The sequence below is a fragment of the Mesorhizobium sp. M7A.F.Ca.US.007.01.2.1 genome (assembly GCF_003998165.1).
In the GTDB taxonomy this organism is placed as follows: Bacteria; Pseudomonadota; Alphaproteobacteria; order Rhizobiales; family Rhizobiaceae; genus Mesorhizobium; species Mesorhizobium ciceri.
The window spans coordinates 1-52,795 of record NZ_RZQP01000018.1; the positions used below are offsets into that span (position 1 = coordinate 1).

A 52,795-nucleotide genomic window follows, 5' to 3' on the forward strand; every position below is an offset into this window, starting at 1 on the left:
TGAGGGACGTTGCCAAGTCAGCCACCGCGAGCTTTTCGCAGGCTGACATCGATTTTCCGCCGCCGATCGGCGGCCTGCTCAAACGCAGCTTCGATATCACCGGTTCACTGATTGGCTTGATCGCCCTCAGCCCGCTATTTGTCATGATAGCGCTGCTCGTCAAGTTTTCCGACGGTGGCTCGATTTTCTACGGCCACAGGCGAATCGGGCGGGGCGGACGGATTTTTCCGTGCCTGAAGTTCCGCACCATGGTTCCGGACGGCGACAAGGTGCTGGCAGCCTATCTCGCCACCAACCCGGACGCCAACGCGGAATGGATCGCGACCCGCAAGCTGAAGAACGACCCGCGCGTCACCCGCGTTGGAGCAGTGCTGAGGAAACTCAGCCTCGATGAGTTGCCGCAGATCATCAACATCCTGCAGGGCGATATGAGCCTTGTCGGTCCGCGTCCGGTTGTGCGCGACGAACTAGAGATCTATGGCACATCCGCCGTCTACTATCTGAAATCGCGTCCGGGCCTGACCGGCCTGTGGCAGGTCAGCGGCCGCAACGATGTGTCCTATGACAGCCGCGTCGCCTTCGACCGTCACTATGTTGAGAACTGGTCGCTGTTCGAGGACGTTCGCATCATCATCAAGACCGTCCCGGCCGTCTGGATGTCGCGCGGTTCTTACTGACCGGCCGGTGGCAATGCCAGACATTGGCGTCGGCCATTCGACGCAAGCTCATCGGGCGATGGGGCTATAGCGGATCGGAACGTTGAGTTGAAAACAGATTTGTTCGAAGCCTTTCGCGGCGGCCCGGTTTCCGGCCGCCTGCGGCGGGCGCGTTTGCTGGCCACATGCCTTGCCATGGCCCTCGTCGTCCCGCACATGGCCGCCGCCGGCGACTATCGCCTCGGCTCGCAGGACAAGCTCACCATCCGCGTCGCCGAATGGCAGACCGTGGAAGGCACATTCCGTGACTGGTCGGCGGTGAATGGCGAGTACACGGTCGGTCCATCCGGCACGCTGTCGGTGCCGTTCGCCGGCGAACTGCCGGCCTCCGGCAAGACCACGTCCGAAATCGCAACGGCGATCGGCGAGGCTTTGCAGAAAAAACTCGCTTTGTCAGACAGACCGGAAGCCTCGGTCGAGATGGCGCAGTTCCGGCCATTCTACATTTCGGGCGAAGTCCAGAACCCCGGCCAGTTTCCATATGTGCCTGACCTGACAGTGTTGAAGGCCATCAGCGTCGCCGGAGGCATCCGGCGAAACGCCGACTACGGACCTCAACTCGGCAAGGACCTGGTCACTGCCAAGGGCATGTTCGACATCTCCGACGACCAGCGCATCCGACTGATCGTAAGGCGCGCCCGCATCGATGCGGATATGGCCGGAAAGGCGAGTTTCGACGTGCCGAAGGAGGTCGAGGGCGATCCGAGACTGCCAGCCATCGTCGCGGACGAAATGACTATCCTGACAGCGGACCAAAAGGCGCTGAAGCTGAAGCTTGAAGCGCTCGACGATCTCAAAGGGGTTTTGGAATCCGAGATCGAATCGCTGCAGAAGAAGATCGTCAACCAGCAGCAGCAGGTCGACTTGGCGCAGCAGCAGCTCGCCAGCATCGGCCCGCTAGCGCAGAAAGGCCTGATCGCCAACGCCCGACTGCTGGATTCGCGCCAGTCGGTTGCCGACCTGCAGGGCAAGATCCTGGACTACGAAACCGCCATCCTCACCGCCAAGCAGTCGATCAGCAAGGCGAAGCAGGACGCCATCGATGCCCAGAACACCTTGAGTTCAAACCTCGCTACCGCCCGGCAGCAGACCGAAGCCGACCTGAACGAAGCCGCGCTGAAGGCGAATATGCAGAAAGGCCTGATAGCCCAGGCTACCGATCCCGCGACTGTGGCCGCCATGACAAATGATCAGCAGCCCGCCCTGCTTTATTCACTGGTGCGCAATGTCGACGGCAAGACCAGCGAAATCGCCGCCAAGGAAGACACACTCGTGCTGCCTGGCGATGTGATCAAGGTCAAGCTGGCGCCGCTGGCCAGCCAGTAGCCCACAGCCCGATACCATCCAGCATCTCAATCCGTCCCGTGAGGGGCGGATTTTTGCTGAGCACCATGCTTGCCAGGCGAAGGCTTCCCGCTGCCCTGACTTCAACCCGCGAGTTGATTGCTTATGACGACCCAGCGGCCGCCGGACGGCCGGCATGCCGGGGCCAATCAGCTTCACCCGTGGCCGCATCCGCCGGCGCCTGCGACCGCCGCGTGCGGGTAGTAACGGGCAGCCGCGCCAGCTTGAAGAAACTGTAGTACATCAAGAAGGAACCCGTAAAATAGGGGTTGAGTATCTCGACCTCGACGAAGGAACGAATCAGCAGCAGCACCATCACGCCGGCGAGGATCACCGGCTCGGCCCGCCATGTCTTGAAGACCACCGCCGACACGTGGCCGTAGAGCGTGCGCAGCACGATCAGCGATACCAGCGTCGCTCCGACGAAGCCGAGTTCGACAAGAGCCTCGATATAGGTGTTGTGGAAGTGGAAGCCGGTGCGGGTGGTGATGTAGAACTCGTTCCACAGCCGCTCGGCTTCGGCGAAGCCCTGCACCCAATAGGCGGCATAGCCGACGCCGAGAATCGGCGATTTCTGCACGGCATTCCAGCCCTGCTCCCACAGATAGGTCCGTCCGGTGAGCGTCGAATCCTTGCCGAAGAGGCCGAGGACGAAGTCCATCAGCCCGAGATTCAAGGCGACAAAGGCAGTCACGACCAGCAGACCGGCGCCGATCAGGAAAATCACCCGGCGGTAGCGCCGTGACAAAATTTTGCTCATCGCAAGAAGCGTCACCAGCGCCAGAACCGCCGGTATAGAGGCCATCGAGGTGGCGGAATGCGAGACGAACAGCAGATAGGCCGACAGCAGAATGAGAGGCGCTGTAAGCATGAGGCTCAGCCGGCCGCGCCTGTAAAAGGCAAGGAACACCACGCTGAAATATATGCCGAGCGAGGCGACAAAACCGAGCTGGTTCTTGGAGGCAAACGCGCCGACGAAATTGTAGGTGCCGTCGAGAACATCGTCGGAATAATTGCCGACCCGCAACGAATACAGCAGGATGAAGAAAATCCCGACCAGGGCGCCTATCGTCAATGCGCGCACGCTGACGGTGCGCGCCGCGATATAGGCACAAGCGATATGAGAGAGATATTGGAACGCCGTCCTTGCCGTGATGCCCGGCGCAACCGACCAGAAAATCGAGAAGCAGACATAGGCGGCAAACAGCAGCGGCAGCCAGGCGCTGGACAGATGCCGCAGAAACCGCCGGTAGTCGACCATGACGAGTGGAAGCCAGACCGCGTAGTAGGCCAGGATCAGCACCTGGCCGAAAATGAACGAATAGGAAAACGCCCAGATCGAGACGGCTACGGCAAAGGCGCCATAGACCGAGTTCTTCTCGGGATCGACCAGCAGGGACTTTGGAATCTTCATCTCAGAGTCCCGCCGACACGACCCAGTGCCGGCAAGCCATGAGCCGGCCGGATTTTTCGCAGACATGGGCGTGCAATAAACGGCTTCTCCATTGTGCAGTGCAATATAACCTATCGCGCCCGGCGCTCAATGGCAAATCCGGTCAACTTATCTTACGCGAATTGGCCAAGCGGCGGATACCGAGTCGTCGCACCTTGGAACAGGGCGATCCGTCACAAATCCAGAGGCAGTGGGCGGCCTGTTCCCATCGCGAGTCAGATATGATTTTCGGTTTTCCTGAGCGTCGAGGAGGCTTGCCTACGGGCTGCCAAGCCATTGAAGAGAGCCTGCGCGGGTCGCTCGATCATTGTATAAAGGACAATGGATACCGCTATGGACAGCGCGCATGCCACGATGCCGGCCAGCCCCTGCGCCATCAGCCCTGACTGATGCGGTAGCAGTTTGCTCGCCAGCTGGATCACATAGGGGTGCGAGAGGTAGAGCGAGTATGATGCATCTCCGAGCAAAACCAGAAATGTTATCGCGCGCGTCCGGGGGGGCGACCAAGACAAAGCGGCGGCGGTTAAAACCACGGCAGGGACGCCGTTCGCCAGAAGCCAGGGCAAATCAGGTATCATTTGCCGAATGGCTATTGTCGCCACGAAAATCGCAAGCATAAGCCACGTACGTCCCACGAAAAGCTTCGCACTATGCACATATGCCAGGTAAAGTAAGATGCCAAAAACAAATTCCAGCATCAGCGGATTTGTATAAAAGCGCCAAGCGACGTTTTCACTCTGGATGAATTGACCCATCGCCACGAGAACTACTATGAACATGGATGGCGACAGTGGGCCGCGCAGGCCGCAAGCTATGCACGCAGCATATATTGCATAGAAGAACATCTCATAATTGAGGCTCCAGCCGAGAAAGAGCAGCGGCTGAATCGAACCGTCGACCTTTTCGAACGGGATGAAGAACAGTGATTTCAGGATCGTTTCGCCGCTCACGACGGTCGAATTCAGCAGACCGGGTTTCATCAGCGCAATCAACACGATACCTGCCGTCAGCGTCCAATAGAGCGGAACGATACGAACTATGCGGCGGCGACAGAATTGCCAGGCGCCTTTGGCCTCATCGGTGGTGTAAGCGATTATAAATCCACTGATTACGAAGAATATATCAACGCCTGACGCTCCGAATCCAAAGATATTTTCCTTAAGACCAAACTCTATTTGAAAACCGCTTCCAATATGGAACAATACCACCGCAAAAGCGGCGACGAACCTTAGAACTTGGAGCCCGAGCAGCTTGCGACGAACATTGGTGCTGTCCGGCAGCACCGTTGGTGATTCTACGCCAACCGTCGAAGCTACAGTCATTTTGTCTCTTCCCAGCCAAGGTCCGCTTTCACACGGGCCTCAAGTTCATCGGCCATATGACCCTGGCCGATTTCATTTGGATGCGAGTCGCAGCCGCGTGAAGCAACTCCTCCCGGACTGTCGAATCGTATCAGAGCAATTTTTCTTTCACCCGCGGCACGACGGACCGCCACGGCCTTGTTCACGGCCGACACCGCGGCATCGAGGTCGGCGCCCCAAAGCATCGGGCCGATACCGGCATAGATCATTGCGCCAGGCGCGTTGGCGCGCAATTGGGCAAGCAAGTCCGCGTAGCGTGCGACAAAATCCGGCGGCCGCGCGCCACCACTGAAATCGTTGCTGCCGAGATGCACGACAATGACATTGGTATCAGGCAGTTGCTCCCGGTCAGGACGTGACGGCATCAGTCGCGTGTAGAGGTCGCGCATCGTTGCGTTGGTGCTGCCATCATAATTGCGGACAAGGCCCTTCCCGGATGCTGCAAGCGTCGTAACGTCTGCTCCAAAGCGGCGCGCCACGACTGCGGCAAAGGTCAAGTACTGGTTCTCGGTATCGGCGCTAAACCGGCATTTGGCGTCCTTGCCCTCGACGCCGTAACCCGCCGAGATGGAGTCGCCGATGACTAAAAAGCTGCGGGTTTTCGGCTGCGGCGGCAGAAAAGATCCGTCGGTCCGGATATCCTTGAGAACAGTCGCGCCGAATGACGCTTCGGTTCGGCGGACAAGACGCACGGCGTGCCGGGCGGCCACCGTATCCAATACGACTCTGTAGGTGTGTTCGCCCTTCTTCAAGTCAAGGCGGGATACAGCACCGTCAACATCAACGACCATGCTGTTGCGGCCTGTGTCGTCAAGCACTACGTCGAGCCATGCCCCTTGGAATTCAACCTCGATGGCAGTTCCCGGCCATTCAAATGTGGCTTGGGTTCCGGTCGCCAAAAAGCGACCAACCAGCCGCGCGCTGTGCAACTCCGATTCCCCGGCAAGCGCACAGCGATCAGTGAGCCCATTTAACCCAGCTGCCGCCAACACTGCTATCAGGAATGGCCGAAGACCGGCTACTTTCATCTAGAGTCAGCCTGTGAGAATGGCGAGTGCTACAAGAGCAGTAAACACCTTTTCTCGCAGATGCGAAAGAACTTTTCGCACATGCGAGATGCAGGGCGCGTGCGAAAAATCCGTCCTAAGGCGGTCGTCGCAAGCGGAAGCGCCCCGCCTGATGCCGGCGCCTTTTTAGACACTGGTCCTTTTCAGTCCCCGTCAGTTGGACTTTCGCAAGCACCCCGCTGGAGCGCTACCAAAGCGCTCCGCCGGTGATCTGGATGTTCTCCATGGTGATGCCCTTGGCGAGATCGGAGCACAGGAAGACCGCCAGTGCGGCGATCTCCCGCGGCTGCAGCAGGCGCTGCTGCGGGTTGCCCCTGGCGATCTCGGCCATCGCTTCCTCTGGCGTGCGCCCCTTGCCTTCGCGCTCCACGACCTGCGCCACATTGCGGCGCATCAGTTCGGTCTCGACCCAGGTCGGGCTGATCATAACGCAGGTGACGCCATGCGCCGCCCCTTCCAGCGCCACGCAGCGGGTGAGACCCAGCAGGCCGGCCTTGGACGCGCAGTAGGCCGGGTTGTCCTTCCACCCGACCAAGGCGGCCGTCGAGCCAATGTTGACGATGCGGCCCCAGCCGCGCTCGATCATACCCGGCAGCACGGCACGCGTGACGCGGAAGGCGCCGGTCAGGTTGGTGTCGACGATCTTGTCCCAAAGCGCGTCGGAATGGCCGCAGACCGGCTGCTCGGCGGTGGTGCCGGCGGCGTTGACCAGAATGTCGGCGGGGCCGATGGCCGTCTCGGCGTCAGCCGCGAAACGGTTGGTGACGTCGCTGTCGCGAACGTCAAGGTGTGCGGCGTGAACTTTCGTTCCATGAGCGGCAAGGGCCGAGCGCACGCGCTCGATCTCGTCGGCGGCCGGATAGTAGGCGGCATCGGATCTGTCGGCGCCGGCAGGCGCGATGTAGGAGCCGACGGCGACATTGGCCCCAGCCTCGGCCAAAGCCGTGGCAATGGCGAAGCCCATGCCCGAGAAACCGCCGGTCACGATGGCGCTACGGCCGGAAAGGTTGTTCATGGCGCACGGTCTCCGCTTCGTTTGGGCAGGCAATCAGTCCTGACCGGATTTGGCAATCACAGCGGCGCAGCCTCCATCGACGAGCGTTCAGGACCCCTGAAGCGGTCTGCCCAGCCATTCGCGATAAAAGCCTTCGAGGTCGGGTTCGAAATCATACACGATGGGATAACCGGGTGCCGCCGCCTCGACCTCATGCAGCGTCCCGCACTCCGGGCAGATGAACTCCCGGATTTCCATCCATTCGGGATCAGGGAGATCGCTGTTGGGATAGATCTCGCGCAAAGCCTCCTCGGTGTTGCGCACGTTAATCACGGCGTTGAGCTTCCAGTTCTTCCGATAGTCGCCGAAGGAGTGGCCGCATTCGCAGCGGGTAATGCGCTCATCGCCACTCTGGCAGATGAACAGATGGTCCGAGACCGGCAGCAGGATCGGGTCCTTCCAGGCGACACGATCCTGATAGACGGCAACCATCTTGAAGAAACGGTCGTCATCCTTGTAGGCACTCATGATGCGCCTTGTCTGCGGCCAGGGCAGCTTGCCGGCGGCCAGATCGCCCAGAACTTCCTTGCTGTATGAGGTCATGGCTTGGCTCCCGGCGTGAAGATCGATTTGGCGTCGACGTTCCAGAAATCGCTGAATTCCTTGGTGAAGCGCGACGACAGCTTGATCGCGCTGGCGTACATTTTCTTCACTTCGGGCGCGAAGTCGGCCTTTCCGACGCGGCCACGCTCCTTGGCGATCCAATCCGCCACCGGAATCGCCTTAGCCAGGCGCTCTTTGCGCATGGCGGCGCGGCGTTCGACCGTGGCGTCGATATCGGCGACGGGATAACCGTCTTCATCGTCCTTCAGCACAATGCCGAAAACCTGGTCCGCCGCTTCACGGGTGAGAAAGCCGTTCTCGACATCCCATGCCGTCTTGATCGGATCGCGCTCCAGCACGTCGCCATAGCCACCGCCGCCATTGTAGGAATGGCTGAAGATGTCGCCGGATTTGTGCGGCGAGGTGATGTAGGGGCCTTCGACCACGACATGGTCGCCGCCGATGTTCTTCTCGTAGTCGGAGACGTCAGGGTCGATGCCGGGCGAATGCGCCAGCGGTTCGCCTTTTGCCGCCAGTTCGTGAATGTCTGAGTTGCGCACCGCGCGATGCTTCTGGCAGGTCGGCGCCGGATAACCACCGCACATGCCGCCATTGTCGAACACGCGCGAGGAGTGCTCGGAGGTGTGGAGCCGCAGATGTGAGGTCTTGTTGATCAGCCAGGTCGAGACGAAGGAACAGCCACCGCGATATTTACCGGCGCCGCCGGAATTCGGCACGATCGAACGGCCGATATAGACCATCGGCATCGACTGTTCCCAGACCTCGATGTTGCCCATGTCGGATTCCGGGTTCCAGCCGACATAGGCGGTGTCGAGACCGTCCTTGATGGCGAGCGCCCCGGACCCGGCGGCAGCGCACTCGAAATGCGCCATGCCGAACGGCGTGCCGTATTGGCTTTCGCCGCCCATCTCGATCATCGGGCTGTTGACCTGGCCGACAAAGGCCTCCTCGACGAAGCCGCGCGCGACAAAACTGCGCGACAAAAGCCGTTGGAAAACACCGTAGGCCGGCAGCAGCAGCGCCCATGAGGTGGCGGTGGCCACCATCTCGTTGTCGGGGTTGGTCCAGGTGCCGTGCGGCAGTTTCAGTTCGGTCGCCATCCAGGCACCGTCATTGACCAGGCCTTCGAAATTCATGTGCTGGGTCAGCGTCACGAACATGCCGCCATCCATGCCGGCCGGCGTGCAGTTCATCGAATGGTAGCCCCAGGGCTGCGTGCCCTCGAAGTCCATGGTGATCTTGCCGTCTGACGTGATCTCCATCTCGATCGGGATGTTGTAGAGCCAGTCGGGATCGCCGAGCAGCTGGAAGCCGGGCTTTCCCGCCGTGACATGGCCGTAGAACGTGTGGCCGCGGTAGATGCCGGGCACGGTGAGCTGGCGGGTGCGGGCGAGCTGGGCGCGGCGACCTTCCTCGATGAACTCCTTCGACACCTTCATCCAGTAGTCGAGGCCGATCTCGGAGATCAGCTGCTTGACGCTTTCGCGCATGTCGATGCAGGAGGCGACCTTGGCCTTCTCGTCGAGCACCCAGTAGATCGGCATGCGCAGATTGCGCTCGCAGCGGATGACGTAGTCGCGCCGGATCTCGTCATTCTCGCCGATCTTCTCGGCGCAGACGAACAGGCCTTCGGTGAAGCGCTCCTGCGCCAGGCAGACATCGCCGCCCGGCGTGATGCCGCCGGCTTCCAGTTCGTGGCAGACGGCACCGGCCCAGCCGACCAGCGTGTCTTCATGGAAGATCGGCACCACATCCATGACATCAGGCACCTGCACGGTGCCGATGAAGGCGTCGTTGTTGGCGAAGATATCGCCTTCACGGATTTTCGGGTTTTCCTCGTAATTGTTCTTGATCATCCATTTGATGAAGCGGCTCATCGTATGGACATGCACCATGATGCCGTTGGAGAGCGCGATGGCGTCGCCTTCGGGCGTATAGATGGCGACCACCATCTCGCCGACTTCGCGCACGCCGGGCGAGGCCGAGATGCGGCGGGCCATTTCGCGAGCCGAGACGCAATAGGCGCGCAGCTTGGTGTGCAGCGTCTCGAACTTCAGCGGATCCTGGTTGCGCAGCGTGAGTTCCGTGATGCCGTCATAGCAGCCGGTCTCTTCCATCAGCCGCTCGGAATCGAGCAGTCTTTCGCGAAGGCGCAGGGCCGAAGCAGGTTTGTCCAACATGGCGGTGCCCTCTCAAGCGTGGGTGTAGTGCAGCAGCGTCCATTCATCGACATGGACGCGGTCCTGCGGATGAACGACGAGCGTGGTGGCGGGGTGTTCGATGATGGCCGGACCGATGACTTCGTGACCGGGCTGCAGCAGGTCCATCTCGTAGAGATTGGCCTTGTGCCAGCGTCCGCCGATATAGGCCTCGCGCACGCCCTTGTGCGCGGAAGCCGGATCCGACTTGCCGAGCGGACGCTTGAGCAGCACCGGTTTGACCTTGTCGGCGGTGGCGATCAGCCCGAGTTCGGTGATGGTGAAGCCGGCCTCGCCATAGCGCGACACGCGATGATTGACCTTGGCGTAGACCGCCTCGAACTCGTCGATAACCCTGCGCATGTCGTCGGCCGAGTTGACCTCAGCCAGCGGCGCCATCACTTCGACATCCTCGAGCTGGCCGGTGTAGCGCATCATCAGGAACGGCACGGTCCTGATCTTCTCGCGCGCATGGCCGTCGGCGATCATCTCGTCGACCGCGGCCTTGGTCAGATCGTTCCAGACCGTGGTGACCTTGACGCCGAAGGCGGCCAGCGTCGCCTCATCGGCGCGTGACGGGATGTCGTGCTGCGTCGACACCGAATGCCGGCGCATGAAATCAGCCGTGGTGCAGCCGAAGGCGGAGAAGGCGGCCGCAAACTGGAAGGTGATAATGTCCTTGAAGCCGATGCCCCTGGAACAGCCGGCCAGGTGCAGCGGGCCAGAGCCGCCATAGGACAGCAGCGTGAACTCGGAGGGATGGATGCCCTGGCCCGAAATGACGCGGCGCAGCGCGTTGTTGGCGTCGGCCTCCAGCATGTCGATCATGCCTTCGGCGGCTTCCTCCAGCCCGACGCCCAGGATGTCGGAGCATTTCTCCTGGAAGGCGCGGCGGGCCTTTTCGACCTGCAGCACGACCTTGCCGCCGAGGAAATAGTGCGGGTTGAGCCGGCCGAGAATCGCATCGCAATCGGCAATGGTCGGTTCGGTGCCGCCCCTGGCGAAGCAAATCGGACCTGGATCGGAGCCGGCGCTTTCCGGTCCAAGCGAGACTTTCTTGGTCAGCGGATCGACCTTGAGGATCATGCCGGCGCCGGCACCGATCGTATCGAGGTGCAGCGTCGGCACGTTGAGCTTGAAACGATCCATCAGCGGCTCGTTCTCGATCCGCGTCTGGCCGCGCGTGATGACGCCCATGTCGAAGGAGGTGCCGCCCATGTCCGAGCAGATCAGCGAATCATTGCCGATCAGCTTGCCGACATAGGCAGCACCGAGGATGCCGCCGATCGGGCCGGAGATCATGGTTTCATGCAGGCGCGGATGGTTGATCGAGGTCAGGCCGCCGAAGGAGAGCAGCGTCTGCACGCCATATTTGAAGCCGTATTTCTTCGAGACGTCCTCGATACCCCTAAGCTGCTTGCGGCCGCGCGAAGTCGCGTAGGCCTCGATCAGCACCGAGTTCAGCCGCGACTGCTCGCGGATGACCGGGCGGACCTCATGGCTGGTGTAGACGATGATGTCGGCGCCGGCCTTGTCGACCTCCTCACGGCAGATCTCGGCGATGCGCTTCTCGTGCACCGGATTGACATGCGAGAAGATGGTCATGATGCAGATCGCTTCGACCTTGTCGGCGATCAGTTTTTTTGCGGCTGCAGAAACCTCGTGCTCATAGAGCGGCAGCACGACGTCGCCGAACTGGTCGATGCGCTCGGTGACCCCATGGGTGCGGCGGCGCGGCACCAGCGGATCGGGATGATGGTGGGTGACCGCATGCAGCCGGTCGGCATAGGAATAGTCGGCCCAGGCCTGCAGACCGCGGCCCATCAGGATCATGTCCTCGAGGCCCTTGGTGGTAATCAGGCCGAGCCGGCGGCCGGTGCGCGACAACAGCGTGTTCAGCATGCCGGTGCCGGAATAGAGCACGACGTTGACGCCTGAAAACAATGATTCCAGCGAGATGCCCCAGGCATCCGCCGCGTCCTCGGCCGAGGCCAGAAAACCCTCGGCTTCGTTCTTCGGCGTGGTCGCCGACTTGCCGATCTTGAAGTGGCCGTCCTGATCGACAAGGATCGTGTCGGTCATGGTGCCGCCGGCGTCGATGCCAATCACGATTGGGTTGCCGACAATGGGGGCGGTGAGATTGGGTTGGGTCACGGTCGCCTCGGGATCTGGTCTAGGTTGACGCTAGGCTAGATTCGATGGGCGGCTTCGCGCCATATGCCTAAAGACACAATGACGGTTGGGCTGACATCGCCGAGAAAAGGGCATGCGCATGGGCAATATCTGGGCGCCGCTCGCCAAAGCGATCGCCGCCATCGGCACGGACAGGCATGTCGACTGCCTGATCGACCTGATCGGCGCCGACATCGACCACGACCTCGTCACGGTGACGCGCTATTCGGCGACGCAGACACCCGAATTCATCAAGCACCGGCGCTTCTCGGATGAGATGGTCCGGCGCTATCTCCACAATTATTACGTGTTCGACCCGTTCTATGCCTCGTGGCGGCGCGAGCGCAGGTTGGGCATCATGCCGCTGAAACGGCTCGCCGACGACGAGGCCAAGCGCGGCCAGTACATTGCCGGCTTCCTGGCGCAGTCGGAGATCTGCGACGAGGTCGGCATCATGCTTGCCGATGGCGGCGACTGGTGCCTCGGCATCTTCCTCGACCGTTCGACCACCTCATTCAAGGACAGCGAGATCGCTTTGCTGGACGAGCGGTTGCCTGTATTCGAGGCGCTGCATGCGCTCGACATCAAGGCGCGCGGAACCAAATTCTCCCGCACGTCGGCGCCGACAGGCCCCGGCGCCTCGCCCCGGCAGGAGCCGACGATCCCGGCCAGTCTGTGGCCGGAGCTGTCGCTGCGCGAGCGGGAATTGGTTCAGCTAATCCTCGCAGGCCACCCGACAGCCAACATCGCCGAGCGCCTCGGCATCACCGTCGGCACGGTCAAGAACCATCGCCGGCGCATCTACGAGAAGCTCGACATCACCACGGAGCGGGAATTGTTTTTGCAGTTTTTTCAGCATCAGGCTGATCGCTAGCCGCTCGCTTACCCAGCCGATCCGCCAGCCGAATGCCTGATTTGCAGAGCCGCTCCCTCCGTGAATTGGTGCAGGGGCTTGTCGCCGGAATGGCTCGAAACCTGGCTTCAAAATTCCTCTTGCGGAACGCCGCCGTCCCGGCTTAGTCTCGGCTTCGCAAAGAAAATGAAATTTAATTCCATTTGTGCAATGCCCGCAAGCCAGTGCAGTGCCCAGGAAAAATGCCCACTGCAATCGACTGAGAGAATATTTGATATATCATCTACCAGAACGGAAATAGCTGACATGGTCCAGCAGACATCGATCCAGCCATCGGCGCCCTGGTTGCGGCTCGACGTCGACAATTCGGACTGGAACGACGCCGAGGTTTCGAGCCTGGTGCGCTGGTATCAGCAGATGCTGCTCATCCGCCGTTTCGAGGAAAAAGTGCTCGATCTCGCCAATGCCGGGCTGGTGCATGGTCCGGCGCATGCCAGCATCGGACAAGAGGCGACGGCGGTCGGCGCCATGTCCGTGCTCGGCACCGGCGACCGCATCAACGGCACCCACCGCGCCCATCACCAGGTCTTGGCCAAGCTTGTCAACGCGCAGACGCCCGGCGGATTCGACCCGTTGCATGACGCTTTCAACCCGGACATGCAGGGCTCGGTGCGCGGCCTGATGGCCGAGATCATGGGCCTCAAGTCAGGCTATTGCGGCGGCCGTGGCGGCTCGATGCATATGCGCGACGATGCCTCCGGCATCCCTGGCACCAGCGCGATCATTGGCGGCAACCTGCCGCATGCGGCCGGCTATGCGCTGGCCGACAAGCTGCTCGACACCGGCAACATCTCGGTCGCTTTCTTCGGCGACGGCACGATGATGGCGGGGCCGGCCTATGAGGCGATGAACATCGCCGCGCTCTACCGGCTGCCGGTGATCTTTTTCGCCGAAAACAATCTCTATGCCGTCTCGACGCACATCAACGAGCAGACGCGCGAGACGCGGCTGGCCTCGCGCGGACCTATGCTCGGCTTTCGCGGCATCGAATGCGACGGCATGGATGTGGTGGCGGTCCACCATGCCATGCGCGAGGCGCGCCGGGCGATCGAGGAAGACGGTGGCCCGGTGCTGGTCGAGGCGCTTTGCTACCGCTTCCTGCATCAGAGCGGCGCGCGCCCGGGTAGCGAATTCGGCTACCGCACGCGGGCCGAGGAAGACGCCTGGAAAGCGCGCGATCCGCTGGTCACGATGGCGACTCGCCTGAAGACGATGGGCATTTTGAACGCTTCCGACCTCGGCACACTCGACCAGCGCGTCATGGAGGTGGTCAACACCGCTGCCGATTCGCTCACCGAAATGAGTGGCAACGCGCTGGGCATTCCCGACCATCTGTGGCCAGACCCAGGCGGCGTCGACAACCAGATACGCGGTGATCTTTCCGAACTGAAGGGCGAGCGTTTCCTCGAGATCGAGGATATGCCGCCAGCCGACACCAGGCCGGTCAAGTTCATGGTTGCCGCGTCCGAGGTGATTGCGCGCGCCATGGAAAAGGATTCGCGCATCATTATCATGGGCGAGGATGTGCACCGGCTGCGCGGCGGCGTTTCGGGCGCCACAAAGGGTGCGCTGGAACGCTGGCCGGAGCGTGTACTGGCAATGCCCATCGCCGAGAACGGTTTTGTCGGCGTGGCGCTGGGTGCAGCGCTTTGCGGCCTGCGGCCGATCGTCGAGATCATGTTCGGCGATTTCTGCCTGGTTGCCGCCGACCAGCTGTTCAACGCGGTCAGCAAGGTGCGCCACATGTTCGGCGGCGGCTTCGCGGTGCCGATCGTGGTCCGGGTCCGCGTCTCGCCGCACACCGGCTACGGCTCGCAGCATTCGGGCGATCCGTCCGGCCTGTTCGCGCTGTTTCCCGGCTGGCGCATCGTCGCCCCGACGACGCCCTTCGACTATATCGGCCTGATGAATTCGGCGCTGAAATGCGACGATCCGGTCGTCGTCATCGAGCATGTCGAACTGTTCCCGAGCGAAGGGCCTGTGCCTGCGGATGACCGCGATTATTGCGTGCGACTCGGCAAGGCGAAAACCGTCAGGCCGGGCAGTGCCTGCACCTTGCTCACCAGTGCCAGCATGGTCGCCGTCGCCAAGCAGGTGGTCGAGGAGACCGGCGTCGATGCCGAGATCATCGACCTGCGCAGCCTCGACCCGACCGGGCTCGACTGGCCGATGGTGGAGGCCTCGATCCGCAAGACCAACCGGGTGGCCGTCGTCGAGCAGGTGCAGCGTGGACTGTCGCTTGGCGGACGGCTGACACAAGAGATTCAGGATCGCGTGTTCGACTATCTCGATCACGAGATCCTGCATGTGACGGGAAGCCTCTCGGCTCCCGTCGTATCGGCCCCGCTCAACCGCGCCGCACTGGGCGGCGCTGATAAGCTCAAGGCCGCGCTTCAATCCCTCATTGCCGTGGGTGGATAGAGCAACGCATTGCCACAAAGATCTGACAAGAAAATGGGAGAATGAAATGGACATGACGATCCTACCAAGAGCCAAGACCAGGGCGACGATGCTGGCGGCCGTGCTGCTGGCCACCAGCGCCTTCTGGGCGCCTGCCACCTTCGCGCAGGACAGCAAGCCGCTGGTCATTGCGCGCAACATCGACCTCAATTCGCTCGATCCGCACCGCGCCTTCTGCGACACCTGCCAGATCTACAATTCCAGCGTCTACGAATCGCTGCTGACGCTGGACAAGGACAACAAGCTGATCCCGCTGCTCGCCTCGAAGTGGGAAGGCAATGCCGACCAGAGCAGCTTCACCTTCACGCTCGACCCGGCCGCCAAATTCTCGGACGGTTCGCCTGTCGAAGCCAAGGACGTCAAATGGTCCTGGGAGCGGCTGAAGAACCTCAAGGGCAGCGCCTCGTTCCTGATGGACAATGTCGCCTCGATCGAGACTCCGGACGCGCATACGGTCGTCGTCAAGATGGTCGCGCCGAGCTCCGAATTCCTCAACATCGCGGCGGCGCCCTACGCAGCGGTCGTCAACAGCAAGGTTGCTTCCGAAGCCGGCGCCAAGGCCGATGCGGACGCCTCGACGACAGACAATGCCGAGGCCTGGTTCCTGGCCCATTCGGCCGGCAGCGCGCCGTTCGTGCTGAAATCCTATGAGCCCAATTCGGAACTGCGGCTGGCGCGCAACGACAAGTACTGGCGCACGGCGCCGGCGCTGAGCGAAGTCGTCATACGCCAGACCAAGGATGCGGTGGCGCAGGCGCAGATGCTGCAGAGCGGCACCGCCGATATCGCCATGCAGATCGACCCGGACACGGCCAAGACGATGACCGGCAGCGACGTCAAGATCGAGACCGTGCCGTCCTACAACTTCATCTATGTGGCGCTGTCGCCCGGCGCCAAGGCCAACAAGGTGCCGCTGACGCCCGAAGTGCGCGAGGCCATTTCGCTCGGTCTCGACCGTCCTGCTATCCTCGATTTCACCATCGGCTCCGAGGGTCAGCTGATCAGCGCGCCGATCCCGCTCGGCTTCCCCGGCGGTTCGGGCTTCGAGGCGCAGCCCTATGACGTTGCCAAGGCAAAGGAACTTCTGGCCAAGGCCGGACACGCCGACGGCTTCGAGATGGAGGCAGCGTTCCCCGGCATGAACGTCTACGGCGTCGATCTCTCGCTCTTGATGCAGAAGGTCCAGCAGGATCTGGCCAAGATCAACATCAAGCTCGACCTGCAGCCGATCCCCTTCGCCAATTGGCGCGAGCGCGTCAATGGCGACGGCATCCCGATGACGGCGGTGTTCTACGCGCCGGACTATTACGGCACCTCGCAATACATCGACTATTTCGCAATGACGAAGGGCAGCCCTTGGTCGCGCCGTGCCGGCGCGGAGCGCGACCCGTCGGTGCTCAACCCGAAGGAAGCGGATATCTACAAGGCAGCCCTTGCGGCAAGCGGCGACGAGGCCGCCAAGCTGTGGCACCAGGCCGGCGAGGAGATGATCAAGGACAGGATCATCCTGCCGCTGATCAGCCCGAACCTGATCCTGGCCTACAAGTCGGACGTCAAGGGCGTGCGCTACAGCGCCTGCTGCAACCTGCCGCTGGCAGAACTCAGCCACTGAGCAAAACAATACGGGGAGGCGACAGTCGCCTCCCTGTTCTCCATCCCGGAAGGCCAGCAAATCCTGTTCTTCCAACATCAAATTCAATATATGATATATCAATGAGCGGAGACCTCGTCATGCCTTCCCTGATCAACTCCAAGGACCAGTTGCTGCGCGAGCGTGCGGCCTCGGTCATTCCGGGCGGCATGTGGGGACACATGGCGACGCGCTATCTCGGCTCCGCCTATCCACAATTCTTCGAACGCGCCGACGGCTGCCGGGTCTGGGACGTCGACGGGCACGAATACATCGACCTGATGTGCAGTTGGGGGCCCAACATTCTCGGCCACCATCATCAAGCAGTCGAAGAGGCTGCCGCCCGGCAGCGTCGCCTCGGCGATGCGATGAACGGCCCCGGCGAGGTATTGGTCGAACTGGCGGAGCTGCTGGTCAAGACGGTCGCGCATGCCGACTGGGCAATGCTGCAGAAGAACGGCACCGACGCCACCACGGCCTGCGTGACGATCGCGCGCGCCGGCACCGGCCGACGCAAGGTGCTGGTCGCGCGCGGCTCCTACCACGGTGCCGTGCCGTGGTGCACGCCATCGCTGGCCGGCGTCACCGCCGAGGACCGCGCCCATCTGATCCATTTCGACTACAATGACGTCGCCAGCCTCGAAGTGGCCGTCGAGCAGGCCGGCAACGATCTCGCTGCTGTCGTCGTCACTGCCTTCCGGCACGACATCGCCCGCGACCAGGAACTGCCGACCGCCGCCTTCGCCAAACGGGCGCGCGAACTCACCACCGCTGCCGATGCGGCATTGATCGTCGACGATGTGCGCGCCGGCTTCCGCATCGACCTCGCCGGCAGCTGGGAGCCGCTCGGCGTACGGCCGGACCTGTCCGCCTTCTCGAAGGCGATCGCCAATGGCTATCCGCTGGCCGCCATCGCAGGCACCGACCGGTTTCGCGAAGCCGCGACCAAGGTCTATGTGACGGGTTCTTTCTGGTACGGCGCCGTCGCAATGGCCGCGGCGATCGCTACCATCAGCACGCTGCGCGATACCGACGCCGTCACCCACATGACACAGGCCGGCGACAGGCTGCGCTCAGGCCTCGATGCTGCAGCGAAGAAGCATGGTCTTTCGCTGCGACAGACAGGTCCGGTGTCGATGCCGATGGTGCTGTTCGACGGCGATGCCGAATTCAAGCTAGCCAACGCATTCTGCTCGGCCGCCTTGCGCGAAGGCGCTTATTTCCATCCCCGGCACAACATGTTCCTGAGTGCTGCGCACACCGCAAAAGATATAGATCTCGCCCTGCAGGCTGCCGATGCGGGCATGGCCGCCGCGGCGCAGGTGGCGTGACCGGCGCCAATGCGGTGGAAAGGAACAAACTGTTCAGCCGGTGGCCGACACCAGTCGGCCGTTCTGCGCAGCGCGGCGCAGTTCCTCCGGCGTGACCGCGCCGTCGTTCAGCCGTTCGAGAACCTTGACCAGCAGGCGGCCGCCTTCGATCATGTCCTGCTGAATGCCCTTGCGCACACCGTTCTCGTCGCGCGCCCGCAGCGCTTCAAGAATGTCGAGATGCCGGTGGCGGCCGTCATAGGTCGGCCGGGCGTGAGGGTACTGGTAGTTCACCAGCGGTCCGTTGCGCAGCCAGATTCCCTCAATGATGGCCAGCAGCTCCGGCATTTGCGCCGCCTGGTAGATGGAGTGATGGAATTCCCAATTGTCGCGGACGGCTTCGAACCAGCGGCCATTGTCCTCGTTCGCAATGAGTTTCTCATGCACCGCCGCCAGACGGTCGATCTCGCGCGGCTCGATGCGCGTCGTTGCCGCGGCACCCGCCATGCCTTCGAGATGCAGCCTGATGCTGCGCAGTTCCAGATACTGAGCCAGCGACAGCTGGGCGACGGTGATCGAACGGCCGGCCTCCATCTCCAGGCCTTTTTCGCGCACCAACTGCATCAGCGCCTCGCGCACCGGCGTCTCAGACACCTGAAGGCTGGCGGCAAGGTCGCGGATCTTGAAGCGATGGCCCGGCCAGAAACGGCCTTCCATCATGGCACGGCGAAGCTCCTCATAGACACGCGTCGTCAGATTGTCGCGCGCGATCGGCGCGATAGAAGCAGTCACATCCGCTCTCCGTTCTTGCAACAGCGCAGGCGTCGCCTGCGTCGCGTGGCTTGTGTATATGATACCACGAATGGCCTGACCACCGACATGAGACAAGCCGCCCCGAAACCGGCAGACATGAGACGGGCCGCATGACCGCGTCGATGCCTTCCTTGCTGTTCGGCGCCATTGCCGACGATCTGACCGGCGGCACCGAGCTGGCGTCGATGCTGGTCGCGCGCGGCATTCCGACGGGATGCACGGTCGGGCTGGACGCGCCGATCCCATCAGGCAATCTTGCCCATGTGATCCTGCTGAAGACCCGCGTCATCGCAGCCAGCGATGCGGTGCGCCAGGTGCTGGAGGCCGCGGACCGGCTGGTCGAAGCTGGCGCGCGGCAGATCTTCTTCAAATATTGCGCCACCTTCGATTCGACGCCCGCGGGCAATATCGGTCCTTGCGCCGAAGCGCTGCTCGAGCGCCTTGGCGGCGGCGTCACACTGTTCGCCCCCGCGCTGTGTGAGACTGGGCGCACCGTCTATCAGGGGCATATGTTCGGCGGTCCCCAGCTGCTTGCTGAGTCGCCCAAGCGCTTCGATCCGCTGACGCCGATGACCGATTCCAATCTGGTTCGCGTGCTGCAGGCGCAGAGCAGGGGCAAGGTCGGGCTGGTGCCCTATCTCGTCGTCGACGCCGGCGCTGGAGCCATCCGGAGCGCTATAGGAGAGCAAAGCAGGCGCGGCGAGACGCTGCTGGTCACCGACACCATCCGCGAGCGCGATCTGGCGGCGATCGCGGAAGCCACCTTCGACCTGCCGCTGATGACCGGCAATTCCTCAGTCGCCGCGCATCTGCCACCGGCCTGGCTCACGCATGGGCTGCTGGATTCAGGCGATCTCGTTGCCGCCAGCCTGCCGGCCGTCGAAGGGCCGGCAGCGGTGCTGGCCGGCAGCGTCGCCGACCGCACCATCGAACAGCTCGAGCGTTTTGCGCAAAACAATCCACTGCTGACGATTGACCTTGCCAGCGCCTTTGCCGGCGCCGATGTCATGGCCGAAGCGCGTACCTTCGCCCAACGGCATTTGCCCGGCGCGATGATCGCCATTGCTACGACAGCGCCGCAAGCGACCGTCGAAGCGCTGCAGCAGGCGCATGGCCGCGATATGGTGGCGGCAAGGGCGGAAGAGATCCTGGCCGGGATTGCCCAGATTCTGGTGCGCGAACTCGGCGTCCGCCGGCTCGTCGTCGCCGGCGGCGAGACCGCCGGTTCGGTGGTGAAGGCGCTCGGCATCGACCGGATCGCCATGGGCGCCTATGAGGGCCCCGGACTGTCGCGCGCCATCGCTCACCTCCCCGGCCGGCCCTCCGATCCGCTGGCGCTGATGCTGAAATCGGGAAAGCTCGGCGGCCCCGATATCTTCACCGACGTTCTGCAAGACATGACACGGCCGAGCACTATTGCGCCGGCGATCGACACATGGCCACCGGCAAGGAGAGCATCGTGATGGAACTCGAAATCGAACGCACGAGCCTGATCACCACGACGCAGACGCTGGACGCCAGCGGGATGAATGTCGGCACCACCGGAAACATCAGCGTGCGCACGACAGGCGGCATGCTGATCACGCCGACGGGAATAGCCACAAGCGCCTTGCGGCCGGAGCAAATGGTGGCGATGCAGCTCGATGGATCCTGGGACGCTGCGTTCCGGCCGTCGAGCGAATGGGAGATGCACGCCGAAATCTACAAGGCGTTTCCCGAGGCCGGCGCCGTCGTGCATGCCCATCCCGACCATTGCGTGGCGCTGTCGTGCCTGCGTGAACCGCTGCCACTGTTCCACTACATGGTGGCGGGCTTCGGCGGCGATGATGTGCGCTGCTCGGACTATGCGCTTTTCGCGTCAAGCGAACTGGCCAAGGTTGCCGTCGTCGCGCTCAAGGACCGCACGGCTTGCCTGCTCGCCAATCATGGCATGATCGCCTTCGGCGGCGATCTCGACACGGCGCTCATCCGCACCATCAAGCTGGAAACCCTGGCGCGGCAGTACCTTTTGGCGCGCAGCGCCGGCACGCCGGTGCTCATCGAGGGCAGCGAGATCCCCGCCATTCGCGGGCGCTACAAGAATTACGGCCAGCAGAAGTAGCCGGCCGAGCAATTCCAGAAAAGGTGAAGCGGTTTCCCGGGAAAAGCGCATAGCGCTTTCCCCAGGGGATTGCCCCAAAACAAGGAACGGCTCTTCGCCCTGTTGAAGAACCATTCAGTCGACCTGCAAATGCGAGACGAAGGCCCGTCAAGCTCCATGAAGATCAGGCGGGGATCGGTTCGGCGGCCGGCGTATAGACGCCGATGGCGCCGGTGCCGATCAGCTGGTCGATGATCTCGGCGCTATAGCCGAGCACGTCGGCCAGCACGGCAGCTGTGTCCTGGCCCAGCATCGGCGGCGCGGTGAAGTCCGCGGTCAGCTGCGCGGCAAGTCCCTGCGCCGGGCGCACCATGGCGACGGAGCCGAGATGCGGATGCGGCAAGGTCTGGACGAGGCCACGCTCGCGCACATTGGGACTGTCGAAGACTTCCGGTATCGATTTTACCGTGCCGGCCGGCACGCTGGCGGCGGCACAGGTGGCCATCCAGTGGTCACGTGGCTTGGTCTTGAAGACGGCGGCTAGTTGCGGGATCAGCGCCTCACGGTTGGTGGCGCGCGCCCCTGCTTTGATGAAGCGCGAATCCCCAGCCAGATGTGGCAGATCAACGACCTTCTCGCACAGCGCCGCGAACTGGCGGTCATTGCCGACCGCCAGCGCAAAGCTGCCATCGGAGGCTTCGAATATCTGATAGGGAACGACCGTCGGATGGGCATTGCCGTAGCGGGCGACCTCTTGGCCGGTGTTAAGGTAACCGCTGCCGACATTGATCAGCAGGCTGAGCGCGCAGTCGATCAGCGACAGGTCGAGGAACTGGCCCTTGCCGGTCGTCGCGCGCTCGTAAAGCGCCGCCAGGATCGACTGCGTGGCGACCATGCCGCAGACGATATCGGTGATGGCGACGCCGACACGCATCGGTTCGCCATTGCTCTCGCCGGTGATGGCCATGAGGCCGCTTTCGGCCTGCATGACGAAATCATAGCCGGGCCGTCCGGCATCGGGTCCGGTCTGGCCGTAACCGGAGATCGAACAGTAGATCAGGCGCGGGTTTGACGCGCTCAGCTCCTTGAACCCAACGCCGAGCCTATCGGCGGTACCTGAGCGGAAATTCTCGACGACGATGTCGGCCTTCGCCGCCAGCTCGCGCACGATCGCCAGCCCCTGCGGGCTTTTCATGTCGAGCGCGATGCTCTGCTTGCCGCGATTGGCGCAGAGATAGTAGGTCGAGACACCCTTGTAGCTCGGCACCGACCACGCCCTGGTGTCGTCGCCGCCGTCGATGTTCTCGATCTTCCAGATCTCGGCGCCGAGATCGGCAAGGCTCATCGTTGCCCACGGCCCGGCCAGCACACGCGAGAGATCGAGAACCTTGATGCCTTCGAGCGGCAAGCGCGCGGGTTCTGCCGTACCGGCATTCGCGGAATGGTCCTCAGTCACGATCAAAATTCCTTCGGGTGAATTCGGCAAGCCACTCAGACAGCCCTGAAAGTGTTGATCGGCTCCGGGAAATGGCAGGCGACGCGATGCGAACCACCGGCCGGATCGAGCGGCGGTTCGACGGCAGCGCAGATCGCCTGCGCCTTGAAGCAGCGCGTGCGGAAGCGGCAGCCGGATGGCGGGTTGAGCGGGCTCGGCACATCGCCGCTCAGCACGATGCGCTCGCGCTTGCGCTCCTTCTCGGGATTGGCGAGCGGCACCGCCGACAGCAGCGCCTGGGTGTAGGGATGCAGCGCCCTCGAATAGAGTTCGGCTGCCGGCGCGATCTCGACGATCTTGCCGAGATACATCACCGCCACCTGATGCGAGATGTGGCGCACGACGGACAGATCATGCGCGATGAACAGATAGGAGGTGCCGAAGGATTGCTGGATGTCCTTGAGCAAATTGAGCACGCCGGCCTGCACCGAAACGTCGAGGGCCGAAACCGGCTCGTCGAGGATCACCACTTGCGGATTGAGTGCCAGCGCGCGGGCAATGACGACGCGCTGGCGCTGGCCGCCGGACAGTTCGTGCGGATAGCGCTTGCCATGCTCGGGATTGAGCCGCACCAGTTCGAGCAATTCGGCGACGCGCGCGCGGCGGTCGGCCGCCGACATGTCGCTCATGCGCAGCGGCTCGGCGATGTTGTCGGCAATGCGCATGCGCGGATGCAGCGACCCGTAGGGATCCTGGAAGACGAGCTGGATGTAGCGCCGCATCAGGCGCATGTCTTCGTGATTGAGCGCGAGCAGGTTCTGGCCACGGAACCAGCTTTCGCCGCTGGTCGGCTCGATCAGCCGCATCAGGCAGCGCCCGAGGGTCGACTTGCCGCAACCGGATTCACCGACCAGACCCAGCGTTTCGCCTGGTGCTACGTCGAACGAGACATCGGCGACCGCACGGACATGGGCAACGGCACGGTCGAAGACGAGGCCGCCGCGAACCGGAAAGTCCTTGACGAGATGGCGAACAGAAAGCGCAGCCGCCGGTTTGGTTTCCGCCTGGAGTTGCTCCGCTGCGCTCATGGGGCCACGTCTCCACTGTCCAGGCTCGCCGCCGCCAGCACAGCACTGTGGAAGGGCGGCAAGGTCGTCGCGAAATGACAGGCCGAGAACCGGCCGCCGACATCGTGCAAAGGCGGGTCCTCGGTCCGGCAGCGTGCCGCGGCATAAATGCAGCGCGGATGGAAGGCGCAGCCGCCCGGCAAGCGCCCAAGTGCGGGCGGCGAACCGTCGATCGAGAACAGCCGCTCGCGGCTTTCCTCGAGGTTGGGGATCGAGGCGATCAGGCCACGCGTGTAAGGATGGCGCGGATCGGCGAACAGCTCGGATACGCCTGCCTGTTCGACGACACGGCCGGAATAGACGACCGCGACGCGGTCGGCATGGCCGGCGACGACGCCGAGATCATGGGTGATCAGCACCAGGCCGAGGCCGAGCCGTTCCTGCAGCGAGCGCAGCACGGCCAGGATCTGTGCCTGCACCGTGACATCGAGCGCCGTGGTCGGTTCGTCGGCAATCAACAGGTCAGGATCGTTGGCGACGGCCATGGCGATAACCGCGCGTTGGCGCATGCCGCCGGAGAATTCATGCGGATACTGGTTGACCCGGCGCTCCGGCTGCGGGATCGCCACCAGATGGAGCAATTCGACCGCGCGCGTCATCGCCTGTTTGCGTGTCACGCGCTGATGCAGCCTGACCGCCTCGGCAATCTGGGCGCCGACGGTCATCACCGGATTGAGCGAGGACAGCGGGTCCTGAAAAATCATGGCGATGCGCGCGCCCCTGATCTTGCGCATCTCGCGCGCCGGTTTGCCGACCAGTTCGTCGCCGTTGAAGCGGACCGAGCCGGTGACCACCGCGTTCTTTGACGTGAGGCCGAGCGCGGCGAGCATGCCGACGGACTTGCCCGAGCCGGACTCACCGACAATGCCGACCACTTCGCCCTTGGCGACGTCGAGGTCGATCCCGCGAACCGCTTCGAACTGACTGCCGGCCTTGCGGAATCCGACCCGCAGACCGCGTATGGACAGCAGCGGCTCGCGCTCGCCCACCTTGTCGACTGCGCCCGGTGGCGCTGAGGAAATCTGTGCGCTCATCGCCTAGTCCGACCTTGGATCGAGAATGTCGCGCAAGCCGTCGCCTATGAAGTTAAAGCCGAGCACGATGGTGAGGATGGCGACGCCGGGACCGAAGGCGATCCACCATTGATAGAAATGAACGGCGCCATCGGAGATCATCGAGCCCCATTCGGGTGTCGGCGGCGTGGCGCCGAGGCCGATGAAGCTGAGCGACGCGGCAAGCAGCACGACCTGGCCGAGATCCATGGTTGCGCTGATCAGCACCGGGGTCCAGCAAAGCGGCAATATGTGCGTGAACAGCACGCGCCGCGGCCTGGCGCCGGCGGCGATTGCCGCCTCGACATGCTCGCGCTCCTTCACCTCCAATACCTGCGCCCGCATCAGCCGGGCGTAGACGGGCCACCAGACGAGCACCATGGCTATGGCGGCATTGCCGAGGCCTGGTCCGAGCGACGCCGCGACGGCCATGGCCAGCAGCATCGGCGGAAAGGACAGAGTGACGTCGACAAGCCGCATGATCGCCGCGCCGGTCAATCCGCCGACGAAGCCGGAAATGGCGCCGAGCAGCGAGCCTATGATCACTGCAGAGACGACGACCAGAACCGCGATCGGCAGCGAATGCGCGGCCCCGTGCAGAGTGCGGGCCAGCACATCGCGGCCGAGTGCGTCGGTACCCAGCCAATGCGCCCAGCTTGGCGCCTGAAGCCGGCGTGCGACCATTTCGAGCGGATCGAACTGCACGACCAGGTTGGCGAATGCGGTCATGAACAGCCAGAACAGGATGACGACCGTGCCGACGGCCAATGGCGCGGTCAGCCATTCGGGAACCGTCGAGGAGCGGGATTTGGTGACGACGACCGCCATCAGCTCAACCTCACGCGCGGATTGGCCACCACGTAGAGGATGTCAGTGATGAGGTTGGTGACCAGGAAGGCGAGACCACCGACGATGGTGACGCCGATGATCGCCGGGAAATCGAGCGCACGCGCTGCCTCCACGGCGTAGGATCCCATGCCCGGCCAGGAGAAGATGGTTTCGGTCAGCACCGCGCCGGTGATCAGATAGGCGAAGGAATAGCCGATGACGGTCAGGGTCGGCACCATGGTGTTGCGCAGCGCATGGACGATGACGACGCGGAATTCGCTCGCCCCCTTGGCGCGCGCGGTGAGCACGAACTCGCGGCTCATCACATCAAGCATGTTGGCGCGCACCAGCCGCGATATGGTGCCCGAAACCGTCCAGCCGAGGACGAAGGCCGGCAGAAGCAGGTGCCAGAGCGCGTCCTTGAAGACGGTCCAGTCGCCAGCCAGAAGCGAATCGATGGTCAGGAAGCCGGTGATGCCGGGCGGCAATGCCAAGCGGGCATCGACCCTGCCCGGCCCCGGCAGCCAGTTCAGCATGACGGAGAAGATGAACAACAGGCCGAGCCCCGACCAGAACACCGGCAGCGAAGAGCCTAACAAGGCGAACAGCCGCGCGCCATGGTCGATCAGGCTGTTGCGGAAATAGGCGGCCAGCACACCAAGCACGATGCCGAGCGTGGTGCCGAAGATCATCGCGGCGAAAACCAGTTCGAGCGTTGCCGGCAAGCGGTAGAGAATGTCGGTGCCGACATTGCGCTTGGTGATGAACGAGGTGCCAAGATCGCCGCTCAGCAGATTACCAAGATATATCATATAGCGTTCCGGCAAAGGACGATCGAGACCCCAACGCGTCTTGGCGGCGGCCACCACTTCGGGGTTGCTCATCTGCTGTTCGGCGACAATCGCGGTCAGCGGATCCCCCTTGGTCACCGTGGTGATCAGGAAGGCGATGGTGACGATGCCGAGCACCAGAAACGGCATTGCGATAAGCCGGCGCAAAATATAGCGAGACACGTGGCTACCTTCACAAGGAGGGGCTTCGTAAGATGGCACAAGGCGCTGGGACATGCCATCGACGGAAACATATTGACAGCCCGCGAAAGCCGCTGTCAATATAAATGGAATTTAATTTCATTTTTGATCGACAGTGCCGACGTCACCGGCCCGACAGGCGGACGACGACGCCAGAAAGACCTCAGCGTGCGCAAGCGAGCGACCAGGGACGAGACGGAGCTTGAAGGCGAAGGCGCACAGCTTTCGTCGTCGCTGGTGCGCGGGCTCGGCATCCTGCGCGCCTTCCGGCCGGGCGACGCCTCGCTCGGCAACCAGGACATCATTGCCCGCACCGGCCTGCCCAAAGCCACGGTGTCGCGCATCACCTATACGCTGAGCGCGCTCGGCTACCTCCTGTACGACAAGGATCTCGGCCGCTACAGCCTGGGGTCGGCTACCGTGGCGCTCGGCTATTCGGCGCTCAGTTCAAGCGCCGTCGTGCACGTCGCCCGGCCGCTGATGCAGCCGCTGGCCGATTTGACGGGGGCGGCGGTGGCGCTCGGCACGCGCGACAGCCTCAACATGGTGTATCTCGCCAATTGCCGATCGGAGAGCCTTGTCACGCTGCGGCTCAACCCGGGCTCCTATCTGCCGATCTGGAAGACATCGATGGGGCTGGCCTATGCGGCGGCCCTTTCACCCGAGGAGCGCGTCAGACTTGTACGGGCTTTGCAGGAGGCGGAGCCGGACAAGGCAGCGATGATCGCGGCGGCGATCGACGATGCGATCGCCCAATATGCACGCCAGGGCTATGTGACGTCGTTCGGCGCCTGGCACAGCTACATCCATGCAGTCGGCGTGCCGTTCCGCCCGCGTGACGGCTCGCCGCTGGTTGCCATCACCTGCGGCGGCATCGGCGAGATCATCACCGAGGACCGCGCGCATGCCGAGATCGGACCGGCGCTGGTGGCGATGGTGAAAGCACTGGGCGACCAACTCGAGGGAATTCCCGTGTAATCCCGGCACGGGATTGGCCCAGACGATCGGGCTGCATGCCGGCTTGAACTTGCCTGGTGGGGGCAGCACAGTCGCCGCCGACGGCATGGCGCTCGCGTTGTCAGTCCATCGGGTTCAGGTGACGGGGGGAGATCGGATGCCGATGAATTTTGCAGGACGGTTCAGCGATCGGGTGGCGATCATCACCGGTGGCGCATCGGGCATTGGTCTGGCGGTGGCGCAGAGGATTGTCGAAGAAGGCGGACGGGTTTCGGTCTGGGATCGCGATCCCGCCCAGATCGAACAGGCCAAGGCCGTCATCCCCAGTCTTCACGGCATCGCTATCGACGTTGCCGATGCCGCTGGCGTGGAGCGCGCTGCCCGGTCAACGCTCGAAGCGCTTGGCGGTGTCGATATCCTGGTCACCAGCGCGGCGATCACCGGGCCGAACATGACGACCTGGAACTATTCGGCGGAAGATTGGCAGAAGGTCATCGACATCAACATCAACGGCGTCTTCTACTGCAACAAGGCGCTCGTGCCGCACATGCTCGAGCGCAACTATGGCCGCATCGTCAACATCGCCTCGATCGCCGGCAAGGAAGGCAATCCCAACGCCTCCGCCTACAGCACGTCCAAGGCCGCGGTGATCGGCCTGACCAAGTCGCTCGGCAAGGAACTGGCCAAGACCGGGGTGACGGTCAATTGCGTCACGCCGGCGGCCGTGCGCACCGCGATCTTCAAGCAGATGAGCCAGGAGCACATCGACTTCATGCTGTCCAAGATACCGATGGCGCGCTTTGGCGAGGTCGACGAGGTGGCGGCGCTGATCTGCTGGATCGCCTCGGAAGAGTGTTCGTTCACGACGGCCGCCGTGTTCGACGTTTCCGGCGGCCGCGCCACCTACTGAGGCAGAACGAATCTCAATTCCACGTGACGGTGCAACGGACGGAGCATGCGGGCGTATAGTTGGACGCCTCGAATCGACAAGTCGCGACAAGGTAGCGGGAACCATGACACGGAATGCAGCCGTCAGGCGGGAGTTTGCTACTTTTGCTTAGAGCCGAATCTGCCGCACTTTCCGACGATGAGCTTCTGGACCGCTATCAGCGCGCCGCCTTCGATTATTTCCTCGATAACGTGAACCCCGAAAACGGACTGGTCGCGGACACATCGCGGCCAAATTCGCCGGCCAGCATCGCTGTCGTCGGCTTCGCGCTGTCCAGCTATCCGATCGGCGTCGAGCGCGGTTGGATGACGCGCGATGCCGCCGCGAAGCTGACGCTGGCCGCGCTGCGTTTCTTCTCGACCAGCCGGCAAGGCAATAGCGACGACGTCACCGGCCATAAGGGTTTTTACTACCATTTCCTCGATATGCGGACCGGCCTGCGCGTCTGGCGCTGCGAACTGTCGATGGTGGATACGGCGTTGCTGATATCAGGCATGCTGGTGGCGAGCGCTTATTTCTCCGGTGACGATGACGAGGAAGCCGAAATCCGCCAACTGGCCGAGGCGCTCTACCGGCGCGTCGACTGGCGGTGGGCACAAGGTTCAAGCCCGACCCTGCGGCAAGGCTGGAAGCCAAAGAGCGGCTTTCTGCACTATGGCTGGGAGGGCTACAACGAAGCGACGATCCTCTACGTGCTGTCGATGGCCTCGCCTGACAGTCCGACCTCGGATAACAGCTACGAGGGCTGGACGGCGACCTATCAGTGGGAAAACATCTACGGCTACGACGTGCTGTATGGCGGCCCATTGTTCATGCACCAGTTCTCGCATGCCTGGATCGATTTCGCCGGCATCCGCGACGCCTTCATGCGCGAGAAGAACTCGGACTATTTCGAAAACAGCCGCCGCTCGACCTATCTGCATCGCGACTATGCGCGCCACAACCCTTACGGCTATGACGGCTATGAAGAGAATCTTTGGGGACTTTCGGCGGGCGACGGGCCGGGCGGCTTCCGCACCACCGTGGAGCGACAGCGCCGGCGGTTTTCCGGCTATGCCGCGCGCGGCGCTCCGTTCGGGCCCGATGACGGGACGATCGCCCCTTGGTCCTATCCGGCATCACTGCCTTTCGCGCCGGAGATCTGCCTGGCGGCGCTGCGCCATCTCGGCGATCGCTACCCCGAGGTGATCGACAATTTCCGGCTGCCGAGCGGCTTCAATCCGACATTGGCGAACCGGCGTAAATTCGGGAGGCACGGCTGGGTGTCGGAAGGCCACTATGGGCTGGATCAGGGTATCGTGGTGATGATGATCGAGAACCATCGGTCAGGGCTGATCTGGAAGCTGATGCGGTCCAATCAGCATATCCGTCGCGGCCTGCACAAGGCCGGATTCAATGGCGGCTGGCTGTCTCAGCCGGCAAGCCCGGCGTCAGGTGGCGGCAATGTCGCGTGACCGGACCAGGACCACCGCCTTCCCCGTCGACAGCAACGACATCAGTCTGATCGCGAGCGCCCATCCGCCGCACTGGAAGAACCCGCAGCCGGACGGTCCCTACAACCTCGTCGTCATCGGTGCCGGGCCGGCTGGGCTGACTGCCGCCTACGAAGCGGCCGGCCTCGGCGCAAAGGTCGCGCTCATCGAGCGCAATCTGATCGGCGGAACTTGCGTCAATGTCGGTTGTATCCCGTCCAAGTCGATCATCCGCACCGCAAGGCTTTATGCCGACATGCGCGACGCCGAGAATTTCGGCGGCGACATGCCGGACCGTCTTCACGTCGACTTTCCGCGCGCCATGACGCGGATGCGGCAGATCCGGCAGCGGATCAGCCGCGCGGATGCCGCCGATAGGCTGGTTTCCGAAGGCATCGACCTTTATTTCGGCGAAGCGCTGTTTTCCGGACCGGACGCTGTCACGGTCGCCGGACAAACCTTGCGTTTCAGGAAGGCGCTGATCGCGACAGGCGCGCGCCCGAGGCTGCCGACGATTCCAGGCCTTGCCGAGGCCGGCTATCTCAGCAACGAGACCATGTTCGAGCTCACGGAGTGCCCGAAGCGGCTTCTGGTCATCGGCGGCGGACCGCTCGGCTGCGAGGCGGCGCAGGCCTTCTGCCTGCTCGGTGCCAAGGTCATCCTGGCGCAACGGGAACCGATGTTCCTGCCCGGCGAGGAACGCGACGCCGCCCAGATCCTTTCGGACGCGCTGGCGCGCGAAGGTGTCGAGGTTCGCCTCAACACCGAGGTGGTAGCGGTGCGAACGGAAGGCGGCAAGAAGCTCGCCGACCTGGTGTGCGACGACATCACGACAACGATTTCCGTCGACGAGATCATCACCGGCATCGGCCGATCGCCCAATGTCGACGGCCTCGACCTGGAAAACGCCGGGGTGGCATACGATGCCGACGGTATCAAGGTGGACGATTATCTCCGCACCACAAATCCGCACATCTATGCGGCGGGCGATGTCTGCCTCGCCTACAAATTCACCCACACCGCCGAGGCCACAGCTCGCATGGTCGTGCGCAATGCCCTGTTTCTCGGACGCAGGAAACTGAGCGAGCTGGTCATTCCGTGGTGCACCTACACCGATCCGGAGATCGCCCATGTCGGCCTCTATCCGGCGGAGGCGCGCCAGAACGGCATCCCGGTCAAGACTTATACGGTGCTGATGCACGATGTCGCCCGGGCGGTCATGGACGGCGAGGAGGAGGGTTTCGTCAAAATCCACGTCAGGGAAGGGTCCGACCGCATCCTGGGCGCCACGGTCGTCGCCAGCCATGCCGGTGAGATGATCAATGCGGTGTCGCTGGCGATCAAATCGGGCATGGGATTGCGTGCGCTGGCCGACGTCATCCATCCCTTCCCGACGCAGGCGCTAGGCATAAAGATGGCCGGCGACGCCTATCGGCGGACAAGGCTCACCTCATCATGGAAGCATCTGGCGGGCCGCTGGTTGGCGTGGTCCAGGCGATGGTGACATTCCGGCAGCCTGCCGCAGCTGGTGCATCGGACATTCGGCGACGATGCGGTGCTTGACGAAAGCCTCGTCGACCATCTCGGATATCCGCCAAACGTCGGTGCCATCCAGAGGTTAGCCGGCTCTATATTTCCGCGGATCCTGCGGGCCCTGCCGACCGCGACTCCAATTTCGTGGCTGCCCTGTCAGGATGCGTGCAGAAGTTCTTGCCGAATGGGCTCGAGATAGGTTTGCGGATGCAAGCGTCCCCAAACATGATCGTGCTCGGTCAGATGCTTAACCTGCTCTATCCAGCGCCTCGGCGCATCGGGGTCCCTGACCTCATGCCAGTCGTCGACGATAATGACCGGCAGGCCCTGATAGAGCGGGTCGAGCGGCGAGGTCTTGGTGACGACGATGCAGCCGAGATAAAACAACTCCCATGTCCTATGGCAGTCCAGGCCGTTGCCTTCGGTGGACAGCACAAGCGGGTATTGCGAGTACAGTTGCCAGATCGAGCGCTGCGAGACGCGTTTCGTCAGGAAATCGACATGCGGACATCCGCGCAGGGCATCAAGCAGTTCCCGGCGCTGTCTCGAGCCATTGCTGATGCTGAAATCAGAGAACAGTCTGGGCGGGCGGCGGTCCACATGATCCTGCCGGGCGCGTATGATTTCCAGTTGCTTCACAAGCCCTTCCGGCGTGGCGAAGGACCGAGGCGTGTGAAGATCGAGCCCGATCGGGAAAGGCTTGACCCTGGGGTGAGTGCCGTCACAATTCTGGCTGTACCAGGAGACCAGGAAGGGGTTGGCGAGAAGCTGGTCGACGGTGTCCTTCGCCAGATCAGACGGCACCGAAGCATCGCCATCGGTCGTCAGCAGCGTGAACGGTGCCGTGATCGTCGGCAACACGATCCTGACGAACGTGTCGAGATCACAGGTTTGCGCATCCCTGGACAAGGTGCTCAGACGCAGCCAGACGATGCCATGTGCGCCGCTGTAATGCTGGCGGAAAAATGCCTCACTCTGTGTCGATGCGGTTGACGCGTTGCGATACCAGCGCGGCCCGGCGAAATCGCAGAAATGTCCGATCCCCTGCGACCAAAGCACGGGCGGAACGCCAAGAAATCTCAGCGCCCTGGAATAGACGGCTCTTTTGACTGCCCTTCGCAACCTGCCCATGGGCAACTCCTAGCGCGGATGCCAATACCGTTGCAACGTGCTGCCCGACATATTCGCCTTGAGCGGAACAAAGGCCAAAAGTTTCCCCGCAATACCCTTCCGGCTCCGGAGAACCCAACTTACGACAGGCGCAGCCGCCGGCGAGGCAGGCGGCGATCTACAGACTTGATTATGACAAAGGTCGAAGGGCTTGCGGTCGGCGCAAGGCCGCACGTCTCAATCGTGCAATTCCCGCGATATCGGCGGCCCCACCGAAAAGCCGGAGAATGTGACCTCGAAGCCCTCGCGTTGCGGCGAACAGCACATCATGCCGACATCGACCGTCCTGGAGATCGGAAAGTAGGCGAGCCGCACAGGCTTCCAGTGGCCGTCGGAAGCATCGAGATACTGGACACGGATCGTTTCGGCGTAACGGGTCAACCGGATCCTGACGCCGCCCGGACCGGCATGAATTGCGACCAGCGACCAGTCTGACGTGTCGTTGGTGACCACGACGGAGAAATAGGCAAGGCCGTCGGTGTACTCGATGCCGGCCTTGATCCAATGGGTTTCGCTGAGCCGGACCATCAGCCCCGCCTGATCATAAAGCACCTCGTAGTCGCCTTTGACGGTGACCTCGGCGGTGAAATCGCCTTCGACGGGCCGGTGCAGGAAGTGGCCATTGTCGCGCCAGAAACCGTAGAAGGTCTCGCGCCAGAAATCGGTCTCCTTGCCGGTGCGCACACGAACGCTGTCGCCGTCGATAGAATGGTGCGGCGGCGGGTTAAGCCAGGTCAGGTCCTGCACTGTCATCCTTCGCGCCGCTCCAATCCAGATGTGCATGGCGGGGTTGCCGGCGTGGTCGGCAGTGACCGATCAGCCCGGCTGATCGGTCGACGGCTGATCAGCCCGCGAATGTATAGGCCGTCTTCACCGTGGTGTAGAACTCCGCCGCATAGTGGCCCTGCTCGCGCGGCCCATAGCTCGAACCCTTGCGGCCGCCGAAGGGAACATGGAAATCGACACCCGCCGTCGGCAGGTTGACCATCACCATGCCGGCCTCCGAATTGCGCTTGAAGTGCGTGGCATGCTTGAGGCTCGAGGTGCAGATGCCGGAGGTCAAGCCGAAGGGCGTGTCGTTGGCAACGGAAAGCGCCTCGTCATAGTCCTTGACGCGAATGACGCTGGCGACAGGCCCGAAAATCTCCTCGCGCGAACTGCGCATGGCGTTGGTCGCCTCGGTCAGCAACGCCGGCTGCAGGTAGAAGCCCGGCGTCTTGCGGTCGAGCCGCTCGCCACCGAAGGCGAGCGTGGCACCTTCCCTGACGCCGATGGCGATATAGTCCTCGTCCTGCTTCAGCTGCGTCGCGTCGACGACAGGACCGATCTGGGTCTGCGCGTCGAGCGCATCGCCGATGACCAGTTTGCTCATGCGATCCTTGAGGGCGTCGACGAAGCGGTCGTGAATGCCGTCAGCCACAATCAGCCTGGACGAGGCGGTGCAGCGCTGGCCGGTCGAGAAGAAGGCACCATTGAGCGCGCAATCGACGGCGATCGCGAGGTCGGCATCGTCGAGCACGACCAGCGGGTTCTTGCCGCCCATTTCAAGCTGGAACTTGCGCATGTGTTCGATGCTTGCCGCAGCGACGCGCTTGCCGGTGCCGACCGAGCCGGTGAAGCTGATGGCGTTGACATCGGGACTGTCGAGCATCGCCTGACCGACGACCGAGCCCTTGCCCATGACGAGATTGAGCACGCCCTTCGGCAGGCCGGCGCGATGCAGGATGTCGACGATGGTCCAGGCGCTCTCGGGAACCAGTTCCGCCGGCTTGAAGACGACGGTGTTGCCGTGTGTCAGCGCCGGGGCGATCTTCCAGGCCGGAATAGCGATCGGAAAATTCCACGGCGTGATGATGCCGACCACGCCGACCGCCTCGCGCGTCATCTCGACGCCGACGCCCGGCCGCACGCTCGGCACGACTTCTCCGGTCAAACGCAACGTTTCGCCGGCAAAGAAGTCGAATATCTGGGCGGCGCGAATTGTCTCGCCGATGCCTTCGGCCAGCGTCTTGCCTTCCTCTCGCGCCAGATTGCGGCCGATCTCGTCCTTGCGCGCCAGAATCTCGTCGGAGGCCTTTTTCAACACCGCGTGACGCGCCAGCGGACCGGAGCGGGACCAAGCCGGGAACGCTGCCTTGGCCGCAGCGATCGCCTGCTGGGCCTGTTCGACACCCGCCGAGGCATAGTCGCCGACGACGTCGCCGGTATCCGAGGGGTTGATGTTGCGCGAACCGGCATCGCCGACCCACTCGCCATCGATGAGGTTCTTTCGAAACAGCGTCATATCGTGTGTTCCTGCTTGTTGGCCGCGCGGGCATCTGTCTGAACTGGTATTTGCCAGACAATTGCCTCGCGGGAAAGCAAACAGTGAACCGCCAGCCGCGACAAAAATCCCCGTGCCTGCGCCGCGCGGATGGCGGGCGACGACGATTCCCCATCGAGCCTCGATGCAGCCAACCTCCATCGTGCATCAATCCGCTTGGGCCGATTCATCCTGTACACTTATGTCCATAGCCTTGATTTGCCTGAGGCAGCATGTCATGCGTCGTGTCGATGGCAGCTCTCGAAACGACGATTCAGCGCGCCGGCGCCACCGGCAACATCAAGGCCACTCGCGAAGACTGGCTGAAGCTTGCGCTTGAAACGTTGATCTCTGACGGAGTCGAACGCGTCCGCGTGCTGACGCTTGGCCAGAAGCTCGATGTGTCGCGCTCCAGCTTCTACTGGTATTTCAAGAGCCGGCAGGATCTGCTCGATCAGTTGCTGGATTACTGGCGGCAGACGAATACCAAATTCATCGTGGAACGCGCCAGGCGGCCTTCCGCCACCGTCATACGCGGGGTGATGAGCATTTTCGAATGCTGGGTGGACGAAAGGCTGTTCGACCCCCAGCTGGATTTCGCGATCAGGGCCTGGGCCCGTCGCTCGCCCGCCATCAGGCGCGCGTTAGACGAGGCCGACGAGGAGCGTGTCAACGCCATACGCGACATGTTCATGCGTCACGGCTACGACGAGGAGGATGCCTTCGTGCGGGCCCGCGTGCTGTATTTCATGCAGATCGGCTATTACTCGCTTGAGCTCAACGAGCCGATGAGCAGCCGCCTGCCTCACGTCGCCGGTTATCTGCGCAGCTTCACCGGCCAGGAGCCTCCGGCGGAGGATGTCGAGGACTTCTCGCGCTATGTCGAGAAGACGCTTTCGCGCAACCGATAGTACGGCCCGGCCGCCGCGGCCTGACGATTTCGCTTCGCGCATCGGCCCAATAGCAAGCACGGTTGCTGCCGACAGCAGAGGAGCCCTCTGCCGTATCGGCGCAGAGCGGCGTCATGGGGCGCTCATTCCGCTGTCCGCCAAGCTCTAGACACATATGTACAATACCGATAGGGTACGCCACACTGGCTGGGTGGAGTGCGACAGGATGAAATCCCAATATCGGGCGATCGTCATCGGCGGCGGCGTGGTTGGAGCCTCGGTGCTCTATCACCTAGCGAAGTTCGGCTGGAGCGACGTCGCGCTGATCGAACGCGAGGTGCTGACCGCAGGGTCGAGTTGGCATGCGGCCGGCGGGTTCCATGCGCTGAACGCCGATCCCAACATCGCCGCCCTGCAGGCCTACACGATCGACCTGCTCTCCGAGGTCGAGAAGGAATCGGGCCAGAGCATCGGCATGCACATGACCGGTGGCATCTCGGTCGCCTCGGCGCCGGAGCGCTGGGAATGGTTGAAAGCGTCATACCGCATCTTCCAGACCATGGGCATCGACGATGTCCACCTGGTCGGAGTCGATGAGATCAAGCAGCGCTGCCCGATCCTCAACACCGACGGCATGCTGGGTGGACTCTATGCCGCGCGCGAAGGCCATATCGATCCCTCGGGCGTCGTGCACGCCTATGCCAAGGCAGCCAGGCTGCGCGGCGCCGATATCATCGAGCACAACCGCGTGCTGGCACTCAACCGCCGCGCGGACGGCGGCTGGGACGTAGTCACCGAGAAGGGCACGGTGATTGCCGAACACGTCGTCAATGCCGGCGGGCTGTGGGCCAAGCAGGTCGGCCGGATGGCCGGCATCGACCTGCCGGTGTCGCCGATGGAGCACCATTATCTCGTCACCGAGGCGCTGCCCGAAATCCAGGCGCTGGACAAGGAATTGCCGCTGATCGTCGATCTCGAAGGCTTCACCTACATGCGCCAGGAACAGAAGGGCCTGCTGCTCGGCATCTACGAGATCAACCACAAGCACTGGAACATGGATGGGGCGCCGTGGGATTACGGCATTGAACTGATCCAGGAAGACACCGACCGTATCGCCGACGAGTTGGCCCTCGGCTTCAGCCGATACCCCTGCCTGGAGAATGCCGGCATCAAGCGCTGGGTGAACGGCGCCTTCACCTTCTCGCCGGACGGCAATCCGCTGGTCGGCCCGGTGCGCGGGGTTCCCAACTACTGGGTGGCGTGCGGCGTCATGGCCGGCTTCCTGCAAGGCGGCGGGGTCGGCAAGTCGCTTGCCGAATGGATGATCCATGGCGAGCCGGAAGCCGATGTCTACGGCATGGACATCGCCCGCTATGGCGATTTCGCCTCCAACCGCGAATACATCAGGCAGACCACCGGGCAGTTCTATTCGCGCCGCTTTGTCATGAGCTATCCCAACGAGCAGTTGCCGGCGGGGCGGCCCTTGAAGACAGCCGGCGCGCATGACGCGATGGATGCCGCCGGCGCGCGCTGGGGCAATTCATGGGGCATGGAAGTGCCGCTCTATTTCGCGCCGCATGGCTTCGTCGAGACACCGACGCTGAAGCGCTCCAACGCCTTTGACATCGTCGCACAGGAGTGCCGCAAGGTGCGCGAGGGCGTCGGTCTGCTCGATATCACTGCCTTCTCACGCTACGAAATCGCCGGGCCGCAGGCGGAAGCTTGGCTCGACCGGCTGCTTGCCTGTGCGCTGCCCAAGCCGGGTCGCGCCAAGCTCGCGCCTATGCTCGGCGAAAACGGCAAGCTCAAGGGCGACCTCACCGTCTTCAACTGGGGCGATGGCTCCTGGTGGATCATGGGATCCTACTATCTGCGCCAGTGGCATATGCGCTGGTTCGAGCAGCATATGAGCGACGGCGTCACCGTCCGCGACATTTCAGACGCGGTCGTCGGTTTCTCGCTGGCTGGTCCCAATGCGCGAATGTTGCTTGAGCGCCTCACACATCAGGACGTTTCGCACGAGGCCTTTGGCTTTCTAGCCTGCAAGACATTGGATGTCGGGCTGGTGCGGGCCAAGGTCGGACGGCTCTCGGTCATCGGCGAACTCGGCTACGAGATCCATTGCCAGGCCAATGAGCACGCGGGCCTGCGCCGCGCTCTGCTGACGGCAGGCAAGTATCTGGGCGTCACCGAATACGGCTTCAGCGCGGTCAATTCGCTGCGGCTCGAAAAGAGCTTTGGTATCTGGTCGCGCGAGTTCACGCAGGACTATACGCCCGATGAGACCGGGATGGACCGCTGGATCGCTTTCGACAAGGGCGATTTCATCGGCCGCGAGGCGGCCCGGAAGGAGCTGAAGGCTTCATCGAGGCGCACGCTGGTGACGCTCGAAATCGACGCGGCGGACGCCGATGCCAGCGGTTACGAGCCGGTCTGGTATAGAGGCAAGCTTGCTGGCTTCGTCACCTCGGGCGGCTACGGCCATACGGTCGGCAAGAGCCTCGCCATGGCGCTGGTCGAGCGCGAAGTGGCTGATATCGATACGCAGTTGACAACCCACATCGTCGGCGTCGAAAGAGGTGCGCGCGTCATCGCCTCGTCGCCATACGATCCACTGGGCAAGGCGATGCGGGCATGACCGATCGAACCGGTGACGTCGGTGCGGAAGACCATGCGATGATCCACGTTTCTTTCCGAAAATCAGGCCGGTCCGGCACGTCATGACCACACGCTATTCCGCCTTTTCGCTGTTCAAGGAGGGCCTGGCCGGCCAAACCGGCTGGCAACCGGCGTGGCGCTCGCCCGAGCCGAAACTGTCCTATGATGCGATCGTCATCGGTGGCGGCGGCCATGGGCTGGCAACGGCCTATTACCTGGCCAAGAACCACAACATCACCAGGGTAGCGGTGCTGGAAAAAGGCTGGATCGGCGGCGGCAACACCGGCCGCAACACCACCGTGGTGCGCTCCAACTACTATTATCCGGAGAGCGTCGAGCTATACGGGCTGGCGCACCGGCTCTATGAGGGATTGTCGAAAGAGCTCAACTACAACGTCATGCTGTCGCAACGCGGCATGGTCAATCTCTGCCACTCGACCGGCGAGATGGAGATCGGCGCCCGCACCGTCAACGCCATGCAGATCAACGGCATCAATGCAGAGCTGTTTTCGCCTGACGATGTGCGCCGGGTGGCGCCGATCTACAATTTTTCACCGGACGCACGCTTCCCGGTGTTCGGCGGTATCTGGCAAGGCAGGGCCGGAACGGCACGCCATGATGCGGTCGCCTGGGGCTATGCGCGGGCCGCAAGCCGACTCGGCGTCGACATCATCCAGAACTGCGAGATCACCGATTTCATCATCGAGGGCGGCCGCTGCCGTGGCGTCCAGACCTCGCGTGGCGCGATCCGTGCCGAGCGTATCGGCATGGCGGTGGCCGGGCATTCTTCGGTGCTGGCGGCCAAGGCCGGCTTCCGCCTGCCGATCAATTCCTATGCGCTGCAGGCCTGCGTGTCCGAACCGGTCAAGCCGATCCTCGACACGGTGGTGCTGTCGCCCGGCTGCGGCGTCTATGTCAGCCAGTCGGACAAGGGCGAGATCGTCATCGGCGGCGGGCTCGACCGCATCCCCTCCTACGCGCAGCGCGGCAATCTGCCGACGCTGGAGGGGGTGATCGCCGGCCTTTTGGAGATGTTCCCGATCTTCGGCCAGCTCAAGCTGATGCGGCAATGGGCTGGGATCGTCGATGTCGTGCCGGACTCCTCGCCGATCATCGGCCCCTCGCCGCTGCCCGGCCTGTTCCTCAATTGCGGCTGGGGCACGGGCGGCTTCAAGGCCATTCCCGCAGGCGGCACGCTGCTGGCGAACCTGCTGGCGACTGGCGAACACAACCACATCAGCCGTCCGTTCGACCTTGATCGCTTCGCCAGCGGGCGGCTGATCGACGAAGCGGCCGGCTCCGGCATCGCGCACTGATGCATGTCGCCCAAAAGTACGCAGCGGTTTGGGGAGAACGACATGCATAAAGACGAAGATTGAGGATTTTATGCAGCTTTTCCCTTGCCCATTCTGCGGCCCGCGCGACGAAACCGAATTCCACTATGGCGGCGATGCCGGAAATGCGCGGCCGGATGGCGCCGATGTGCCGATCGATCGCTGGGCTGATTACCTCTATCTGCGCACCAATCCGAAAGGCACGGCGCGCGAAATCTGGGTTCACATGAACTGCGGCGAGTTCTTCGTCATGGAGCGCGACACCGTCACCCACAAGGTGCTGTCCTCGGCCGCACTCGGCGGGGAGCACGTCGCGTGACCGCCTCGCGCCTTGCCACCGGCGGCAGCGCCATCGACCGCTCGCGCCCGATACGCTTCAGCTTCGACGGCACCACCGTGCAAGGCTTTGCCGGCGACACCATCGCCTCGGCGCTGCTGGCGGGTGACGTCGCGGTCGTCGGCCGCAGCTTCAAATACCACCGGCCGCGCGGCATATGGGGCGCCGGCGTCGAGGAGCCAAATGCGCTGGTCGATCTCGGCGGCACGCGGGCGACGCCGAACACCCGCGCCACGACCGAGCCGGTGCGCGACGGACTGGTGGCGAAAAGCGTCAACGCCACGCCCAGCGCACTGGCCGACCGCAACGCCTTCCTGGACCGTTTTGCGCGCTTCATCCCGGCCGCGTTCTACTACAAGACCTTCATGTGGCCGGACTGGCACAGGTTCGAGCCGCGCATCCGCGCCATGGCGGGGCTGGGCACAGTCGACGCCGACTGGACCTCGCCCGGCATGGCCGACCAGATCAACCATCATTGCGATGTGCTGGTTGTAGGCGCGGGACCGGCCGGGCTGGCGGCGGCAGGGCTGGCGTCCGGTGCTGGCCTGACCGTCGCACTGGTCGACGACCAGCAGAGTCCCGGCGGATCGCTCGGCCATCGTGCCGCGGAGATCGACGGCAAGCCGGCGGCCGTATGGGTCAAGGAGACGATTGCCGAGCTTGCCGCTGGCGGTCACCTCATCCTGCATTCGACCACCGCCTTCGGCATTTACGACCACAATCTGGTCGGGCTGAATCAACGCCATCTCGACGGCCGGCCGGATACGCTGTGGCGGGTCAGGCCGCGTCAGATCGTGCTGGCGACCGGCGCCATCGAACGGCCGCTGCCTTTCGCCAACAACGATCTGCCGGGCATCATGTCGGCGGATGCGGCGCTCGCCTATCTCCGGCGCCACGCTGTGCTGGTCGGCCGCCGCATCATCGTCGCCGCCAACAATGACAGCGCCTATGAGGTCGCGGGGGCGCTCGCCGAGGCCGGCGCCGACGTCACGCTTGTCGATATCCGGCGTGACGGCACGCCTGCGGCGGCGGCCAATGTCCGGCTGATGAAGGGGCGTTCTCTCGCATCCGCCAGCGGCAAGCTGCGCGTCGACGGCGTGACGCTCGACGACGGCACGAGGTTCGATGCCGATTGCGTTGTGGTCTCGGGCGGCTGGACGCCGACCATTCATCTCTTCGGCCAGGCCAAGGGCAAGCTCGCCTGGAGCGATGCGCGCGCGGCCTTCCTGCCGGGCGAACCGGTCGGCGGTATCGCCGTGGTCGGCGCCGCAGCCGGCGCGGTCTCCTTGTCGGAGGTGTTTGCCGGCGTGGAAAAGGCATTCGCCGGCAAGGAGAACGCGGCAACACCACGCAGCACCGGGCCGGAGGCGACGGACGGCATTCTCCCGGCCTGGCCGATGCCGGGCTCGAAAGGCCGCATCTGGATCGACTACCAGAACGACGTGACGGTAAAGGACGTCGAGCTGGCCGCACGCGAAAACTTCGTCTCGGTGGAACATCTGAAGCGCTACACCACGCTCGGCATGGCGACCGACCAGGGCAAGACCTCCAACCTGCCCGGGCTGGCGCTGATGGCAGGGATTACCGGCCGCACGGTGCCGGAGGTCGGCACCACCACCTACCGGCCGCCGTTCACGCCGGTGCCGCTGGCAAGCTTTGCCGGCGCGCGCGTCGGTGAATTGATGGCGCCGGTACGGCGGCTGCCGCTCGAAAACGTCCATCGCGCCAGCGGCGCTGTCTTCCAGGAATATGGCGGCTGGCTGCGGCCTGCCCACTATGGCGGCAACGCGGACGCGGAACGTTCGATCGCGGACGAGGCGCGACGTGCGCGCCAGTCGGTCGCGCTGTTCGATGGTTCGACGCTCGGCAAGATCGAGGTGATCGGGCCGCAGGCGGCGGCGTTCGTCGATTTCCTCTACTACAACACCATGTCAACACTGAAACCGGGCCGCTGCCGCTATGGCTTCATGCTGTCTGAGAACGGCGTGGTCTTCGACGACGGCGTGCTGGTGCGGCTGGACGAGCATCGCTTCGTCGTGTCGTGCTCGTCCTCGCATGTCGCCGCCGTCCATGCGCGGCTGGAGGAATGGCGCCAGGACCGTTTTGGCCGCGGCGCCGTCTACCTCCACAACGCCACACCGGACATGGCGACACTGACCGTTTCGGGGCCAAATGCCCGCAAGCTGCTGGAAAAGCTGCATCTTGGCCTCTCGCTCGACGATGCCGACCTGCCGCATATGGCGATCGGTCATGGCACTTATGCCGGCGACGAAGTCCGCATCGCCCGCGTCAGTTTCACCGGCGACAGGAGCTACGAGATTTCGATCCGGGCCGACCACGCCGAGCCGCTATGGGCGCATCTGCGCGAGGCCGGCCAGGCGCTCGACGCCATCGTCATCGGCCTGGAGGCGCTGATGATCCTGCGTGCCGAAAAGGGTTTTATCGTCATCGGCAAGGACACCGACGGCACCACATTGCCGCATGATCTCGGCGTCCACGGTCCGCGGGCCAAACGCAAGACCGAGTTCGTCGGCCGACGCTCATTGTTCACCGATGAGGCGTCGCGTGACAATCGCATGCAGCTTGTCGGGCTGGCGGTGCCGCAAGGCGAAGCACCGCTGCCGACCGGCGCGCATGGCATCAAACGGATCGACGGCGGATTGCGTAGCCAGGGCTTTGTCACCTCGAGCTACCAGAGCCCGACGCTTGGCCGCCCGGTTGCGCTTGGGTTGATAGAGCGCGGCGCGACGCGGCACGGCGAGACGATCGACATCCAGCATCTCGGCAAGATCAGCAAGGCGACGATTACCGCCCCTTGCGCCTTCGACCCGGCAGGAGACCGGCTGCATGCGTGATCTCGCGGAAAAATGGTCCGTTGCACCGGACTGGCAGGGCGCGGTCATCGCCACGCCGGGCCTTGCGATACGAGCAGTCCTCGACCTCTCCCAGTTGCTGGTCAGCGGCGATCTCGACGCATGGGCGCGAGTATCTGGCGTGGACCGCACTGGTGTCGGAGCCTTTGGCACCGCACAAGGTGACCGCTATGCGGCACGACTGGCGCGCGACCGGCTGCTGGTCGTCTCGAACAGCCCGCTTGCCATCGCCTCGGGCTGGCACACAGACGGGTTCGCGGTGACGGCGATCAGCGCCGGGTTGCAAATGTTCGAGGCCGAGGGCACGGCGCTCGACGCTTTCATCGCGCGTGGAACGACGCTCGATCCCAGCCAAGCGAGCGCCAGTGCAGCGCTGTCCTTCGCCGACATCAGCGCCGTCGTCTATCGCCATGACGCCAAGCTGCGCATCCATGTCGATCGCGGTCTTGCCGCCTATCTCTGGACATGGATGGAAATTGCCGCCGGCAACATCGCCGCAGGATCAGCGAAGTAGCCGGTTACGGCTGGTCAGAGTGTGAACGACCAGAACAGGCAGGCCAGCGTCGCAGCGGCAAAGACGACGAAGAACAGGCTGCGCAGCAGCACGTTGCGGCGCAGCTCGTTCATGACAAAGTGACAACCGACGATCGCCGCGGAAAACAGGAACCGCCAGTTCAGCAATGTCCACACGGCGCTGCCCTGCCCGAACGCCCATCTGGCGACCATACAGCCGACGATGGTCGCAAACAGTGCGATCACGGTCCAGAAAAGGGCATCGGCGGCATGGGTCAGGACGATACCGGCCGCCCTTATCGGCAGGATCATCATCAGCATCGCGCTGAAGAAATAGACGGCGGCAATCGGGATGAACACGCCGGCGTCGGCAATGCCGTCAAGGCGCCTGACGCCGATCGCGCCATAGGGATAGCCGTGCCTGGCGACAGCCAGGCTCAACGCCATGAGCAAGGCGGTCAGCACGGCGACCAATGCGAAGGATGTGAGGGCTTTGCTCATGACGTTCCTGTCCCAGACGAATCAGACAGGAACGGTTTTAGCGGTCGGTCGTAAATTGCGCGTAAGCGGGGGCGCTGCCCTCACGGATTTCGTTCAGTTCAATCTGGCTGACGACAGGCTATTCAGCGGCGATCCGGCCTGCCGAACGATTGGCCAGCACAAAGCCGACCTCGTCGACCGCCTGCGCCGCACGCTTAAGGATCGCCTCGGAGCGCAGCACGCCGTCGGTGAAATCCTTGTCGGTGGCGTAGACGGCGGTGGGCAGCGCAAAGGCCTCGAAGAAGCCGAACAGCGGCCGCAGCTGATGCTCGACGATCAAGGCATGGCGCTCGCCACCGCCGGTCGCCGTCAGCACGATGGGCTTTCCCCGCAATGCCGCCGGATCGATCAGGTCGAAGAAATGCTTGAAAAGGCCGGTATAGCTGCCCTTGTAGGTCGGCGAGCCCACGACAAGCACGTCGGCGGCGAGGATTTGTTCCAGGATCGCGTGCGCCTGGCCGTCGAGATCGCGGGCCCATTTCGCCGTTCCCAGCGTCGGGCCGAGGTCCTCGATATCATAGGTGCTCGCCGACAGGCCGTGGCTGGCGGCAATGTCCCTGGTGACCAGATCGACGAAGGCGCGCGTCTTTGACGGCCTGGTGATGTTGCCGGAAAAGCCGACGACTGTTGGGTTTGACATGGCAGTGGGCCTCTTGAATGGTCGAAGGTTTGACGTGGCGGGCCGCCAGCCCGCCGGTGGAAAATCAGCTCCAGGCGTGCAGCGGCGGATTTTCGCCGTTGAGGAAATATTTGCCGAGGATCGAGTATTTCCAGCGCACCGGATCGTGCAGCGTGTGCGTGCGAGCGTTGCGCCAATGCCGGTCGAGATTGTGCTCGGCCAGGGTTGAGCGGGTCCCTGCCAGTTCGAACAGCTTGTTGGTGGCGGCGATGGCGATCTCTGTCGACAAGATCTTGGCTTCAGCAGTGACGATCTGGGCGTGCGCCACCGTCTCGGCTGTCGGCTCGGCCACTGCCCGGTCGATTGCATGACCGGCCTTTTCGAGCAGCGCCTGCGCCGCGTGCAGGCGCAGCGTCAGGTCGCCGATGGCCTGAATGGTGTAGGGATCGTCCCAGGCGTTGTCGACGCCGCTGTCGATCCAGGCGCGGCTTTTGGTCCTGACGAAATCGACCGTCTCGTCGATCGCCGCCTGGGCGATGCCGGTGTCCACGGCCACCTGGATGATCTGGAAGATGGCGCCGTCGGCGGTCGGTTTGTCGTAGCCCTTGTAGCCGGGTACCAGATGCGTCTTCGGCACCTTGACGTTGTCGATGATGACGGTGCCGGACAGGGTCGTGCGCTGGCCGAAGCTCGACCAGTCGTCGATGACGGTCAGGCCGGGTGCGCCGCGGTCGGCGATCGCATACCAGGCGCGGCCCTCGTCATCGAGCGCCACGATCGGCACCAGATGGGCGAGCAGCGCGCCGGACGAATAGAATTTCCGGCCGCTGACAACCACATGATCGCCGGCATCGGTGAAGCGGGTCTCGAAATCGGCGGCGCGCTTGGAACCGAACTCGGAAAAGGCGTTGCCGAACCGGGTGCCCTTCAGCGCTTCGGCGAACAGCAGCTTCTGCTGGTCCGCGTCGGAGACGGTGCGGATGGCAGCGACGACGCCGAGATGGTTCTGCGCAACCTGGCCGATCGAGGAATCCGCCGCCGAGATGATCTCGATCACCTCCGCCAGCGTCGCATAGGACACCTCCGGCCCACCGAATGCCTTGGGTACATTGATCGACCACAGGCCGCTTTGCGAAAAGGCATCGAGTTCGGCGACCGGCCAGATCCGTTCACGGTCGCGCCGGGAGGAGTCCTTGACGAATTCGGCGGCGAGCGCATGGGCAACCGCAATCGCCTCGGCGTCGTCCTTGATGATGTGCGCCGGGGCGGTCGGCCTTGCGACTGGCGGCACGGCGGCGGAAGCCTTGTCGGTCTTGACGGTCGAAACGGTCATTTCACTGCTCCTTGGGATTTCGATTCAGGCAACGGCGTGGAGATGGGCGGGCTTGGTGGCGGGTGACGTCTGTTGCCCGGGGTTCGATTGACCGAGATAGAAGGCCCTGATGTCCTCGCGCTGGCGAAGCTCGGGGGCCGCGCCGGCGAGAACGGAAACGCCGTTCTCCAGCACCGTGGCATGGTCGGCATATCGCAGCGCCACTGCGGAGTTCTGCTCGGCGACCAGGATGGATAGGCCAGTCTCGCGGTTGAGTTTTTTCAAGCTCTGGAAGATGTCCTGGACGATGATTGGCGCGAGCCCCATCGACGGTTCGTCCAGGACGAGCAGCCGCGGCCGCGACATCAGCGCCCTGCCGATGGCGGTCATCTGCTGTTCGCCGCCGGAGGTCAGGCCGGACAATGTCCGGCGTTTTTCCCGAAGCCTCGGGAAATAGCCGTAGATCCGTTCGAGATCCCCGTTGATCTCGGCGCGGCTGCCGCTGCGGCCGATGCCGCCGGCGATCAGATTCTCCTCGACGGTGAGGCTTTTGAAGCAGTGGCGGCCTTCCAGCACCTGAACCAGCCCGGCGCGCACCAGATCACCCGGTTTGCGGCGCGAGACATCAGAGCCCTCATAGCGGATGGTGCCGGCGTTGACCTGGCCGCGTTCGGCCGGCAGCAGGTTGGAGACGGCCTTCAGCGTCGTGGTCTTGCCAGCGCCATTGGCACCGAGCAATGCCAGTATCTGGCCGCGCCTGAGCTCGAAACTGACACCATGCAGCGCCGTGATGGCGTGGTTGTAGGTGGCATGGACCGTGTCCACAGCAAGAATGACGTCATCGTTCGGCATAGGCTGTTCTTTCGCGGTTCGAAAACCGAACAGGTCGGGCGCCACGGAAACTTGGTCCGCGACGCCCGGCACTAACTGATCAGTTGGTGGTCACAGCATTGGCATCGTCGGAGGTGCGTAGCTTGATGCCCTTCTCGGCGGCGTAGGCCTCGGCGGACTTCTCGATGATTGGCCGCAGAAGCGCCCAGTCCGGCGCGATCCAGTCGGAGACGACGTTCCACTTCTTGCCGTCCCACTGCTGGAAGGTCACGTAGCCTTCGCCTTCATGGTTGTCCCAGCTGACATTGATCGAGTGGAACAGGTCCTTGGCGCCGAGCGCCTCGACCTTGGCCGGATCAAGCTTGAGATGCTCGAAGCCCCAGCGGACCTCGTCGCCGGTCAGCGTGCGGTGGCCGAACTTCTCCTGCGCGACCCGGATCGCCTCGACATTGAGGATGCCGTTGACGATGCCGAGATTGTGGTAGACCGAGCCGATGCGCGCCTTGTCTTCAAGGTTACCCTTGCCGGCGCCGTAGACCGTCTTCACGATCTCCTGAACCACCGGGTAGGAGTTGCCGGAAGCCTGCGTGGTGATGGCGGTGTAACCCTTGGCGGCGTCGCCGGCAGGGATGACATCCTCTTCAGAATTCGACCAGACATTGCCGACGATGTGATCGACGGGATAGCCGACCTTGACCGCCGTCTTCAGCGCCACCGGGTTCATCACACCCCAGCCGCGCAGGACGACGAAATCCGGCTTGGCGCGGCGGATGGTCAGCCACTGCGACTGCTGCTCGTTGCCGGGATGCGGCACCTCGATCTGCTGCACGGTGAAGCCGTATTTCTGCGCCAGCAGCTCATAGATCGGGATGGTCTCCTTGCCGTAGGGCGAGCCGTGATAGAGCACGACGATCTTCTTGCCCTTCAGCTTGTCGATGCCGCCTTCCTTGGAGGCGATGTAGTTCACGATGCCTGATGTCTCGCTGTAGGGATTGAGCAGCAGCGGGAAGACGTAGGGGAAGACGCGCCCGTCGGTGGAATCGGTGCGGCCGTGGTTGACGGTGATCAGCGGCACCTTGTCGGCGGTGATGCGGTCGATCATGGCATAGGCGATGCCGACCGAGAGCGGGTTCCAGGCGGCGGCGCCGGCATGGCTCTTCTGCCGCTCATAGCATTCGACGCCGCGCTCGACCTCGTACTGGGTCTCGCATTCGTCCCAGGTCAGCTTGACGCCGTTGACGCCGCCGTCACGGATGTTGATGAGGTTGAGATAGTCGATGAAGCCGCCGAAGAAGCCGGTGCCGCCGGCCGCGTAAGGCCCGACGCGATAGCTCTGCAGCGGAAAATATTGTTCGTCGGCGTGCGCGGCGGGCAAGGCCACCGACACGATCATCGCCGCGGACAACGCCGCCGCCTTGATTGTGCTGAGGAAAGTCATGGTCGAGGTACTCCCGGTATGGGCCGTCTTGTTCGGCCCCTTGTTCATTTTCGGATGCATCAGCTCAAGTCGACTGCCAGGCGAACAGGAGCCGTCTTCGGACCCTGTCCCACAGCGCCACCAGCCCGTCGGGTTCAAGGATCAGAAACAGGATGATGAGCGCGCCCAGAACGATGCGCTGGCTCATGTCGAGCACGCCCGAATCGAAGAGATCGCCGAGCAGGAAGCCGCCGAGGCGCGACAGAGCGAGCGGGAAAACCACGATGAGGGCGGCGCCGAAAAACGCGCCGCGGATCGAAGCCAGCCCACCGATGATGATGATGAACAGGACCTGGAACGACCGATCGAGATCGAAGCCGTCCGGCTCGACGGTCCTCAGATAGGCGAAGGCCCAGATGACGCCTGCGACGCCGATGATGAAGGACGAGATGGCGAAGGCCAGCAGCTTGGTCCTCAGCACCGGAATGCCGATGATGCGGGCGGCGGTTTCATTGTCGCGGATGGCGATGAAGTTGCGCCCGGTCTGCGACGAGACCAGCCGATGGGCGAGGAAGGTCAGGACGGTGACGATTGTCAGCGCGAAGAGATAGCGACCGATGGCGCCGTCGAGCGCGAAACCTGAGATCGACAGTCTCGGCGCGTCGATGACGCCTGACGCCGAGTTGTTGGAGAACCAGCTGAACTTGGTCAGCGCCCATTGCACGAAGAACTGCGCGGCAAGCGTCGATACTGCGAGATAAAAACCCCTCAGCCGCAGGCTGGGCAGGCCGAAGACGATGCCGATCGCGGCGGCGACGATGCCGGCCAGGAAGATGCTGCCGATCAGCGGCAGGCCCTCGACGCGCAGGTTGAAATTATAGGCGGCGAAGGCGCCCGCCGCCATGAAGGCGGCACTGCCCAGCGAGACCTGGCCGGCATAGCCGGTGAGAATGTTCAAGCCCACGCCGGCGAGGCTGAGCGCCAGGAACGGCAGCAGGATGGCCTCGAACAGATAGCTTGAGCCGATCAGCGGCACGACACCATAGGCGAAGGCGAGCAGCAGGACCGGTACGACCCATTTCGGCAGCACCGGCGCGGCGACGAAATCGCTTGTTATCGCGGTCATTGTTCAGATCCTCTCAACGAGCTTCTGGCCGAACAGGCCGGAAGGGCGGATCAGCAGGAAGACGAGCGCGACGACATAGGCAAACCAGCTCTCGATGCCGCCGCCGAAATAATCGCCGATATAGACCTCGGCGAGCTTCTCACTGGCGCCGATCAGCAGCCCGCCGACGATGGCGCCGAGGATGGAATCGAAGCCGCCGAGCACCAGCACCGGCAGCGCCTTGAGCACCACCAGCGACAGCGAGAACTGCACGCCGAGGCGTGCGCCCCAGAGCAGTCCCGCCACCAGGGCGACAAGGCCGGCGGCAGCCCACACGGTGGCCCAGATCAAGGGCAGCCTGAGGCCGACCGCGAGGGCCGCAAACTGATCATCGGCAACGGCGCGGAAGGAGAGGCCGATGCGGGTGTAGCGGAAGAACAGCGACAGCAGGAGGACCATGCCGGCGGCAACCACCGCGGCAAAAATGTCGAACTGGCTGATCAGCACGCCGCCGATTTCCAGCGGCACGTCCTCGATGCCGAGATCGAGGCCATGGACCTGCGTGCCCCAGATCAGCTGGGCGGCGCCCTCGATGATGTAGGACAGGCCGAGCGTCGCCATGAACAGTGTGATCGGCGGCTTGTTGGTCAGTGGCCGCAGCACCGTGCGCTCGATGGCGACACCCATCGCCACCATGATGGCGAAGGTGACCGCCAGCGCCAGCGCGAACGGAATACCGCGCTCGACGAGGCTGACGAAGGTGAGTGCCGCAAACAGCAGCATCGCGCCTTGCGCGAAATTGAGCACGCCCGAGGTCTTGTAGATGAGCACGAAGCCGATCGCGACAAGCGAATACATGACGCCTGAGAGCAGGCCGCCGACGAGCACTTCGATGAAGAATTGGTAGTCGAAATCGGCGATCATATGCCTGCCCCGTCCTCATTGTCCGAGGCGACGCCGAGATAGGCATCGATGACGCGTTGGTCGTTCCTGACTTCATCGGGCGTGGCGTCGGCGATCTTGCGGCCGTAGTCGAGAACGGCGATGCGATCGGACAGACCCATGACGACGCCGACATCGTGCTCGATCAACACCGCGGTGGTGGCGAAACGATCGCGCGCGGCACGGACGAAAGACGCCATCTCGCTCTTTTCGCTCGCTGTCATGCCGGCCATCGGCTCGTCGAGCAAAAGCAGGCGCGGCTCGGCCACCAGCGCGCGGGCCAGTTCGACACGCTTCTGCAGCCCGTAAGGCAAGGTGCCGACAAGACGGTCGCGAATGGCGGTGAGATGGAGGAATTCAAGGATCTGTTCGGCACGGCTGCGTGAATCGCGCTGCTCGCCACGCGAGCGGCCGATGCCGAGCACCTGGCCGGCAAAGTTGGAGCGAACCTTGTAGGCAAGGCCAGAGGCGACATTGTCGAGGACGCTTAGGCCCTTGAACAGTGCGAGATTCTGGAAGGTTCTGGCGACGCCGAGATGGGCCAGCCGCTGCGTCGGGACCTGGGCATAGGAGGTACCGTCGAGCTGGACATGGCCGCGATCCGGCCGGTAGACGCCGCTGATGACGTTGATCAGCGAACTCTTGCCGGCGCCGTTCGGGCCGATGATGGCACGGATCTCGCCTTGGCGGACCGATAGGTCGATATCGGCCAGTGCCACGACGCCGCCAAAGGACAGGCTGATGCCCTGAAGCGAAAGCAACGCTGAGGCATCGCCGGCAACGGCCCCTGCCGACTTGGCGACATCTTCGAACGACTGCTCCGGCCGTGGACCTGACGGCAGGCCGCGCGCAAAGACCTCCGGTGCATAGGCGGAAGCCTCCATCACTCCGAGCGTATAACTGGGCAACGGCATTCCAATCGTCCTCGATTAGGCGCGCAAAGACCTATTGCCGCCCGACGGATCAGCGCGCCGGGCAAGCTCCATGTGTGCAGGCCGGCGCGTGTCCGGCGTGCCTATGGGGTGACTATTCCGCCGCCAGCGACGCCGCCGCCTCGGCGTCTTCCAGTTCGCGAACGAGCGGGATGACATGCTTGCCGAAATACTCGACCTCTTCCTGGAAGTGCAGGAAACCGAGCAGGATGAGATCCGCACCCGCGCGCTTCAGGTCGACGACGCGTTGAGCGACCTGCCTGGGGGTGCCGATCAGGTTCGAGCGGAAGCCGTCATTGTACTGGACCAGATCGTCGAAGGATGATTTCGCCCAATTGCCCTCACCTTCCGGCGAGGCCTTGCCGGCATTCTTGACCTCATGGCCAAAAGCATTGACCGCGTCGGGATTGGCCTCGGCGATGATTTCGGCGAGCACCGCCCTGGCCTCGTCCTCGGTCTCGCGAACGACCGCGAAGGCGTTGACGCCAACTTTGACGGAATGGTTATTGGCCTTCGCCTTGACTCTGATATCATCGACCTGCTTGGCGATCTCGGCCGGCGTGTTGCCGTTGGTGAAGTACCAGTCCGAAACGCGCGATGCCATGTCGCGCGCGGCGCGCGACGAGCCGCCCTGGAAGATTTCGGGTACTTGCGGCGGTTTCGGCTTCAGCGAATACTCATTGAAGCGGTAGAAATCGCCACGGAAGGTGAAGCTGTCTTCAGTCCATATTCCGCGCAGCGCACGGATGAATTCCTCCGAGCGGCGGTAGCGCTCGTCATGGTCGAGCCAATGCTCGCCGATGGCATGGAACTCGCCGCGGAACCAGCCGGAGACAAGGTTGATCGCGACGCGGCCGTTGGTCAGGTAGCTGATGGTGGCGATCTGCTTGGCCGCCAGCGCCGGGTTCCATGGTCCTGGCAGGATCGCCGCGATGACCTTGAGCGTCGTGGTCGCCGCCAGCAGATCATGGCTGAACGCCACCGATTCATGCTGTTCGTCGGCGCCGTAGCCGGCGGTGAAACGTATCTGGCTGAGCGCGTAATCGAAGCCGGCCTTCTCGGCGATCTGCGCCAGCTTGCGATTGTACTCGGCAGAATGGTTGGTGCGCTGCTCGATGTTGGAAATCACCAGGCCGCCCGAAACATTCGGCACCCAGTAGGCGAATTTGATCGGATCGGCTTCTGCATGTGCCATGAACTGTCTCCCATTCAGGCCGTGTCGTTGATCGCTCCGGTCGCGCCGGCTTGGATATTTATTATGTTTATAGAATTTATATACAAAGAAGGATTTTCCGTTTTTGGGGCGCTCTTGGGACGGAAATACCAATTTCGCTGCCGAAACCGGCCCGCAGGTGTCAGCCCACGTGTGGACGGTGCGCGGCATTGACGCCAATGGCCTGCGCTGACGGCAGCGTTACCAGCAGCTTGGCAATTTCAACCGCGACCGTCTGGGCATGGCGGGCGACTTCCGGCAGACCCATGAGCTCGCCGAAAGTCCCTC

The 52,795-nt window shown here is 63.2% G+C and carries 43 protein-coding genes; 18 read left to right on the forward strand and 25 right to left on the reverse strand.

The features are described 5' to 3' along the window. Positions 1 to 47: 47 nt before the first annotated feature. Both EN949_RS05610 and EN949_RS05615 read left to right on the forward strand, forming a co-directional pair. Entirely contained in the window at positions 48 to 677 is a 630-nt protein-coding gene (locus tag EN949_RS05610; RefSeq protein ID WP_245472367.1) for a sugar transferase, read from the forward strand. A gap of 99 nt (positions 678 to 776) precedes the next feature. Beyond that, a complete protein-coding gene (locus EN949_RS05615) occupies positions 777 to 2,042 on the forward strand; it encodes a polysaccharide biosynthesis/export family protein (protein WP_164754999.1) in 1,266 nt (421 codons plus the stop codon). 121 nt (positions 2,043 to 2,163) lie between these two features. On the opposite strand, the gene EN949_RS05620 is transcribed toward EN949_RS05615, so the two are convergent. The 7 genes from EN949_RS05620 to EN949_RS05650 all read right to left on the reverse strand — a co-directional run bounded on the left by EN949_RS05620 (position 2,164) and on the right by EN949_RS05650 (position 11,911). Next, complete coding sequence (locus EN949_RS05620; protein ID WP_063169877.1) at positions 2,164 to 3,474, reverse strand: O-antigen ligase; 1,311 nt, start codon at positions 3,472 to 3,474, stop codon at positions 2,164 to 2,166. 254 nt (positions 3,475 to 3,728) lie between these two features. Further along, positions 3,729 to 4,835, reverse strand: coding sequence for an acyltransferase (locus tag EN949_RS05625; protein ID WP_024501842.1), 1,107 nt, complete (start codon positions 4,833 to 4,835; stop codon positions 3,729 to 3,731). Beyond that, positions 4,832 to 5,902 (reverse strand): SGNH/GDSL hydrolase family protein, encoded by a 1,071-nt coding sequence (locus tag EN949_RS05630; RefSeq protein WP_082826634.1) that lies wholly within the window; start codon positions 5,900 to 5,902, stop codon positions 4,832 to 4,834. Before EN949_RS05630 ends, EN949_RS05625 begins: the two co-directional genes overlap by 4 nt. Positions 5,903 to 6,128: 226 nt before the next feature. Further along, the gene (locus EN949_RS05635; protein ID WP_013528123.1) at positions 6,129 to 6,956 is read right to left on the reverse strand and encodes an SDR family NAD(P)-dependent oxidoreductase; all 828 of its coding nucleotides are present in this window, start codon (positions 6,954 to 6,956) and stop codon (positions 6,129 to 6,131) included. Positions 6,957 to 7,043: 87 nt separating this feature from the next. Then, on the reverse strand, positions 7,044 to 7,538 hold the full coding sequence (locus EN949_RS05640) for an acetone carboxylase subunit gamma (protein ID WP_063169875.1): 495 nt from the start codon (positions 7,536 to 7,538) through the stop codon (positions 7,044 to 7,046). Beyond that, complete coding sequence (locus EN949_RS05645) at positions 7,535 to 9,739, reverse strand: hydantoinase B/oxoprolinase family protein (RefSeq protein ID WP_063169874.1); 2,205 nt, start codon at positions 9,737 to 9,739, stop codon at positions 7,535 to 7,537. The genes EN949_RS05640 and EN949_RS05645 overlap by 4 nt, the downstream gene beginning before the upstream one ends. A gap of 12 nt (positions 9,740 to 9,751) precedes the next feature. Beyond that, positions 9,752 to 11,911: a hydantoinase/oxoprolinase family protein gene (locus EN949_RS05650; protein WP_024501847.1), complete on the reverse strand. Its 2,160-nt coding sequence runs from the start codon at positions 11,909 to 11,911 to the stop codon at positions 9,752 to 9,754. Positions 11,912 to 12,023: 112 nt separating this feature from the next. On the opposite strand from EN949_RS05650, the gene EN949_RS05655 reads away from it, so the two are divergent. The 4 genes from EN949_RS05655 (at position 12,024) to EN949_RS05670 (ending at position 18,263) form a co-directional block, all read left to right on the forward strand. Beyond that, entirely contained in the window at positions 12,024 to 12,803 is a 780-nt protein-coding gene (locus EN949_RS05655) for a LuxR C-terminal-related transcriptional regulator (RefSeq protein ID WP_127367485.1), read from the forward strand. Between the two features lie 285 nt (positions 12,804 to 13,088). Continuing rightward, complete coding sequence (locus EN949_RS05660; protein ID WP_127370892.1) at positions 13,089 to 15,263, forward strand: alpha-ketoacid dehydrogenase subunit alpha/beta; 2,175 nt, start codon at positions 13,089 to 13,091, stop codon at positions 15,261 to 15,263. Positions 15,264 to 15,351: 88 nt separating this feature from the next. Then, complete coding sequence (locus tag EN949_RS05665) at positions 15,352 to 16,914, forward strand: ABC transporter substrate-binding protein (RefSeq protein WP_164747171.1); 1,563 nt, start codon at positions 15,352 to 15,354, stop codon at positions 16,912 to 16,914. Between the two features lie 119 nt (positions 16,915 to 17,033). Then, positions 17,034 to 18,263 carry an aminotransferase class III-fold pyridoxal phosphate-dependent enzyme gene (locus tag EN949_RS05670; RefSeq protein WP_082826632.1) on the forward strand — a complete coding sequence of 410 codons (1,230 nt, stop codon included), beginning with the start codon at positions 17,034 to 17,036 and terminating at the stop codon, positions 18,261 to 18,263. A 33-nt stretch (positions 18,264 to 18,296) separates the two neighbouring features. Here EN949_RS05670 and EN949_RS05675 read toward each other — a convergent pair whose 3' ends face one another. Further along, on the reverse strand, positions 18,297 to 19,034 hold the full coding sequence (locus EN949_RS05675) for a GntR family transcriptional regulator (protein WP_013528131.1): 738 nt from the start codon (positions 19,032 to 19,034) through the stop codon (positions 18,297 to 18,299). 131 nt (positions 19,035 to 19,165) lie between these two features. Here EN949_RS05675 and otnK point away from each other — a divergent pair, with 131 nt between their 5' ends. Both otnK and EN949_RS05685 read left to right on the forward strand, forming a co-directional pair. After that, complete coding sequence (gene otnK / locus EN949_RS05680; protein ID WP_063169871.1) at positions 19,166 to 20,518, forward strand: 3-oxo-tetronate kinase; 1,353 nt, start codon at positions 19,166 to 19,168, stop codon at positions 20,516 to 20,518. Then, positions 20,518 to 21,156: a class II aldolase/adducin family protein gene (locus EN949_RS05685; RefSeq protein WP_063170446.1), complete on the forward strand. Its 639-nt coding sequence runs from the start codon at positions 20,518 to 20,520 to the stop codon at positions 21,154 to 21,156. The genes otnK and EN949_RS05685 overlap by 1 nt, the downstream gene beginning before the upstream one ends. Positions 21,157 to 21,319: 163 nt before the next feature. Here the strand turns inward: EN949_RS05685 and EN949_RS05690 are convergent, their stop codons facing one another. The 5 genes from EN949_RS05690 to EN949_RS05710 are packed head-to-tail and all read right to left on the reverse strand — an operon-like array spanning position 21,320 to position 26,590. Continuing rightward, positions 21,320 to 22,591, reverse strand: coding sequence for a CaiB/BaiF CoA-transferase family protein (locus EN949_RS05690; protein WP_063170445.1), 1,272 nt, complete (start codon positions 22,589 to 22,591; stop codon positions 21,320 to 21,322). Between the two features lie 35 nt (positions 22,592 to 22,626). Continuing rightward, complete coding sequence (locus EN949_RS05695; RefSeq protein WP_064992941.1) at positions 22,627 to 23,658, reverse strand: dipeptide ABC transporter ATP-binding protein; 1,032 nt, start codon at positions 23,656 to 23,658, stop codon at positions 22,627 to 22,629. Continuing rightward, the gene (locus EN949_RS05700; protein ID WP_084015553.1) at positions 23,655 to 24,731 is read right to left on the reverse strand and encodes an ABC transporter ATP-binding protein; all 1,077 of its coding nucleotides are present in this window, start codon (positions 24,729 to 24,731) and stop codon (positions 23,655 to 23,657) included. The genes EN949_RS05695 and EN949_RS05700 overlap by 4 nt, the downstream gene beginning before the upstream one ends. A 3-nt stretch (positions 24,732 to 24,734) precedes the next feature. Further along, entirely contained in the window at positions 24,735 to 25,580 is an 846-nt protein-coding gene (locus EN949_RS05705) for an ABC transporter permease (protein WP_027164249.1), read from the reverse strand. Further along, on the reverse strand, positions 25,577 to 26,590 hold the full coding sequence (locus EN949_RS05710) for an ABC transporter permease (protein WP_013528138.1): 1,014 nt from the start codon (positions 26,588 to 26,590) through the stop codon (positions 25,577 to 25,579). The genes EN949_RS05705 and EN949_RS05710 overlap by 4 nt, the downstream gene beginning before the upstream one ends. 186 nt (positions 26,591 to 26,776) lie before the next feature. Between EN949_RS05710 and EN949_RS05715 the strand changes: the two genes are divergently transcribed. From EN949_RS05715 to EN949_RS05730, 4 genes are all read left to right on the forward strand, one after another. Beyond that, the gene (locus EN949_RS05715; protein ID WP_027164247.1) at positions 26,777 to 27,586 is read left to right on the forward strand and encodes an IclR family transcriptional regulator; all 810 of its coding nucleotides are present in this window, start codon (positions 26,777 to 26,779) and stop codon (positions 27,584 to 27,586) included. A gap of 136 nt (positions 27,587 to 27,722) precedes the next feature. Continuing rightward, positions 27,723 to 28,475, forward strand: a complete 753-nt coding sequence (locus EN949_RS05720; RefSeq protein WP_127366658.1) for an SDR family NAD(P)-dependent oxidoreductase — start codon at positions 27,723 to 27,725, stop codon at positions 28,473 to 28,475. Between the two features lie 143 nt (positions 28,476 to 28,618). Next, the gene (locus EN949_RS05725) at positions 28,619 to 29,968 is read left to right on the forward strand and encodes a glucoamylase family protein (RefSeq protein ID WP_127366657.1); all 1,350 of its coding nucleotides are present in this window, start codon (positions 28,619 to 28,621) and stop codon (positions 29,966 to 29,968) included. Beyond that, a complete protein-coding gene (locus EN949_RS05730) occupies positions 29,958 to 31,490 on the forward strand; it encodes a mercuric reductase (RefSeq protein WP_024501864.1) in 1,533 nt (510 codons plus the stop codon). The genes EN949_RS05725 and EN949_RS05730 overlap by 11 nt, the downstream gene beginning before the upstream one ends. 185 nt (positions 31,491 to 31,675) lie before the next feature. On the opposite strand, the gene EN949_RS05735 is transcribed toward EN949_RS05730, so the two are convergent. From EN949_RS05735 to EN949_RS05745, 3 genes are all read right to left on the reverse strand, one after another. Further along, positions 31,676 to 32,650 (reverse strand): hypothetical protein, encoded by a 975-nt coding sequence (locus EN949_RS05735; protein WP_127367002.1) that lies wholly within the window; start codon positions 32,648 to 32,650, stop codon positions 31,676 to 31,678. A gap of 216 nt (positions 32,651 to 32,866) precedes the next feature. Beyond that, complete coding sequence (locus tag EN949_RS05740) at positions 32,867 to 33,442, reverse strand: DUF1349 domain-containing protein (RefSeq protein ID WP_013528144.1); 576 nt, start codon at positions 33,440 to 33,442, stop codon at positions 32,867 to 32,869. A gap of 91 nt (positions 33,443 to 33,533) precedes the next feature. Continuing rightward, entirely contained in the window at positions 33,534 to 34,973 is a 1,440-nt protein-coding gene (locus tag EN949_RS05745; RefSeq protein ID WP_013528145.1) for an aldehyde dehydrogenase family protein, read from the reverse strand. A gap of 269 nt (positions 34,974 to 35,242) precedes the next feature. On the opposite strand from EN949_RS05745, the gene EN949_RS05750 reads away from it, so the two are divergent. The 6 genes from EN949_RS05750 to EN949_RS05775 all read left to right on the forward strand — a co-directional run bounded on the left by EN949_RS05750 (position 35,243) and on the right by EN949_RS05775 (position 43,597). Further along, positions 35,243 to 35,902, forward strand: coding sequence for a TetR/AcrR family transcriptional regulator (locus EN949_RS05750; RefSeq protein WP_024501867.1), 660 nt, complete (start codon positions 35,243 to 35,245; stop codon positions 35,900 to 35,902). A 205-nt stretch (positions 35,903 to 36,107) separates the two neighbouring features. Continuing rightward, positions 36,108 to 38,519 carry an FAD-dependent oxidoreductase gene (locus EN949_RS05755; protein WP_127370901.1) on the forward strand — a complete coding sequence of 804 codons (2,412 nt, stop codon included), beginning with the start codon at positions 36,108 to 36,110 and terminating at the stop codon, positions 38,517 to 38,519. Positions 38,520 to 38,601: 82 nt separating this feature from the next. Beyond that, on the forward strand, positions 38,602 to 39,855 hold the full coding sequence (locus EN949_RS05760; RefSeq protein WP_063169865.1) for a sarcosine oxidase subunit beta: 1,254 nt from the start codon (positions 38,602 to 38,604) through the stop codon (positions 39,853 to 39,855). A gap of 70 nt (positions 39,856 to 39,925) precedes the next feature. After that, positions 39,926 to 40,192 carry a sarcosine oxidase subunit delta gene (locus EN949_RS05765; RefSeq protein WP_013528149.1) on the forward strand — a complete coding sequence of 89 codons (267 nt, stop codon included), beginning with the start codon at positions 39,926 to 39,928 and terminating at the stop codon, positions 40,190 to 40,192. Continuing rightward, positions 40,189 to 43,065 (forward strand): sarcosine oxidase subunit alpha family protein, encoded by a 2,877-nt coding sequence (locus EN949_RS05770; RefSeq protein WP_127370902.1) that lies wholly within the window; start codon positions 40,189 to 40,191, stop codon positions 43,063 to 43,065. Before EN949_RS05765 ends, EN949_RS05770 begins: the two co-directional genes overlap by 4 nt. Beyond that, positions 43,058 to 43,597 (forward strand): hypothetical protein, encoded by a 540-nt coding sequence (locus EN949_RS05775; RefSeq protein WP_063171072.1) that lies wholly within the window; start codon positions 43,058 to 43,060, stop codon positions 43,595 to 43,597. The genes EN949_RS05770 and EN949_RS05775 overlap by 8 nt, the downstream gene beginning before the upstream one ends. 14 nt (positions 43,598 to 43,611) lie before the next feature. On the opposite strand, the gene EN949_RS05780 is transcribed toward EN949_RS05775, so the two are convergent. From EN949_RS05780 to sfnG, 9 genes are all read right to left on the reverse strand, one after another. After that, complete coding sequence (locus EN949_RS05780; RefSeq protein WP_127371649.1) at positions 43,612 to 44,097, reverse strand: hypothetical protein; 486 nt, start codon at positions 44,095 to 44,097, stop codon at positions 43,612 to 43,614. 118 nt (positions 44,098 to 44,215) lie between these two features. Continuing rightward, positions 44,216 to 44,776 carry an FMN reductase gene (gene msuE, locus EN949_RS05785; protein ID WP_064992932.1) on the reverse strand — a complete coding sequence of 187 codons (561 nt, stop codon included), beginning with the start codon at positions 44,774 to 44,776 and terminating at the stop codon, positions 44,216 to 44,218. A 64-nt stretch (positions 44,777 to 44,840) separates the two neighbouring features. Continuing rightward, a complete protein-coding gene (locus tag EN949_RS05790) occupies positions 44,841 to 46,088 on the reverse strand; it encodes an SfnB family sulfur acquisition oxidoreductase (protein WP_127366263.1) in 1,248 nt (415 codons plus the stop codon). Positions 46,089 to 46,112: 24 nt separating this feature from the next. Next, positions 46,113 to 46,919, reverse strand: coding sequence for an ABC transporter ATP-binding protein (locus EN949_RS05795; RefSeq protein ID WP_164754870.1), 807 nt, complete (start codon positions 46,917 to 46,919; stop codon positions 46,113 to 46,115). A gap of 79 nt (positions 46,920 to 46,998) precedes the next feature. Next, complete coding sequence (locus EN949_RS05800; protein WP_027164235.1) at positions 46,999 to 48,336, reverse strand: ABC transporter substrate-binding protein; 1,338 nt, start codon at positions 48,334 to 48,336, stop codon at positions 46,999 to 47,001. 64 nt (positions 48,337 to 48,400) lie between these two features. Then, a complete protein-coding gene (locus tag EN949_RS05805) occupies positions 48,401 to 49,441 on the reverse strand; it encodes a branched-chain amino acid ABC transporter permease (protein ID WP_127366265.1) in 1,041 nt (346 codons plus the stop codon). Between the two features lie 3 nt (positions 49,442 to 49,444). Further along, complete coding sequence (locus tag EN949_RS05810) at positions 49,445 to 50,344, reverse strand: branched-chain amino acid ABC transporter permease (RefSeq protein WP_032898718.1); 900 nt, start codon at positions 50,342 to 50,344, stop codon at positions 49,445 to 49,447. Continuing rightward, entirely contained in the window at positions 50,341 to 51,276 is a 936-nt protein-coding gene (locus EN949_RS05815; RefSeq protein ID WP_127370903.1) for an ABC transporter ATP-binding protein, read from the reverse strand. Before EN949_RS05815 ends, EN949_RS05810 begins: the two co-directional genes overlap by 4 nt. 112 nt (positions 51,277 to 51,388) lie before the next feature. Further along, a complete protein-coding gene (sfnG, locus tag EN949_RS05820; protein WP_013528160.1) occupies positions 51,389 to 52,489 on the reverse strand; it encodes a dimethylsulfone monooxygenase SfnG in 1,101 nt (366 codons plus the stop codon). Between the last annotated feature and the right edge of the window lie 306 nt (positions 52,490 to 52,795).

What these genes read in the sequence shown, in the direction of transcription:
- EN949_RS05620 (WP_063169877.1), bottom strand. Translation starts at nt 3,474, where the DNA reads ATGAAGATTCCAAAGTCCCTGCTGGTCGATCCCGAGAAGAACTCGGTC.
- EN949_RS05625 (WP_024501842.1), bottom strand. Translation starts at nt 4,835, where the DNA reads ATGACTGTAGCTTCGACGGTTGGCGTAGAATCACCAACGGTGCTGCCG.
- EN949_RS05630 (WP_082826634.1), bottom strand. Translation starts at nt 5,902, where the DNA reads ATGAAAGTAGCCGGTCTTCGGCCATTCCTGATAGCAGTGTTGGCGGCA.
- EN949_RS05635 (WP_013528123.1), bottom strand. Translation starts at nt 6,956, where the DNA reads ATGAACAACCTTTCCGGCCGTAGCGCCATCGTGACCGGCGGTTTCTCG.
- EN949_RS05640 (WP_063169875.1), bottom strand. Translation starts at nt 7,538, where the DNA reads ATGACCTCATACAGCAAGGAAGTTCTGGGCGATCTGGCCGCCGGCAAG.
- EN949_RS05645 (WP_063169874.1), bottom strand. Translation starts at nt 9,739, where the DNA reads ATGTTGGACAAACCTGCTTCGGCCCTGCGCCTTCGCGAAAGACTGCTC.
- EN949_RS05655 (WP_127367485.1), top strand. Translation starts at nt 12,024, where the DNA reads ATGCGCATGGGCAATATCTGGGCGCCGCTCGCCAAAGCGATCGCCGCC.
- EN949_RS05660 (WP_127370892.1), top strand. Translation starts at nt 13,089, where the DNA reads ATGGTCCAGCAGACATCGATCCAGCCATCGGCGCCCTGGTTGCGGCTC.
- EN949_RS05665 (WP_164747171.1), top strand. Translation starts at nt 15,352, where the DNA reads ATGCTGGCGGCCGTGCTGCTGGCCACCAGCGCCTTCTGGGCGCCTGCC.
- EN949_RS05670 (WP_082826632.1), top strand. Translation starts at nt 17,034, where the DNA reads ATGCCTTCCCTGATCAACTCCAAGGACCAGTTGCTGCGCGAGCGTGCG.
- otnK (WP_063169871.1), top strand. Translation starts at nt 19,166, where the DNA reads ATGACCGCGTCGATGCCTTCCTTGCTGTTCGGCGCCATTGCCGACGAT.
- EN949_RS05685 (WP_063170446.1), top strand. Translation starts at nt 20,518, where the DNA reads ATGGAACTCGAAATCGAACGCACGAGCCTGATCACCACGACGCAGACG.
- EN949_RS05695 (WP_064992941.1), bottom strand. Translation starts at nt 23,658, where the DNA reads ATGAGCGCAGCGGAGCAACTCCAGGCGGAAACCAAACCGGCGGCTGCG.
- EN949_RS05700 (WP_084015553.1), bottom strand. Translation starts at nt 24,731, where the DNA reads ATGAGCGCACAGATTTCCTCAGCGCCACCGGGCGCAGTCGACAAGGTG.
- EN949_RS05720 (WP_127366658.1), top strand. Translation starts at nt 27,723, where the DNA reads ATGCCGATGAATTTTGCAGGACGGTTCAGCGATCGGGTGGCGATCATC.
- EN949_RS05730 (WP_024501864.1), top strand. Translation starts at nt 29,958, where the DNA reads ATGTCGCGTGACCGGACCAGGACCACCGCCTTCCCCGTCGACAGCAAC.
- EN949_RS05735 (WP_127367002.1), bottom strand. Translation starts at nt 32,650, where the DNA reads ATGGGCAGGTTGCGAAGGGCAGTCAAAAGAGCCGTCTATTCCAGGGCG.
- EN949_RS05740 (WP_013528144.1), bottom strand. Translation starts at nt 33,442, where the DNA reads ATGACAGTGCAGGACCTGACCTGGCTTAACCCGCCGCCGCACCATTCT.
- EN949_RS05745 (WP_013528145.1), bottom strand. Translation starts at nt 34,973, where the DNA reads ATGACGCTGTTTCGAAAGAACCTCATCGATGGCGAGTGGGTCGGCGAT.
- EN949_RS05750 (WP_024501867.1), top strand. Translation starts at nt 35,243, where the DNA reads ATGGCAGCTCTCGAAACGACGATTCAGCGCGCCGGCGCCACCGGCAAC.
- EN949_RS05755 (WP_127370901.1), top strand. Translation starts at nt 36,108, where the DNA reads ATGAAATCCCAATATCGGGCGATCGTCATCGGCGGCGGCGTGGTTGGA.
- EN949_RS05760 (WP_063169865.1), top strand. Translation starts at nt 38,602, where the DNA reads ATGACCACACGCTATTCCGCCTTTTCGCTGTTCAAGGAGGGCCTGGCC.
- EN949_RS05765 (WP_013528149.1), top strand. Translation starts at nt 39,926, where the DNA reads ATGCAGCTTTTCCCTTGCCCATTCTGCGGCCCGCGCGACGAAACCGAA.
- EN949_RS05775 (WP_063171072.1), top strand. Translation starts at nt 43,058, where the DNA reads ATGCGTGATCTCGCGGAAAAATGGTCCGTTGCACCGGACTGGCAGGGC.
- EN949_RS05780 (WP_127371649.1), bottom strand. Translation starts at nt 44,097, where the DNA reads ATGAGCAAAGCCCTCACATCCTTCGCATTGGTCGCCGTGCTGACCGCC.
- msuE (WP_064992932.1), bottom strand. Translation starts at nt 44,776, where the DNA reads ATGTCAAACCCAACAGTCGTCGGCTTTTCCGGCAACATCACCAGGCCG.
- EN949_RS05790 (WP_127366263.1), bottom strand. Translation starts at nt 46,088, where the DNA reads ATGACCGTTTCGACCGTCAAGACCGACAAGGCTTCCGCCGCCGTGCCG.
- EN949_RS05795 (WP_164754870.1), bottom strand. Translation starts at nt 46,919, where the DNA reads ATGCCGAACGATGACGTCATTCTTGCTGTGGACACGGTCCATGCCACC.
- EN949_RS05800 (WP_027164235.1), bottom strand. Translation starts at nt 48,336, where the DNA reads ATGACTTTCCTCAGCACAATCAAGGCGGCGGCGTTGTCCGCGGCGATG.
- EN949_RS05805 (WP_127366265.1), bottom strand. Translation starts at nt 49,441, where the DNA reads ATGACCGCGATAACAAGCGATTTCGTCGCCGCGCCGGTGCTGCCGAAA.
- EN949_RS05810 (WP_032898718.1), bottom strand. Translation starts at nt 50,344, where the DNA reads ATGATCGCCGATTTCGACTACCAATTCTTCATCGAAGTGCTCGTCGGC.
- EN949_RS05815 (WP_127370903.1), bottom strand. Translation starts at nt 51,276, where the DNA reads ATGCCGTTGCCCAGTTATACGCTCGGAGTGATGGAGGCTTCCGCCTAT.
- sfnG (WP_013528160.1), bottom strand. Translation starts at nt 52,489, where the DNA reads ATGGCACATGCAGAAGCCGATCCGATCAAATTCGCCTACTGGGTGCCG.